Here is a 57,671-nt window from a genome sequence, read left to right as displayed (position 1 = left end):
AGGATCACCTTGTCGGTTACCCGATCGATGACGTTCAGGTTGGTCAGGGTCTGGCTGGAAACCTGGCCCACGCACTCGCCGGTCACCAGGGCCGGGATCTGGAAGGTGTCCGCCACCTGGCCGGCGGCACGCATCATCATCCGCTTGAGCACCACCCCCATCTGACCGTTGTCGATCTTCTCGAGGATCTCGGCCACCACGGGCTCGAAGTCGATGGCAGTGAAACGCACCTTGTGGGAGGCACCAAACTTGTTCCACAGGTAATAGGCGACCTGCTTGACACCGATCTCGTGGGCGGCGCCCCCCAGATTGAAGAAGCAGTAGTGGACGCGGCAGCCGCGCTTGATGAACTGGTAGGAGGCCACGCCGGAGTCGAAGCCACCGGAGAGCAGGCTCAGCACGTCCTCCTGGGTCGCCATGGGGAAGCCCCCCATGCCGTGATGGACCGCACTGATGATGTAGAGCTCGTCGTTTTCCACTTCCAGGTTGACCTGGATATCGGGTTTTTTAAGGCGCACACCGGCAGTTTCACAGTGCTGGTTGAGGCCGCCACCCACATAGCGCTCCAACTCCAGGGAGCTGAAGTCGTGCTTGCCGACGCGACGGGCGCGCACGCAGAAGGTCTTGCCTTTCAGGCGATCGCCCCAGACGGCGCGGGTCTGCTCGAAGATGTCGTGCAGATCGGTAAAGTTGCTCAGCTTCACTTCGAGGAAGTACTGGATGCCCGGGATACAGGCCAGGGTCTCGAGATACTGGGCGTGGAACTGATCGTTGCGGGAGCTCACTACCAGCTTGTCCCAGTCCATCCGCACGCGGGCGTCTTCGTCAAAGCGGCGCAACACGTTACGGATGTTGCCCTGCAGCATCTTGGTGAAACGCTGACGCACTGACTTGCTCTTGATGGTGATTTCGGGGAACAGCTTGATAATGAACTTCATGGTGTTGACTCGGGTGGCCTTGATTTAAGGGCGCGAATTATATCAGAAGTTTGGCGTCAGCGCCTACTGGCCAGGCGACGGCATATTTTCCCACGCAATGTTTGCCGCAAGGCGGCAATCTTGCGTATATTCCCGAGCCTGCGCCTTGGCCACCGGCTTGAACCCTGACGATCCGATGAAGACCTATATCTACTACCCCGGCATGGAAGTACGGGATGAACTCTGGCTCAAGTTTGCTCTTATCTATCTGGAGCGGCTCGCCTTCGTCTTCACCGTCAGCGAGAAGAGCGGCCTCACCTCCCTACTCGATACCCTGCGCCAGCAGAGCGACCTGCTGACCGAGCCGCCCGAGCCCGCCTTCTTTGCCGCCATCACGCCCCAGATTGAGAGCCAGATCACCGGCCTTGTCGCCCCCGACTTCGTCCGTCACAAGGTGTTTGGCAACAAGGAGCTGATCACGCGCTGGCGCCAGCGTGCCAACCACGACTGCTTCTGCCCCGCCCAGCCAGGTCTGGAGCGGCTGCACGGTTTTTGCCTGGCTCACGGTTTTGCCAGCCGGGAAGAGGGCGGGTTCAGGATGGCGCGCCGCTTTGCCAACCTGCTCTCCATGCGACTTGCACGCGAGTGGGCGCTCGCCAATGAGGGGGCCCTCATCACGGATCACGACTATCTGGACCGGCTGCTTCACCTGCTCGAATCCCGCTACCACAATCGCGGTGGTCAGGACTGCTTCCACCTCGAGATCCCGCTGCAAGTGCCCACTCACCTCGCCGAGATCTCTTTTGCGGAGCTGATTGCCCTGCGCGGGCGCAGCGGTTTTCGCCAGCAGCTGGCGGCCTTCCACCAGGCTCTGGATGCCCTGCTCGCCATGCTTGGCAGCGGCTACGCCGACCCTGAGGTACTGGCCCGCTTCGAGCAGGCGCAGCAGGGGCTCAACCAGCTGCTGGGCCCGGAGACCCGCAGCCTGCCGCTCACCACCCTGGTCAGCTGCTCATTGCCCGCCATGGCGATGATCCACAGGCTCAAGGAGAGTCATCCCGACAGCACTCTGGTCTTCCATCCCATCAAGAAGAGCCACTTCCACCAGCGCAAGAGCCAGCACTTCTTCACCCGGCTGGGTCAGGTCAAACCCTGAGCTAGCTTAGGCACAGAGGCTGCCGTCAAAATATTGTCGCCCTGAACGGGTAGCCCCTTTGACTCGCCTCTCTCAGGAGGGGTTCTCCAACCGAAACTCGATGCGATCGCTGTTGCCCGCCTCGTCCACCACCACCAGCTGGTAGCGCCCCGCCTCGCTCAGCACCTGATCCCCGTCCCAGCGCAGCCGCTGTCCGTTGAGAAACCAGGCCGGCTTGCCCACGCCCCCCAGCACTTTGGGTTGTAACCGATAGCGCTGACTGCGGATAAGATTCCCCTCCCCCAGTGCCAGGATGCGAATGGGGGCCTGCAGCTCGGCGCTTCGTCCCTCCCCTGCACAACCGCTTGCCAGCAGCGACTGGCGCCGCTCGCCTGGCACCCGCCAGGGCTCCAGCGAGAGCGGCCAGAGCGCCCGAACGCCGGATTGCGCCGCATCCTGGCAACGGGCCAGGGTCGGTTTGCCCTCGGCGGTCAATGCCACCTGCCGCAACGGCGAAGGCCAGTCCATGGGATCCGGCAAGGTCGGGGGATCGCGCCCTTCCAGCAGCCAGGCGCTCTGACGTTGCAGACACGTCTCTGGCTGGGTCGCGCTCGCCTTGCGTCCCAACGGCCAGCAGATCTCCGCCTCGCTCACCGTATTGGGCTGCACCGGCAGAGGGCTGTTGTCCGAGAGCCGCGAGTAGACCGAGAGCAGCAGCGGCACCGCCGCGCTCTGGCCGTAAAAACCGGGCATGGGGGTGCCGTCGGGGCGTCCCAGCCAGACGCCTATGGTCCAGCGACCGGAGACCCCCATGGCCCAGCTGTCGCGATAGCCATAGCTGGTGCCGGTCTTCCAGGCCAGCCGGTTGACCCGGCCGGTCGCCTCGCTGGCAAAGGGTTGGTCCGCCCGCCCCTGCGCGCTCAATATTTGCCAGATGATCCAGGCCGCCCCCGGACTCAGCAAGGGGCGCGACACCGCCTGCTGCCCTGCCAGCCAGACAGGCATGGCTACCTGCCCCTCCCGGGTCAGCGAGCTGTAGAGCGCCACCAGCTGCTCGAGCCGAATGCCTGCCGCCCCCAGTGCTATGGCCGGATTGGGCTTGTCGGATAGCGCCAGCCGCACCCCGGCGTTGTCGAGGCGGCTGACCAGCTTGTCGGCCCCAAGCGCCTCCAGCACCTGCACCGCCGGCACGTTGAGGGATTGCTGCAGCGCCTGGGCGAGCGTCACCGGTCCCTGAAAGGCGCCGGAAAAGTTGGCGGGTCTGTAATCCGAGCCCAGCCTCGGCGCATCGGAGAGCAGGGAGGCCGAGTGCACCAGCCCCTCGTCCATGGCCAGACCGTAGATAAAGGGCTTGAGGGTGGAGCCGGGGGAGCGGATCGCCTGCACCATGTCGAGGTAACCGTGGCGGCGCAAATTGCCATACTCGGCGCTGCCCACATAGGCGCGCACCGCCATGGTGCTGTTGTCTACCAGCAGCAGGGCGGCGGAAGTCTGCTCGGGGAAGCGGCGGATATAGCTTGCCACCCGCCCCTCCAGCCAGCGCTGCAGATCGCCGTCTATGGTGGTGTGCACCAGGGCCCCCGGCTGGTTGTCGGCGGCGAGACGGGCAAACAGCGGCGCCTCCATCGGCGTGAAGTGACCGCGGGCCAGCACAGGCTCGATGCGCCCCTCCTGCCACGCCTGCTCGGGCCAGACACCCTGTGCCACCAGCCGCTGCATCACCTTGTCCCGGGCGGCGCGGGCCCGCTCGGGATGCCGGTCCGGCCGGTTGCGGCTGGGAGCCTGCGGCAGCACCGCCAACAGAGCAGCCTCGGCGTGGGTCAGCTTGGCGGCGCTCTTGCCAAGATAGGCAAAACTTGCCGCCTGCACCCCCTCCAGATTGCCGCCAAAGGGCGCCCGGTTGAGGTAGACGGTGAGCAGGGTGCGCTTGTCATAATGCCACTCCAGCTGCAGTGCGCGCGCCATCTGGCGCAGCTTGCCGGGCACGCTCCTGTGGTAAGGCTCGATGAGGCGGGCCACCTGCATGGTGAGGGTCGAGCCACCCGACACGGCGCGCCCATGGCGCAACCACTGCCAAACCCCGCGGACCATGGCCACCGGATTGACCCCGGGATGGCGCCAGAAATGGCGATCCTCGTAGCCCAGCAGCGCCTCTATATAGCGGGGGGAGACCTGCTCCAGGGTCACGGGGTAGCGCCACACGCCGCTGGTGTCGGCAAAGGCGCGCAGCGGCCGCCCCTTCATGTCGAGCACCACCCGCGCATAGGCGGGGTCGAGCGGCGGCGGCGGGAAAATGCGATCGAGCGCCAGCAGCGCCAGAAACAGGGCTACAACGCCCAGCACCGAGCAGCGCAGCCAGCGCGGTAGACGGCCAAGCCTGTGACGGCAAGCTCGGCCACAGTGACAAAGTCGCAGCCAGCCACGCTGCCAGAAAGTGAGCGGGCGAACCCGCTCGAGGGAGGGAAGATTACTCAGAGATGCTCACCTCGTGGATATCCTCACCCAGGGCCCTGAGCTCGGGGCGGTACATATCCTCCACCTGGGTCGGCGGCACCTGATAGCGACCCGGCGTCACCGCCCGCATCAGATAGACCAGCTGCTGGTTGCCCCCCGCACTCAGATCCAGCGCCACCGTGTAGCGGTCATCGCGAAACTCCTGATGCTTGAGATAGTCGTTCCACTCGCTCTGCCACGCCGGTTTCCCCTCAATGGAGAGCTCTTCGAGCTTGATGCTGTTGCCAAGGGCCGGGTTCTCCAGCTCGAAGCCTGCCGGCACCATCTCCACCAGCAGGGCATCGGGCACCGCCGATTCGCTGCTGACGTTGAGTCGCACCACCACCAGATCGCCCACCTTCACCTTGGCGGGATCAAACGGCTGACCGTCGCTGTTGAACCAGCTGCGGGTCACGCTTATCCCCTGACTCAACCGGGTAGGAGCCTGTTCGGGGTAGCCGATCACAGTGCGCTGCACATAGAGGGATCCATTGCCCTCGTTGGTGACCCCGCTGACTGCCAGTGCCTCGGGGGCGCCCAACTGCAAGGCGGCCGAACCGCTCAGAGATTCACTGCCAAGAGAGGAAGTCACCTTGGCCTGCCAGTCGACGGCCGGATCGAAGCGGGCGAGTCGCAGCAGGGCGAGCCGCTCCTGAGTGCTGAGCCACTGACGGTGAGCCAGGGTGTCGGCCACCTTGGCACTGAGGGCTGACCAGCGATCCGCAGCCAGCTTGTGCTGGCGCAGCAAGGAGAGCTCGAGGGCCTGATCGCGCAGGGGAGAGCCGTAATCCCCGAGATAATCCTCACCGCGCTCGGTCGCCAGCGCCCGGGCAAGGGCCTTGGCGGCATTCTGCTCATCCCCCATGGCCGAGAGCGCCAACGAGAGATGGAGCAGCGGCAAACCCGAGCGGGCGTGATCGGCCTGCTGCTCCCAGATGAGGCGCAGGGTGGCGAGCGGCGCCTTGCCCACCCGGGCCAGCACATAGGCGCTGTAGGCCTGATAGGCCAGTCGGCTGTGCTCGGGGGCACTGCTCCAGCGCTCCCCGTACTGGCTGTCGGTGAGATAGCTTTGCAACCGGTTCAGGGCCTGACTGAGCATGGCCTCCGGCACCGTATCGCCCGCCTCCTTGCGTGCCAGCAGGTAGTCGGCGGCATAGGCGGTGAGCCACTGCTCCTCGTCGGAGCGGCCATCCCAGAGGCCAAAGCCGCCGCTGGGCAGTTGCAACCGCTGCAGCCGTTGCAGCAGGGCGCGTTGCACATCCGCCTCGCTCGCCGGTTTCTTGCCCTCTGCGGGGTTGCTCCAGGCGGCCCGCTCATCTGCCGTGGTCAGCAGATAAGGCCAGGCCCGCGACAGGGTCTGCTCCAGACAGGCGTAGGGGTAGTCGGCCAGCGCCTGCCACTGGGCCGCCGGATCCCAGGGCGGGGTGCCGGAGAGGCTGAGCAGCCCCTGCAGGTTGATGGGATCCAGCCCGGCCAGCTCGCTTGGCGCCAGGCTCATCTGCTGGCCGGGGGGCAGCATCTGGTAACGCTGGCGAGTCTCGGCCGGCCAAGGGGATCGCAGCGGCAAATACCAGTCGCGGCTGACCGCAAAGCCCTTGCCGCTGGCCGCCAGTTGCAGGCTTGCCACGCCGCTCGCCCCGGTCACTGTGAGCGGCAGAGTCAGCCACTGCTCCTCGCCGTTTTTCAGGGACAGCGTGCTGGGTAGCTCGCCGTTTGCCTTGAGCCCACCATTGAGGGTCCAGGCCAGGGAGAGGGTCTGATCCTCACCGCTCATGTTGCGCAGCTGCACCAGCGCCCGGGTCTCATCCCCTCTGGCGCCAAAGCGCGGCCAGCCAATCTCCGCCACCAGGGGCGCCACTACCTTGACGGCGCGATCGGCCTGGCCCACCTGCTGTTCGTTCCAGGCCAGCGCCATCAGCGCCAGCTCGCCGTTGACATTGGGCAGATCGAGCGGGATCACCGCCTTGCCCTGCTCGTCGAAACTCACCTCGCCGCTCCAGAGCGCTGCGATCTCGACCCGGCTCTCCAGTGCGCCACCCTTTTTCAGCGGTGCCCGGTCCCCCCCGTAGTTGAGGCGAGCCAGCTTGCCATCCTGCGGCGGGATCACCTGACCGTAGTTGTCGAACAAGTCTTGCGCGAAGCGCTTGCGACCGAAGAAGATCTCGAACGGGTCGAGGGGCTGGTAGTCGCTGATATTGAGCACGCCCCGATCCACCGCCGCCAGCACCACGCGGCCCTGACTGTTGGGGGTGGAGGTCGCGGTCACTTCCAGCCGGGTGAGCGGCACCGCTTTATCCGGCGCGCTCAGGGTGAGCCGCAGACGGCGCGCTTCCCGATCCAGGGTGAGCGGCACCAGGCCGACCGAGCGCAGGCTTGGTATTCCCTTGCTGCTCGCCGGCCTCGACTCGCTGTCAGGGACGGCGATCTGGGCCGAGATATGGAGATCATGACGCTGCCACTCAGGGCTGACCGAGATCTCGAACTCGCCGCGCCCCTCACCTTGTCCTGCACCTTCGGCGTTCAGCTCGATGCGCTGCCACCAGCGCAGGCCGTCGCCATCCTCCACCAGCAAGAGCCCCTTGCCGGGCCGCGGTGCCACCAGGGTCACTTTGGCCTTGTCCCCCGCCTGATAGGCGCGCTTGTCGAGGGTGATGGCAATCTTGTCGGGCCGCGCCTGCTCGCCACCGCCGCCCCAGGCGTAGCTGCCGATCTCCAGCCGCAGGCTGGATTGATGGCCCTGACTGTTCTCCACCTCCAACCGATACCAGCCCGCCGCCAGCTGCAAACTGAGGGGGGTCGGCCCCTTGCCATCCAGCAGCAGGGTCTGCTCCTGCTCCAGATAGGGCTGGCTGTTGAATTCGTACTTCCACCCCTCGCCGTCGGCGTAGTGCCAGTAGTAGTCGCGGTACTCGTTGATAAGGCGCACCTTCACCTCGCCCGCCACCGGCTGCCCCTTGTCGTCGAGGTTGAGGATCTGGAAGGGGAGCGGCTTGCCCCCTTCCACCCGATCCGCCACGAAATCGGACTTGAGGGCGGGCCACTGGCTGCCCGCTGGCCAGCCGTACTGGGTGCGGCTGCGATTGACGGCGCGGCCACCTGGCTCGGAGAGCGACACCCGATAGGCCACGGCCAGCGGCCCGAGGCCGCGCACCCCATCGAGCTCATCCGCCAGCGAGAAAGTCCCCTGCCCCTGTTCATTGAGGGTGATATTGAGGGGCTCCGGCTCTTTGGCCTGCTCGGCGAGCAGCACGTCACCCAGGGTGAACTCCTGCCACTGGGTAAAGGGCATGGTGGCGCGGCTTATCTTCACCTCCGCCTTCGCCTTGGTGGTGCTCGCCGGGGCGCCGTAGAGGTAATCCCCCTGCAGCGGCAGGGTGAGCGCGGCTTCAGGGCTCTGCAATTCCCCCTCCGGTCCCTTGCCGAGCTGCAGTTTCAGCCGCTCCGGCAGGAACTCCTCCACCAGGAAGGGCCACTCGAAACGGCTGCCCGCCGATGTTTTGAGGGTGATGGTCCAGCGCCCGAGCGGCGCATCGTCCGGCAGGCGCAGACCATAGTGGGCGGCGCCCAGGTTGTCCGGCAGCAGCCGTTTCTGTTCGAGCAGCTGGCCATCCGGCTGCTTCACCTCCAGCTCCACCGCCATGCCGGGCAACAGCTGGCCATCCTGCCCCTTGAGCAGGATCTCGCTGTCGAGCCGCTCGCCAGGGCGGTAGAGATCCCGTCCACTGAACAGATAAAGCTGCTGTGCCTGCCAGGGCTGAGTGCCGAGATCGAAGGTGGAGAGATCGAGGGCCGCCCCATCGAGGCGCAGCACAGCCAGATGCTTGCCCTGCTCGGCCAGCAGCAGGCGAGCCCCCTGCACCTGATCGAAGCGGCGATGGCCCTGGGGATCCGTGTTTTGCACCTGCAGCCGGTTGCCCTTCTCGTCGAGCAGGGAGAGCTGCACCTCCTTGAGGGGTTCGGCGCTGGCCAGGGAGCTGACGAACACCTCCAGCTGATCCCGGTAGCGGCGGGCGCTGAGCCCCATGTCGCTCACCGCGAAATAGGTGGTCTCCTTGCGCCAGTCGTAGTTGCCAAGGGGTGACATCACCGCAAAGTAGACGCCGGCCTCGGCCAGTTGCGGCTCCTTCACATTGATAAGGCGGGTCTCGCGCCGGTTGGCATCAAGCGCCAGGGCATAGCGACCGCTGAACACCCGCTTGGCTCGCCGGGTGACCTGCTCCAGATCCCAGTTGCCCATGCCGGCACCGGGGCGATACTCGGCCAGGAAGCGTGGCAGATACTCCGCATCGACCCGGAAGAAGTCGATATTGACCTCGTCCACATTGACCGCGCGGATGGGCAGGCGCAGCTCCTCGCGCAGGGGCAATACCATGCCGCTGGCGGTAAAGGAGGCCCCCGCCTCCAGCGGTCGGGTCTTGAGGGTCCAGCGCTGGGTGGCTGGGCCCAGCCCCGCCTTGAGACTCACCTCGTAGCTTTTATCGGGCTGGACGTTCGGGAAATAGAGGGTGCGGCCATCGTCGGCCAGGATCCACTCCCCCTGCACCTGCTTGCCCCCTTCGCTGACCCCGAGCCAGCTCTGCCAGTTCGCCTTGGGCGCCAAGGGGCCGGAGAAGACCAGTGCCAGCGCCGGGGCATCGCGATATTGACGGGCATTGGCCTGCACCACAGAGGTCGGTGCCCCGGCCTCCTGCTGCGCCTCGGTTGGGGAGGATGCGGGGGCCGGGGTGTCCGGGCCGCAGCCTGTCAGCAGCAGAACCCCCACACCCGCCAGTAACGAGGCCAGCAGACGAGGGACGCGAGACACAGGAGAGGGCTTGAGGAGACGCATAGATTTGATCCCGGGTTGACTCGCCGCCAGCGCGGCGCAGGAGCCAATAGGATAAAACGTCCCCCCCATTAACACAAAACTCAGTGCGGCGGGCACATCATCCACGGCATGCCGTTGCTGGCAGCAGAAATAGCTATTTATGAGCAGGCAATAATATTCCCCATTCGGGGCTCTTTTTTGGGCGGCTATTTTAGATAGGAAAACTTTCCCCGTTTTCTGAACCCAAGCCAAACTGGGAACAACTGTTCGCTTGTGCGGCACGAGGGGACTCTTTACTCTCTGGCCCCGCTGAAGTTGTAGAAGCAATCAACCTAATATCAATCGGTTAAATATTTTTTAAACATTGAGTTCCTGTGCCATACATTAAATGCAGGCAAGGTCAGCGTGCCCCCACGCGCTGAACTCAGTGTTATTTATTACTGCACAACCCATGCCTGCTGGCCCGACATCTATGTTGGGCCAGCATGGTTGTGTGCTCATCCCCCGTCGGAGTCATACCAGAATGGAAAATAACGATCTGTCCATAGTCGAAAAAAGGTTGGTTGCCAGATTCCTGGATATGTTCATCAAGTTTGGCCTTATCCTGGCACTGGGCTCTTTCTGCTTCACCGTGTTCTCCCCCTTCATGAACATGATGCTGTGGGCGCTGATCCTGGCCGTCACCCTCTATCCCCTCCACCAGCGCTTTGCCGCGCGCCTGGGCGGGAAGCAGGGCAAGGCCTCCACCCTGCTGGTCTTGCTGGGGGTGCTGCTCATCGTGGCCCCTACCGTCGTCATGGTCAGCTCCCTGGGTGACAGCGTCAGCTCCCTGGTCGACAAGGTGAACAACAATACCCTGGTGATCCCGGCCCCCTCCGCCGACATCGCCGACATCCCGCTGGTGGGCGCCAAGCTCCATGCCGTCTGGCTGAAGGCCTCGGTGGACCTGCCCAGCCTCATCATCAGCTACCAGCCGCAGCTCGGGGATCTCGCCAAGAAGGTCGTCGGCATCCTGGCCAGCATGGGAGGCGGTCTGCTCGGCTTCGTCTTCTCCTTCATCGTGGCCGGCATCATCATGGCCTGGGGCGCACCGGGTGCGGTGAGCGCCGATCGCATCGCCATGCGCATCACGGATGAACGCAAGGGGCTGGCGCTGACCAAGCTGTGCACCAGCACCATACGTGCCGTCGCTCAAGGGGTCATCGGGGTCGCCTTCATCCAGGCGCTGCTGGCGGGTATCGTCATGATGCTGGCGGGGATCCCGGCCGTCGGCATCTTCTTCGTCCTGGCGCTGATCCTCGGCATCGCCCAGGTGCCCGTGATCCTGGTGACGGCTCCCGCCATCGCCTACATGTGGAGCACGGGTGATCACGGCACTGCGGTGAACATCATCTACAGCGTCCTGCTGATCGTCGCAGGCATGGCCGACAACGTGCTCAAGCCGCTGCTGCTGGGTCGCGGTGTCGATGCCCCCATGCCGGTGGTGCTGCTGGGCGCCCTTGGCGGCATGGCGACCAGTGGCATCCTCGGCATGTTCATCGGCGCCACCCTGCTCTCCATCGGCTATCGCATCTTCATGGCCTGGGTCAACGAAGGTCTGGCTTCTGCGGATAAATAACCCCATGGCCGTCCAACGTCACAACATGCGCCCCCTGTTCACGGGGGGCGCATGCCTGTTATTGAGTGCCTGCACAGTGCTGGGCCCCGACTATCAGGCCCCCAGAGTCGAGGAGATGGCCGGCTGGCACAGCGTCAGCGAGGGTCAGCAGGCGAGTGCGACCGCCGACTATCGCCAATGGTGGAACCGCCTCAACGACCCCGTGCTGAGTGCCCTGGTCGAGGAGTCGCTGCGCAAGAACCCGGACGTCAGGATCGCCGGCTTGCGGATCCTCGAGGCCCAGGCCCAGCTCGGCATCGCCGAGAGCCTGCTCGGCCCCCAGGCCACCGTGGGCACGGGCGAGTTCCTGCAAGCCGGGCAGACCCGGAGCGGCCACAGCAGCGCCGGCAGCAGCTATGGCGCCGGGTTCAACCTCGGCTGGGAGCTCGACTTCTGGGGCAAGTTCGAACGCGGCATCGAAGCGGCGGATGCCAACTACTTCGCCACCCTGGCCCAGTATGATGACATCCAGGTGTTGATGGCCGCCCAGGTGGCCCAACTCTATGTGAGCATCCGCACCGTGGAGGCTCGCCTCTACATAGCCCGGGAGAATGCCCGCCTCCAGCAGCGCAGCCTGGAGATCACCGAGCGGCTGTTCAAGAGCGGCAACAGCGCCGAGCTGGACGTGCAGCAGGCCAAGACCCAGTACCTCGGCACCCTGTCCGGCATTCCGCAACTCGAGACCAGCCTGCGCCAGAGCCAGAATGCCCTCTCGACCCTGATTGCCAGGCCCCCGGGCCCCCTGCCCGAGATGGCCAGCAACACCGGCAAGATCCCCCAGGGCGAGCTGGCCCTGGTCACCGAGATGCCGGCCGACCTGCTGCGCCGGCGTCCCGACGTGCGGGTCGCGGAGCGGCAACTGGCCGCCCAGTCGGCCCTGATCGGCGTGGCCGAGAGCGAGCTCTACCCCTCCATCACCCTGCTTGGCACCCTGGGCGTCAACGCCACCAATGGGGAGAGCGGCACCTTCTCCTGGGCCGTCGGTCCCTCGCTCAGCTGGAACCTGCTCGATCAGGGACGGCTCGGCAACCAGATCCTGGTGCAGGACGCCCGCTTCCAGCAGTTGCACGAGCGCTATCGTGACAGCGTGTTCAAGGCGGCCCGCGAGGTGGATGACGCGGCCGTGGCCTACGCCAACGGCCAGGACGAAATCGTCCTGCTGACCCAGACCGGGGAGGCCGCCCGTCGCTCCCTCGAGATAGCCAACACCCAGTATCGCGAGGGGATGGCGGACTTCCAGCGGGTGCTCGACTCCCAGCGCGCCCTGTTCAACCAACAGGAGCGCCTGGTCAACAGCCGTGGCGCCCGGATGCGGGATCTCATCACGCTCTACAAGGCACTGGGTGGCGGTTGGGAACAGGGGCGCGAACGTCCCCTGGTGACCCCCGAGGTGGAGGCCCAGCTGCGCACGCGCGCCGACTGGGCGCCCCTGCTCGACGCAACCCACTCCCCCATGACACAGAAGGCAAGCTCCCATGACTGACAGCACTGCATCTCCCGGCCAGGCCAGCCGCCGCGCCACCCTAGGGCTGCTGGCTGCAATCCTCCTCCTGCTCATCTGGTATCTGCTGGCGGACCGGCTGACGCCTTACAGCTCCCAGGCCCGGGTGCAGGCCTTCGTGGTCCCCGTCGCCGCCGAGGTGTCCGGCCAGATCAAACGGGTCTATGTTCACGACAACCAGGACGTGGAGGCAGGCTCCCCCCTGTTCGACATCGATCCCGAGCCCTATGACATCGCCCTGGCCAAGGCCAGATCCGACTACCAGACGGTCTTGAGCGGCGTCAAGGCGAACACCGAAGGGGTCAAGGCGGCCGAGGCCTCCCTGATGGCCATGCGCGCCGCCTATGACAACGCGGCCAAGGATGCGGAGCGTCAGGAGCGGCTCTATCGCGAGGATCCGGGCGCCATCTCGGTGCGTCGCCTCGAGGTGGCCCAGGCCAGCCGCGAGACGGCCAAGAGCCAGGTGGCGGCAGCGGAGGCCGACGTCCGCCGCGCCATTGAGGCCGCCGGAGCGAGCGGCGATGACAACTCCCAGCTGCTCAGCGCTCGCTCGGCGGTCCACAAGGCGCAGCTGGATCGCCAGAACACCCGAGTGGTGGCACCGGGTCGGGGGCTCATCACCGACTTGAGCACAGATGCAGGCCAGTTCATCGGGGCCGGCGCACCGGCCATGACACTGATCGCCATCCACGACGTCTGGGTGTCGGCGGATCTGACGGAGAACAACCTCGGCAACATTCGGCCAGGGGACAAGGTCGCCATCCTGCTCGACAGCCTGCCCGGACAGCTGTTCAAGGGGGAGATCCGCAGCGTCGGCTACGGGGTGGGCGATGGCAAGAGCCAGCCCGCCGGTGCCCTGCCCACGGTGGACAACAACCGCGACTGGCTGCGTCAGGCACAGCGTTTCCCGGTCAAGATCGCCTTCCAGAGTGACGACTTTCCGCCGGTCGAGGCGCTGCGGGTCGGCGGTCAGGCCGATGTGCTGGTCTACACCGGCGAGAGCGGGGTGATGCACTTCCTGGGGGCGCTCTATATCCGGCTGATGAGCCTCTTCTCCTTCCTCTATTGAGGCGCCATATGCATAACGCCGACAGGGCTGTACTGCGCATTGGCACCGGCATCGGGCTCGCGGCGGGGATCTGCTACGGCCTGGCCCTGCCCATGCCCCACCTCGGCGTCATCATGGCCTGGGTGGTGCTGTGCCGACCCGGGGAAGCCCTTGGCCTGAAGAAGGGGCTGGCAGGGGGGCTACTGCTGCTGGGGATCATGGCCGCCGGGGTGCTGCTGGTCCCCCTGCTGACCCACTATGCCCTGGCGGCCGTGCTGCTCATCGCCCTGCTGCTCTACCTGCTGATGCAGCAGTCGATGGCCGGCAAGGGGGCCGCCGCCATGCTGCTCATCATGGCCATCACGGTGATCCCGGTGGCCGGGCTCATCGAGCAGTCCCTTGCCATCGCCATCGCCCAGATGATGGGACTGGGGATCCTGATAGGCACCCTGGTCAACCGCATGGCCCACGCGCTCTTCCCCCCCCTGCCGGTGGCAGGGGGGGCGGCAAGGCCGGTGCCATTGCCCCCCGAACATCCCGAGCGGCTGGCGCTGCGCGCCGTCGCCATCGTGCTGCCGGTGTGGCTGCTGGCCCTCGGCAACCCGGCGTTCTACATTCCGGCGGTGATGAAGACGGTAGCGCTGGCCCAGCAGAGCACCTCCCTCAACGCCAGACAGGCGGGCCAGGAGCTGGTGCTCTCGACCCTGGCGGGCGCCCTGCTGGCGTTCGCACTCTGGATGGGACTCAGCCTCTGGCCCTCGCTCCTGATGCTGGTGCTGATGCTCTCCCTGATGACCCTGTGGCTGGCGCGGCGTCTGATCCGGCTGGTGGCGGGGCGCTTCCCTCCCTCATTCTGGAGCAACGCCTGGATCACGGCGCTCATCCTGTTTGGCCCGGCCATCGAGGACAGCGCCACCGGCAAGGATGTGTGGTTGGCGGCCGCCATGCGTTGCGGCCTCTATCTGGTGGTGGCCGGCTATGGCTGGCTGTGTATCTTGCTGCTCGAGCAGTGGTGGCCGGTCGGCCGCCCGCTGGCAGAAGCCAAGTTAGGAGACTGACATGTTTCTCATTTTTATGGTCGGCATCCCGGTGATCCTGATCAACATGCTGTTGCAATCCCTGGTGTCCGTCTGGTGCATCCGCTTCTACATCAAGCGGGTCGGCAAGCGTGAAGGGGTGATGGCCGGCATGCTGGCGCTGTTTGGCATCATCACCCTGGTGATGCTGGGCAACCTGGCCCAGATCGGCGTCTGGGGAGGGCTCTTCCTGTGGCTCGGGGAGTTCGACTCCCTGCAGGAGGCCGTCTACCACTCCGGGGTCAACTTCGCCACCCTGGGCTATGGCGACATCGTCATGAGCCCGCAGTGGAAGCTGCTCGGCCCGCTGGAGGCGGTCAACGGCGCCCTGATGATAGGCCTCTCCGGCGCCTCCATGCTGGCGGTCTTGCAGCATCACATTCGCAAGCAGCTCAATGACGGAACCCCCTGAGCGGGCTGTGCTCATGGTGTAGAAAAGGGCCACTCCATGGAGTGGCCCTTTTTCATGCACAGCAGGGGATTGGGCCATGTCGGCCGGGCAGCACTATTCGGCGAAGGCCAGCTGCCAGGTCTTGAAGCCGCCGGAGAGGTTCTTCACCCGAAAGCCGTGCTGGCTCAGCAGGCGGCAGGCCACGTGACCGCGCAAGCCCACCTGACAGCTGATGAGCAGCTCCTTGTCTCTTGGCAACTCCTCGAGGCGGCCGCGCAGCTCGTCGAGGGGAATGTGCATCGCCCCCGGGATGCGCCCCAGCTTGTCGAGCTCGGGGCCGTTTCGCACATCCACCACCTGCTGGTGAGGGTGGCGGGCCTGCACCTCGGCCGCGTGGCAGAGGATGGTGTCCCCCTTCAGGTGGTTGCTCGCCACGAAGCCCGCCATGTTGATCACATCCTTGGCCGAGCCGAACGGCGGCGCATAGGTGAGCTCCAGATCCTGCAGGTCAAAGACGGTGAGACCGGCGCGCTGGGCCACCGCCAGCACGTCGATGCGCTTGTCGATGCCATCCTTGCCGATGGCCTGGGCGCCGTAAATCTTGCCATCCGGGGCAAACAGCAGCTTGAGGCTGACTGGGTGAGCGCCGGGGTAGTAGCCGGCGTGACTGCCCGGGTGGACATAGACCTTCTCGAACGGCAGCCCCAGCTGCACCAGTCGCTTCTCGTTGAGCCCAGTGCTGGCCACCGCCAAGTCGAACAGCTTGCAGATGGCGGTCCCTTGGGTCTTCTTGTAGGTTTCGCTTCGGCCCAGCATGTTGTCGGCGGCGATGCGCCCCTGCCGGTTGGCGGGGCCCGCCAGCGGGATCAGCACAGCTTCGCCGGTGACGAAGTCGGTCTCCTCCACCGCATCCCCCACCGCAAAGATAAAGGGATCCGAGGTGCGCATGCCGGCATCTACCTTGATGCCGCCGCGGGGGCCCAGCGCCAGCCCCGCCTTGGCGGCGAGCAGGGTTTCCGGTTTGACGCCGATGGCGAGGATCAGCAGGCCGGTGTCGAGGTGAGTGCCGTCGCTCAGGGTCAGGCGCAGGCCGCCGCTGTTGGCGGTGGGCACGGCCGCCGTCATCTCGGCGGGCAGATCCAGACTCTCGATAGCCGATAGGCCGGTGCGCAGACGCAGATCGATCCCCTCTTCCCGGATGCGGGCGTGGAGCATGTTGGCCATCTCCTTGTCCACCGGCGCCATCACCTGATCGGAGAGCTCCAGCAGGGTGACCGCCAGCTGGCGCTGGTGCAGCGCCTCCATCACCTCCAGCCCGATAAAGCCGCCGCCCACCACGGTGACGTGGCGCGGCTTGTCGTGGTGCAGGGCCGCCAGGATGCGATCCATGTCCGGGATATTGCGCAGGGTGTACACGCCAGGGCTGTCGATGCCGGGGAAGGGAGGACGAATGGGCGCCGCCCCCGGGCTCAGCAGCAGCACGTCGTAAGGCTCGCGCCGCTCCTCGCCGGTTTGCAGGTTGCGCACCAGCAGGCTCTTGCCCGCCTTGTCTATCTCGATCACATCGTGGAATACCCGCACATCGACGTTGAAACGGCGCTTGAAGCTCTGGGGCGTCTGCAGCAGCAGGGCATCCCGACTGGGGATATCCCCCCCGATATGATAGGGCAGACCGCAGTTGGCGAAGCTGACGAACTCCCCCCGCTCGAACATCACTATCTCTGCCTCTTCGCTCAACCGACGGGCGCGGGCCGCCGCCGAGGCGCCCCCGGCGACGCCACCCACAATCAGGATCCGTTTCATCTGCAAGACTCCACTCAACAGGAAATGACCAATAAATTAGACTCATCTAATTTAGGTTTCAATGAAATTTTGTTTGCCGCAGATTTGCAGTATTCTTGCCCTCCGACAATTGCTCAACAGGATAGTGCCAGTTCATGTCGTCTACCGCGCTCAGTCATCTCCCGACAGCCAGCCAGGCCCCCCTGTTCTTTCGCCTGGATACCCGTAGTCAACGGCTGGTCGCCCTGACCGATGTGATGCAGACCCCGCTCCACTGGCTCGATGAGCCCCGCAGCGCCTGGCCGGCCCAGTTGCCGGACGTCCTGCGCCAGCCCATAGAGCAGCGGCTCGCCAGCGGCAAGGGGGGCAAGCTGCTGCTGCGCTTTGCCGCCCAGCAGTGGCATATCTCCCTCTCCCATGAACAGGACGCCTTCTGGCTCATCTGCCTGCAGACCCAGCCCCAGGAGAGTGCGGCCAACTTGTCGCTGCAACTGCCGCGCCTGAGCCAGATGGCCAGTCAGCAGCAGTACGCCCCTATGCTGGAGAGCCTCAGGGAGTGCCTGGGGGCCGATCGCCTCATCCTCTGGCACTACCAGGCCAACGGCCCCCTCGGTAGCGAGCAGCTGACCCCTGTCTTCACCCTGAATGCTGATTCTGTCGGTGCCATTCGCGGTGACAGCCGCTACATCCGGGCCTTGCGCACCCGGGGCGCCCTGAGCTTCTCGGAGGCCGCCCATCAGCCCATGCTGAGCCAGCACTATTATCTGGCCAATGCCAATGTCAGCTCCCGCCTGGACGGCGCCCTGCTGGAGCAGGAGAAGCTCATCGGCGTGCTCAGCCTCGAGTACGCCGAGACGACCCTGATAGGCGAAGAGACGCTGCAGCTGGTGCGCCACTGCGCCCAGTTGCTGGGTCACTGGCAGCCCGAACCCGAGGTGGTCGAGGCCTCCCCCTTCACCCTGCCAGGCGGGCTCAGTTGCAAGACCGGCAATGAGTATTGCCGCGCCCTGGTGCGCTGGGCCATGACGGCGAGCGGCGCCCGCATCGGCTGGCTCGGGGAGTTTCAGCTGCGCGGCCAGGATCTCTGGCTCATTCCCCGCTGCGTGCTGGAAGGAGAGACCTTCTCCGCGGTCAAGCCCATGCGGATGGAGATAGGTCCGGGCCGGGAGATCTTCCAGCACGGCCAGAGCCTCTACGTGGAAGACCTGCCCCTGCGCTATCCCCAGGCCACCCAGTTGCTGGCCCTCGATGCCAAGGCCTACATCGGCATCCCCCTCCAGGGCCAGGGCGGCGTTCCCCTGGGTCAGATCACCCTGCTGCTGGACGGGCCGCTGGCCGACCCCATTCCCCTGCTCGATGCCCTCCATGAGCAGCGCGAGCGGGCCGCCATCGAGCTGCAGCGCCTCGCCAACGACGATGCCCTGCGCCTGGCGGAAGTGGCCTTCAATACCCACGACGGTCTGCTGGTGATGGATCACGGCGGCATCATCCTCAAGGTCAACGACTCCTTCAGCCGCATCACCGGCTTTGCCAGCGAGGAGATGCTGGGTCAGCATATCGAGGCCCTGAGGCCCACCTACTATGGCGACAGCCTCAAGCAGGAGGTGATCGCCGCCGTCGACAAGCAGGGATACTGGCTCGGCGAGGAGCAGTGCCTGCACAGGGACGGCCATCTCTTCCCGGTGCGGCTGATGGTGAGCGGCGTCAAGGATGAGGAGGGCGAGATCAGCCACTTCGTCTGCAGCTTCCACGACATCACCCAGGAGAAGGAGACGGCCCGCCACATCGAGCGGCTCGCCTATTACGACGATCTGTGCGACCTCTACAACAGGCGCAGCCTGAACGACATCATGCAGCGTACCCTGCAGAGCCCGAACGGACAGTGGGGGGCATTGCTGCTGCTGGATCTCGACAACTTCAAGTCGATCAACGACTCCCTCGGCCACGCCTGCGGCGATCTGCTGCTCCAGGCCGTGGTGGTGCGGCTCAAGTCCCTGCCCCAGGAGAACCTGGTGCTGGCCCGCACCTCGGGGGACGAGTTCGCCCTGCTGTTCACCGCGCTGGGCCAGGGCTATGTCACCGCCAAGATACTGGCGGAGCACTTCGCCCGGGAGCTGATGGGGATTTTCCGGCTCCCCTTCGACATCGGCGATCACAAGCTGCACTGCAGTGCCTCCGTGGGGATCAGCCTGTTCAGCGACGATGACAAGGATCACCTGATCCTGATGCAGCAGGCCGACACCGCCGTCCACATGGCCAAACGGGCCGGCCAGGGCAACCACATCTTCTTCAGCGAGGCCATGGCGGAGAAGGAGAAGAGCAAGCTCTCCCTGAGCAACCAGCTGCGCGATGCCCTGCGCAACAACGAGCTGGTGCTGCACTACCAGCCCCAGTACAGGGTCGACAACGGTAGCCTCTCGGGCGTGGAGGCCCTGCTGCGCTGGCAGAAGATGGACGGCACCATGATCCCCCCCGGGGACTTCATCCCCATCGCCGAAGAGACCACCCTGATCCAGGAGATAGGCTACTGGGTGATGAAGACCGCCTGCGCCCAGTACAGTTTCTGGCTCAACAACGGCCTCGCCATCCCCCACCTGTCGGTCAACGTCAGCGCCCGCCAGTTCCACACCGCCGGCTTCGTGCAGCAGGTGGAGTACGTGCTGCGCGATACCGGGGTGCCGCCATCGCGCCTGCTGCTGGAAGTCACCGAGTCCGTGGTGCTGGAAAACCGGCTGGACAGCATCGCCAAGATCCGCCAGCTCAAGGCGCTGGGCATCCTCATCTCCATCGATGACTTCGGTACCGGCTACTCTTCTCTCGCCTATTTGCGCGATCTGCCCGCCGATGAGGTCAAACTGGATAGGAGCTTCATCCAGACGCTGGTGCACAGCGAGCAGGACAAGGCCATCGTCAAGGCCATCCTGGATCTCGCCAAGGTATTTCGCTTCACGGTGACCGCCGAAGGGGTGGAGGACGAGGAGCAGCTGGCCGTGCTCAAGGCCCTGGGATGCCAGCACTACCAAGGCTTCCTGACCAGCCGCCCGCTCCCCGTCAAGGCACTGGAGAGTCTGCTGGGTGCCACCCCGGCGGGCTAAACTGGTAGGATTTATAGGGCTTTATGTCATAAAATAACGACCGCTCGAACCCTGTCCGAACAATTGGAGTCGTCTATGTCAGTCATTAACCGGATCCCTGCCGTTGAAACCAGCGGCCCTGCCGATCAGGGCACTCAGCGGATCCCTGCCGCCACCGTTAGCGACACCAGCAATCCCGACATCATTGGCCGGATCCATTCCGTCGAGACCTGCGGCACAGTCGACGGCCCCGGCATCCGCTTCATCGTGTTCATGCAGGGCTGCCTGATGCGCTGCAAGTATTGCCACAACCGGGACACCTGGGACACCCAGGGCGGCCGCGAGGTCACGGTGCCCGAGTTGATGCAGGATCTCACCAGCTACCGCCACTTCATGAATGCCTCGGGCGGCGGCGTCACCGCCTCCGGTGGGGAAGCCATGCTGCAGCAAGAGTTCATCGCCGAGCTGTTTGCCGCCTGCAAGGCGCAAGGGATCCACACCTGCCTGGATACCAACGGCTTCGTGCGTCACTACGACGAGCTGCTCGATCGGGTGCTCGACAACACCGATCTGGTGCTGCTCGACATCAAGCAGATCAACGACGAGAAGCACATCCCCCTCACCCATGTCAGCAACAAGTACACCCTGGAGTTCGCCCGCTACCTGGCGTCCCGCGGCCAGACCATGTGGATCCGCTACGTGGTGGTGCCCACCTGGTCCGACGATGACGAGAGCGCCGAAGGGCTCGGCCAGTTCATCGCCGAGCTGGGGGAGTGTGTCGAGAAGGTGGAGCTGCTGCCCTACCACGAACTCGGCAAGCACAAGTGGGACGTGCTGGGAGACACTTACGATCTGACCGGGATCAAGCCCCCCAGCAAGGAGACCATGGACAGGGTCCAGGGCATCCTCGGCAAGTACCACCCCAACGTGAAGTATTGAGACAGGAGGCCGCCCGGGACTGGGCGGCCTCTTTTTATTGCGCCGCCAGCGCCCGGGCTCATCACCGGGCAGTGAGATCCGGGGGAACAGGCCATGAGTGAAGGACAAGTCGCCGCCCTCCTGCTCTGGCTGGTGCTGCTCGCCTTCAGCCTGCGCGCCTCCCTGCTGCGCACCCTCCAAGACAACCCCCTCTATCAGCACCTTTGCCTGGGGAGCGCCATCGTCCTGGTGCCGCTCTGGACCCTGCGGGCCGGCCTCCATGAGGGGCTGGAGATCCACTTCCTCGGCCTCACCAGCCTGACCCTGCTGCTGGGCTGGCGCCTCGCCCTGCTCGCCCCCTGCCTCACCCTGCTGATCCTCGGGGCCTTTGGTGTCACCGATCCGGCGGAGTTCGGCTGGCAGGCGCTCATCGGCGTCGCGCTACCGGTAGCCACCAGCTGGCTGCTGTTTCTCGCAAGCTGGGCCTGGCTGCCCCGCCACCTCTTCGTCTACCTGTTCGTGGCCGCCTTTCTTGGGGGGGCGCTCAGCATCTCGGTCAAGATCCTCGCCAGCGCCCTGCTGATGGGGATGAGCGGCACCTACCCCTGGCATATCATCAGTGCCGACTACCTCTCCATCTGGCCGCTGCTGCTCTTCCCCGAGGCCCTGCTCAACGGCATGGCCATGACACTGCTCGCCGTCTACCGACCACACTGGGTCAGCACCTTCTTCGACAGGGAGTATCTGGGGCGGTAAGCCTGGCATGGTGGTCGTATCGGCCCCATGCCTCGGATCCCCTAAATGTCGAACACGGCTCAGAAGACCTGATGAAAATCTAGAATCTGTACTCGATGTGGAGTGTATGGCTGTCCAGTGATGGATTGGGCTCATACATATGCCCATTGGACATATGTTCATACTGGTACCCCAACAGCCAGTTCCGATTGAAGGCATACCCCAGCCCCAATCCTGTTGATAGCTGGACAGGGCCACCATAGTCCTTGAAACCATTCCCCTTGTGCCCGAACTCATGTTTGCTCAGCCACAGAACTTCAACCGGCATCCATACCACCCATTGGCCCCATAGGCATTCAGCACGCCCTCCAGCCCCCAACCGGGCCCCGGATTCATGGCCAACATCCAGCACACCACCACGCACTCCCAGCCCAAACTGACAACCCGACTCACCCCATTGCCAGAACATATGGTGGAGCTTGATGTCAGCAGTATAAATATCGAGCTTCTCGTTTTCGGCAGGTGTTCCTAGCTGCACAGCCACGATCTCGTCATTGGCAATGGCTGTCGTGCTCATGCTCAGCAAGAGCAATAATCTGGCTATCGAGTGAAGATTGGCGTCCATGCCCCCTCCTACATCCTGATGTCCCCGCTTTGTCAAGCGTCAAACAGGTACACATCAGGCATAGTCAGTGGGGGAAAGAGCTGTCAACTCCACACCAAAAACTAAAAATAAATATGTTTTCGAAGAAATAGTCTACAAAATTAGCAATTGAGCGTTACGTTCAAGGGGATAACACTACTGACATACACTATGTAAGTCTTAATGACGCGTCATGCAACACCAACCACATTATTACTTCTGATGCAACAAAAATATCCATCATCAAATAAATACCTCAAAAATTCATTATTTAAGAGTTTCCTAAATTAACTGCTTCTGCGCTAAAAAGCACTCATCAGACCTGTTTAAATCATTACTGCAAATATGAAAATATAGTTACATAACAATGATTAAATCACTCTGGTGCTGCCGGTTGCACGACTAATATGTGTTGACTCATTTGCAGCCCACAGGTAGTATGCGCCCGGAATAAATTAAACATGACGAGCGTCTCGAAATGACGCAATATACGCGGGCTCGGCTCCTGCACGACAGAAATGCTCTAAAAACAGAGCTGTCTTTGACAGTCTGCTTTTATATGTCAATTTTATTTCAAACCCCAATTTGACCATCCTCGACCGGAGCAATGTCACTTCCGTGCGGTAGCTTTTCTTTTTTTTTGCCTTTTGAGATGATGTATTCCCGTGTACAGTTTCAGTACAGCAATACCAAGGAAGAAGATGAGACAAGCATTATCGCAAAAACGAACACACCCGATAACACAAAATTAACGCAGAGTTAACACATCAAGTTTTGACACCTGGATAATATTTCACATGAACTACGCAACCCGGTTTCTGGCGATATCGCTAGCCATGTCTATTGCTGGCTGCGCATATGAACCAAAGCAGGTCGAAGCCTCCCGTCCCCTCGTCAATCCATCATCGACCACAGCACAGCAAGCCATGCCAGCCAATCTGCAACAGGCGCTCAATACTCAACCTCAAGGGGCTGCACTCAGCACAAACGGCGTTACTTTCACCCTGGGTCAACGCTATGTGTCGGCCATGGGACGTGAGTGCGTTGACCTGTTGTTCAACAACATGCAAGGCCACTCGCAAAGAAGTGTCGCATGCAAGAGTGAAGAACTGTGGTACCTGATACCTCAATTGGATCAAGCTTCTGTCAGCAGCCTTCTTGCTGAACAATAAAACTCGAAGGTATCTGTTTTGAAAATGAACGTTCGTCAGCTGAGTACCCTTCTGTTTCTCATCGGTGCCTCCTGCACCACCATGGCGGCTAGCGCACCGGACCAGGCCCAGGCCCAGGCAAATGGGGCATCATTTGGCTATAACCTGTCGGGCAATTCTGGCGATAACAATCGGCCCCAACTTGGCGGCCAGTCATCGCTGAGTGGTCAAGCCAGCACGAGTTCAACAACCGGCAGTTTTGCGCAACAAAATCGGCAGGGCATGTTGCTGCCAGGCGAGGCAGATGTTCGGAAGTTACTGCCACAAGCAGAGGCCGGACTCCCTCCCCCCTATGGCGCCAACCTCTTTGCCGGTGGATATGAAACCGAACGCAGTGATGGCTTGAATGACAATTACCTGATAGCACCAGGTGACAAGCTGAATATCTGGATCTGGGGCGCCGTCAATTTCTCCAATGTGGTAACGGTCGACAATCAGGGCAATATCTTCATCCCTGATGTAGGCCCCATCAATGTCAAGAATGTTCAAGCCAGCCAAATCAATAATCTGGTAACCAGCAAGATTGGTGATGTATTCACCAACAACGTCAATATTTACGTCAACCTGCTGACGACAACCCCTGTGAGTGTATTCGTGACGGGGCCGGTGATCCGCCCAGGCCAATATGCCGGACAATCGTCTGACAGCGTGCTCTATTTCCTCAAGCGAGCGGGTGGCATCGATTCAGAGCGTGGCAGCTACCGTCAAATCAAGGTCTTGCGCCAAAACCAGGTCCTCCAGCAGATCGACCTGTATGAATTCATGCAGAAGGGCAAAATGCCCAAACTTTCCCTGAAGGATCAGGATGTGATCCTGGTGGAACCCCAGGGACCGATGATCAATGTAGCTGGCAAGGTTCGCAATCCATTCCGCTTCGAATTAAAGCAGCGCAATACACTGGGTTCGGAACTGGTCAATTATGCCCTGCCCCTCGCCAAGGTGAGTCATGTCGGGGTAATTGGTGATCGTGCAAACGGCCCCTTCTCTATTTATCTACCTTACAAAGATTTTGCCCGGGTCCAACTCAAGGACGGCGACAAGGTGCTGTTCAACGATGACATGCATGCACAAGTTTACGATGTGCAGGTCACCGGCAGTTATATGGGCCCCTCTTACTTCACCGTCCGCAAAGAGACCAAGCTGCACGATCTGCTCAACCACATTCCGATCAACCCGGACCTGGCCGATTACCAATCCATCTATCTGATGCGAAAGAGCGTGGCCATCCGGCAAAAAGAGATGCTGGACGAGTCGCTCAACCGGCTGGAACGCAGCGTGTTCACCGCGCCAGCCAGCTCGGATGGCGAGGCAACCATCCGTGCCAAAGAGGCCGAGCTGGTCATGCAATTTGTCGACAAGGCTCGCAAGATTCAACCCCTGGGCAAGGTCGTGGTCGCCGACAAGGGCATCATCGCCAACATTCAGCTGGAGCAAGGCGACCAGATTGTGATCCCGAACAAGACTGACCTTATCCAGGTGGGTGGTGAGGTGTTGATGCCACAAGCCGTGGTCTACAACGCCAATGCCGACCTCGATGACTATGTCGCCTGGGCCGGTGGATTTACCGAACGAGCCAATGATCAGCGCATTGCCGTGGTCCATGCCAACGGGTTGGTAGAGTTCAAGGGTCAGGGGAATGTTCAGCCTGGGGATCAGATCATGGTATTGCCCAAGGTTGACAGCAAAACCATGCAGTCTGTCAAAGACATTACCCAGATCATCTATCAGATCGCCGTGGCGGCGAATGTAGCCATCAACTAAACCGCCCACACCGAACAATGCAGGCTCGCCAATCGGCGAGCCTGCCATACGGTAAACGACTCAATGCATAAACCCATTCTCAATCAGACACCTCGAACGCCCTTGCAGGTGTTGCGCGATGTGACGTTTGGTTTGCTTATCCGAGAACTGAAGACCCGATTCGGCAGCTACCGACTGGGCTACGCCTGGGCCCTGATCGACCCACTTCTGATGATCAGCGCCTTCAGCCTGATCTTCGGTCTTCGCAACCACAGCGGATTTGGGGGGGTGCCGGCCCCTCTATTTATCACCGCCGGCTATTTGCCTTTTCTCTTTTTCAGGAATGTCGTGAGCAAGCTGCAATCGGCGGTCGGCGCCAATATGGGGCTGTTCTGCTACCGTCAGGTCACCCCCTTCGCCACCTTTGTTGCCCGCTTTATCCTCGAGGTGATGGTGGGCATGATGGTGGGCATCATCCTTGTGCTGGGGCTGCTCTGGTTCGGATTCGATGCCATTCCGGCGGATCCCTTGAAGGTCATCCTCATCTATTTGCTTTTGATGGTGTTCTCTTTTTCCCTTGGCATCGTCTTCTGCGTTATCTGCAACCTGTTCCAGGAGGCAGACAAGTTCCTCAACCTGCTGATGATGCCCCTCATGTTTGTCTCTTGTGTGATGTATCCACTGATAAGCATACCGCCCCAGTATCAACACTGGTTTTTATGGAATCCGCTGGTGCATGCCCTCGAGCTGATACGCAATGGCTGGATCGCGGGGTACAACAGCCACAATGTCAGCGCAGCTTATCTGTCAGGCGTGACCTTGCTGCTGCTGACTTTTGCCATGAGCTGCTATCGCCTGAGCCACCGCCGGCTGATCGCCAGTTGATCGCCAATGAGTACTGAATAGCATGATCATTCTCGACAATGTATCCAAGTACTACCCCACCAAGTTCGGCCGCAACTATGTGCTGCGGGATGTGAGCATTCAGCTGCCGCAGGATCGCAACATCGGCATTCTGGGGGTCAACGGTGCGGGCAAGTCTACCCTGCTTCGTCTGCTGGGTGGCATGGATACTCCCAACCAAGGCAAGATCACCCGTCTCTGCCGTGTATCCTGGCCACTCGCATTAAGCGGGGGATTTCAAGGGAGCATGACAGGGCGGGAAAACACCCGCTTCGTCTGCCGTATCCATGGGGTCCGCGATACCCAAGAAGTAGAGGAATGGGTCAAGGAGTTTTCCGAAATCGGCCAGCACTTCGAGTTGCCGATCAAAACCTACTCCAGCGGCATGAAATCCAAATTCTCCTTCGCCGTCAGCATGGCCTTTGACTTTGATATCTATCTGACCGATGAGATCACCTCGGTAGGGGATGCCCGCTTCAAGCAGAAATGCATGGATACGTTCAATCAAAAGCGCGAGACAGCGAGCCTTATCATGGTATCTCACGACATGAAAAACCTGCGCCAACAGTGCGACATGGGGATCTTGCTACGCAACAGTACACTGGAAATCTTCGACGATATCGATGACGCCATCCGCATCTACCAAAATCTATAACAAGCAACAGCCAACATGACTCAACCTATCAGATCGGAAAGACCATCCCGCCTCGTGCGCAAACTGCGCAAGCTCGGCAATGAGCCAAAGCGCTTTTTTATCGACTCCAGCGGTTTTCAGATTGCCCACCGCTCCTGGCAGCAGAGTCTCAAGCTCGGCAGCTTTCTCTGGGTGCTGGCCTGTTTTGCCATCGCTGCCCTCTATCTGGGGGTCATCGCCTCTGACCGCTATGTAAGCCGGGCAGAGCTGATGATCAAGCAGGCGGACCAGGTCAAGATGCTGCCAGATGCTCTCTCTATGCTGGGCCTAGGTGGCAGCAATCACCAGGATGTGCTGCTGATCCAGGAGTACCTGAAATCCTGGGATCTGCTGGCAAAACTCGACAAGGAGCTTGACCTCAAGTCCCATTACCAGAGCAACCAGGCCGACTATTTCTCCCGCCTGCCACAGGATGTCAGCCGGGAAGACTTCATCGAATACTACCGCAAACACCTGACGCTGCGCCTGGATGAACTGTCGGGCGTGCTCACCATCGAATTGCAGGCGTTTGATCCCGAGTATGGCCAGCAGGTGGTAGGGCTGATGCTCAAAGAGTCCGAGCGCTTTATCAACAAGCTGGGGCATCAGGTGGCGCTGGAACAACTGGCCTTTGTCGAACAAGAGGTTGATCGCGCCTATCAACGACTACAGGACGAAAAGGCCAAGGTCTTGGCATTTCAAAACAGTCACCAACTCATCAGCCCGGAATCCACCAGCAGCGCGCGCCTCGGGGTGGTCAGCCAGATCGAGGCCGAGCTAGTGAACCAGCAAGCGCAACTCAAGCAACTGCGCAGCTATATGAGAGAGAGCGCCCCCGGCGTCATCTCGGTGCAGAGCCGCGTCGATGCCTTGACCAGGCAACTGGAGCAGGAGCGCGCCAAGCTCACCGGTCTCGATAAAGATGCCATGAACGAGATCAACGCCGGTTACATGGATGTGCAGACCCAGGCTACCCTGGCAGCGGATCTCTACAAGACGGGCCTTATCAGTTTGGAACAGGCCAGGATAGAGGCATACCGCAAGCTCAAACACCTGTTGGTCATCAGTCAGCCGAGCCTGGCCCAGGATGCAGAATATCCTCGCCGTCTCTACAACTTGGCCACAGTGAGTGTATTGCTGGTTCTCTTCTATGGGTTGATCGTCATGGGTCTTGCGACCTTGCGTGAACATCAGGACTGAAAAGAAATGTGGGTATAGCACTGCGCCAGCTTACTCGTTACATAGATATCGCGGTCATTATTAGATGAAAAGTAATCTAAGAGGACCTATATTTGTGAGCTTAGTGATTATTCAGAAAGACTCATAATTCATACACTTTATTGCTCATGGCAGTCAACGGTCAGTCAGATAAAGAAGGAGAATGGAAATAAAAAATCGCTTCAAGGGGCTTTCCAAAAAATAGGTGCCAGAATTTTTAAAGGGAATCATTTTTTCATTGAACATCAGAAAACAAAATAGCCAACCTGGCAAAAAACAACCGTTTAATCAGAGCATGGGATATGCGTAAAAAAATGAATAGCGTATTTAGTCAATCATCACCAGATGTATTGAAAAAAAGAGTAAGTGAGCTACAGGAAAACCTGCTTACAAAGGAAGCGCTACTTGACTCAGTCAGTGAGGGCTCCCTCGCCTTGCAAGTTCAATTAGAGATCTATCAAGGCAAGTCGGCTCGGCTCACATCAGACAATTTATCTCTAAAAACCAAAATTAAAGAATTAGAGCAGGCACATGCAATCAAAGACTCTGAATTAGCGGCCCTTGGTAAATTAGTATTGAAGTCAGAGGAAACGAGTGTTGAGCGCTCTGAGCAACTGAAGAAAGTTAACGCAACACTTGAAAATATCAAAAAAGAGTTGCTCAAAGTCAAAGCTGACTTGGAAGCATCAAATAAAAAGCTGAAAAATACTGAATTAGATTTTCATTCATTTAAAGAATCTCAAGGTAAATCTCAAAAATCATTAGAGGCTGAGTTAATCAAGGTTAAGGCTCAATTGGCTCAGGAGAAGGAAGCCTCTAAATCCGCCAATAATAGATTGAATGAAACCCAAGAGAACTTGAATGCTAGATTTAGCGAGCTGGCCAAGCTGACTAACATGATAGAAGTATACGAAAGAAAGTTGATGAGCAAAGATAATGAGCTCAGTGTATACAAACAGCAGCTGGACAAGTTGAAGGATTCGTTTTCTTGGAAAGCAGCCGCGCCGGCTCGAGCATTGAGTAAAAAATTCAAGAAAAAAAGCTCAAATGGCATGCTGAACAAACACGTTGAGATGGTTGAAAAATCAGGATTCTTCAATATTGATTGGTATGGAAAAAACTGCCCTGAGCTTGATCGACAGTCCCTATCCCCCATAGAGCATTATCTCACCATCGGATACAAGATAGGTCTTAGCCCCAGCGAACGATTCAATGGCAATGATTACCTTGAGAGATATCCTGATGTTCAGCAAGAAGGTGTCAATCCTCTCCTTCACTATCTCATGTTTGGCAAGAACGAAGGCAGAATTATTTAATTGGCGGGATTTTTAAAATGCAAAACTTTGATGCTCAGTGGTATTTGAATAATTATAAAGATGTCGAGTTATCCGGTATGGATCCATTTTACCATTACCAAAAAATAGGTCGCCTAATTGGTCGTCACCCCATGGACCCCAAAAAAATATCAGCCAAGACCACAGAGATCACGACAGCCACAGCCAAAACCAGTTCGGCAAGTAAATCTATTCGGGGTGATTTTAACCTGAAAGCAGGCGGCAGTGGTGAACTCTATGGTTGGCTGGCTGAAATGGGCAACCCGGCACCACGGGAAGCCCTCATCCAGATTGATGGCAAGCGTTATAAAGTATTGGCGGATGTCAAGCGTGACGACTTGGCCAAAAACAAGATCAATAACGGCCAACACGGTTTTAGATGGAGTGTCCCTGCAGAGTTTATCGATGGAAAAACTCACCAGCTTGAGTTGTTTGATGCCCAGACAGAACAACTGCTGAAGCAGACCACCACCTCTTGGCAGCATAATCGGAAATTCACCTGTTTTGATGAATTCCTGGCCGAATCCATGGTGAACCCGATGATTTACTCACCCTATCGGGAAGAGGATAAGCGTTGCTTCGCCATGATGGAAAATACCCGAAGAACCTTGGTTTCATATACTGAATCAAACCATCTGAGTCATTTGATCAGTATCATCATGCCTGCCTACAACCGTGAAGACACGATAATGGCAGCGATCACATCAGTACTTGCACAAACCTACTCACATTTTGAATTGGTTATTGTGGATGATGGTAGCACCGACAGTACAGTTCAGGTGGTAGAGAGCTTTGCTGATGACCGCATTCGACTCATCAAAGGTCCTGGACGTTCAGGGGTATCTGAAGCACGCAACATAGGTCTTCGTGCGGCGAAAGGCGAGTTGATTGCCTATCTGGATTCTGACAATACCTGGCAACCCGAATACCTGAGTGCCATGGTCGCAGCCTTGCATAAAACCCCCAACGCTCAGGCGGCGTATTCCGGGCAATATCTCTATCGCGGCAGTCATTCCGAACCCTTTGCCATTCGCTTTGCCAGTTTCAACAAAGGGTTGCTTGAAAACCGTAACTATATCGATCTGAACTGCTTCATGCATAGCAAACATGTCTTTAAAAAAACGGGTATGTTTGATACCCAACTGAAGCGCTTTGTCGACTGGGATCTGATCCTCAAGATCAGCAGCGAATTCACCATTATTTCTGTGCCGGTGATCCTCTCCAACTACTTCTACGAACTGGCGGAGAACGCCATCACCAATGACAATTCATTGCATGGTTATATCGATATTGTGCGGGAACAGCATAATACCCGTGAATTTATCAAGGGGCGAGCACTGCTGCGTTATGGTCAAAGCGAACCTGTCAAACATCGCATGCCAAGACCAAAACTTGCTCACCATGTCAGCATCATTATCCCCAACTATGAATCGCTGGATGATATTCAAGATTGCCTGTCCTCCATTCGAAAATATTACGATAATAAGCAAGTGGATATTATCGTTGTCGATAATGCCTCAGCCTTGGAGGTCAGAACCTATTTACGGGATCAAGCTGTTAAAGAGTTCGATATTACCTATATAGAGAATGAATTCAATGCCGGCTTTACCTATGCAGTTAATCAGGGGATCAAAGTAGCCAAGCCCGGCAGCGATATCGTATTGCTTAACAATGATGCCTTGCTGACCCGTCATGCTCTGGTCGCCATGCAGCAACTGGCCTATCAGGATCCCAATATTGGCTTGGTGGTACCCCGTCAGGTACTGTTTGCCAATACCAAAACCATCACCACCCATGTTCCCTTTGCCAATCCCGGCATAGATTGCGATGTCAACTTATCTCAGCATCACAAGAACATTCATCATGTGCCCCTGCTGCACGATGGTGAACAGGTCGAGATCAGCTTTGCGCCCTTCTTCTGCACCTATATGCGCCGCGAGGTTGTCGATCAAGTTGGTGGACTGGATGCGGAGTTTGGCCGCCATTACCGTTCGGATCGCATTATGTGCGACTATCTGCGCCATCTGCTGGGAATGAAGATTATCTACACCAGTCAGGCTGTGGTATATCATAAATTGCAGAAAGCTACCGATGGGATGCGCAAGAGCGATAAAAAAAGTGCTGAGTTTGAGTTGATGTTTAAAAAGAATCAGTGGTCATTAAACGACCAAGAAAGATTAGGTTATACACATGCAAGTTGGGATATCTGACCAAGAGGTACTGTAATGTCATTTTTGAAAATGTTACGTTCAAGATTTGAAGGGAAAGATAACAATGTTCCTTGGGAACTTGACAATAAATTATTAGCATATGAACATGCATCTAGACTAGGTTTTAAAACGCCCACTAGTGTTTCATTCTCATCTGCTCAAGATGCTGTTTCTTGGGCAAATGAGAACTTTGGTAAACGATTTGTTGTTAAAGCTGGTGATCGCCACTCTTGCATTGGTGTATATCTTCTAGAAAAGAATGATGATGGTTCATTTTTAGAATTACTCAGAATAAAAAGAATGACAGCTAAAGAGATTGGTAGCGATATTGTAGGAAAGCAACCATCTTATTGGATAGCAGAATCTTTTGTTGACTCATATGTCTATGGAAAAGATATTCCCTTTGACTATAAGTTCTATACATTTAAAGGCAATGTTGCTCTTATAATACAAATTGATAGAAATGTAACGCCCCCAAGAGCGGCTCTATTTGATGGTGCATTTATCCCTTTGCGTCATGGTATTGACTATCACTTTGATACTACCAGATGGTTACCTGGTGGGCATGTAGTTCCTTTTTTTGCCCCTCAACTGATATCGATGGCATCTATTTTATCCAAAAGTTTGAATACTGATTTCGTTAGTATCGATTGTTTTGATTCACCAGATGGTCCTATTTTTGGTGAATTTACGTTTGCCCCAGGGGCGCCTGATGCCAAGATGATAACATTTAGTCATGATATTCTAGAAAAATTAGATTTGTTTTGCACTGGAGAGGTACCATCTTTATTCTCCGGTGTTGAATTAGAACTCCATACATTCAAACAGGAATGCAACGAGTGCCAAGAAGAGGTCTGCTTTGATCTATCTATATATAGTCATATATCATCTCGCATGTCATTGGGTGATAAAAAGACTGCAGCATATATAGATAGCAAGGACATTCCATTACTCAGTAAAAAACTGAGAGAACACTTTGATTTTATTTTTAAATATATAGGTTTTTTACAGGGAGATGGTGAGCAAGCATATACCCTAGCCACCAGAATCTCTAGCAACTCAGCATAGCTTCAATCGAAACCAAGAATTTGAATTATTGATAAATTCTGCATTTGACTTTTATTCATCAAAAGAAAAATTTAAGTCGCGGATTTAAGAAACTCGCCTAGAGCAAACCAAGCTATTATTCTTCTAAAGGCTAAGTGGTAATTCACTTAATCGAATAAGAGAAATATCTGACAGTGGATACGCTTACGCTAAAAATGTTCTGAGATATATAACAAAATAATATTACCAGAGGTTTAATCATGTTCGACAAATATATCTTTAGGTGACAACTGTGAGATGGGATTGAATTTTTCAGAGTCGGGTACGAGTATAGTTCACTACTACGATTTGCAATGACCCCTACAAAATCTTTGCTATCACTATTGGATGGATGTTTTGATGGCTTATTTGAGGCCATATCCCCCAATATCAAGCAACATGTGTCAATGCCAAAAAATACAAAATTTCATTTCATACTAAAATTCATTCAGAAATAAATGGGGGCATGAGAAAATATAAAGATGGCATAGATGTCGATGCAATTCACCAGAATGATCTAAATAAGATAAAGTATCTTACCGAAAAACTTATTTCCGACATGTCATCGCCAGATAAAATCCCCTCTATTTATTAAAATCAATGTCACTACAAAACCTGATGACATATTATCTGTATTTAATAAGATAAAGTCCTATGGTGAAACCCGACACTACAGTAATAAGTTACAAAACACCTGAAAATATTAACAACAACATAGTCTACAGAGCGCTTTCCCAGGTTCGCTCCCTACAACGATGCATATGATTATGATGTTGAGGCTTGGGATAATATTTTCATCAAATACCCATTAAAAGAGCATGATTATATTTCTTGCTCAGGGTTGGTGCCAGTGGAGCTTTAACGAAATAAAGGTATTATAGTATGAGAATAACAATTTCCGGTACCGGATACGTCGGTCTTTCAAACGCGGTATTGCTTGCCCAACACCATCAAGTCATTGCCCTGGACGTTGTGCCAGAAAAAGTCGAGCAGATTAATCGCCGTCAATCTCCTATCGCGGATAAAGAGCTGGAAGCCTATCTGGCCGACAAGCCGCTCAATCTCAAGGCAACGCTGGATAAATTCGAGGCCTATGAAGAGGCCGACTTCGTGATCATCGCTACCCCCACCGATTACGATGCAGAGACCAACTACTTTAATACCGGCACGGTCGAGGCGGTGATCCGCGACGTTATTTCCATCAACCCACGAGCCGTGATGGTCATCAAGTCCACCATTCCGGTCGGTTTTACCGAGCGGATGCGCCGTGAGCTGGGCACAGAGAACCTGATATTTTCCCCCGAATTCCTGCGCGAGGGCAAAGCGCTCTATGACAACCTGCACCCCTCCCGCATCGTAGTGGGCGAGTGCAGCGATCGTGCACAGCGTTTTGCCGAACTCCTGCAAGAAGGGGCCATCAAGCAGGATGTGCCCGTGCTGCTGACCGGTAGCACAGAGGCCGAGGCCATCAAGCTCTTTGCCAACACCTATCTGGCGATGCGGGTGGCCTATTTCAACGAGTTGGATACTTATGCCCAGTCTCACGGCCTGGACAGCCGTCAGATCATCGAGGGGATTGGGCTGGATCCACGCATCGGCAGCCACTACAACAACCCTTCCTTTGGTTATGGTGGTTACTGCCTGCCCAAGGATACCAAGCAGTTGTTGGCCAACTACAGCCAGGTGCCCAACAACCTGATCCGCGCCATTGTCGATGCCAACACCACCCGTAAAGACTTTATTTCAGACAGCGTCATTCGTCGCAATCCCAAGGTGGTCGGCATCCATCGCCTAGTGATGAAGGCAGGCTCGGATAACTTCCGCTCATCTGCCATCCAGGGGATCATGAAGCGGATCAAGGCCAAGGGGATCGAGGTGGTGATATTTGAACCCACCTTCAAGGAGGAAACCTTCTTCCACTCCCGGGTCATTGGCAATCTGGAAGAGTTCAAGACCATTAGTGATGTCATCCTGTGCAACCGGATGGCCACTGAACTGGCAGATGTAGCCAACAAGGTGTATACACGCGATCTCTTTGGTTCTGATTAACATCACCCGTGGGGTGGAGATCCCACCCCACGTTACCTGGCTTACTATGGCTGTCTCTCTGGTGTATCTCGACTGAGAAATTATTTTGAAATTATTTATCGCTGCGATTGTCAAGAATGAGCTGGATGCCTTATTGGAGTGGATCGCCTATCACCGAGTACTCGGAGTAAACGGATTTATCATTGCGGATAATGGCAGTAACGACGGTACCCGTGAACTGCTCGGCTCTTTGGCCAAATTGGGTATTGTGACAGTCATAGATTACCCAACTGTTGGTGCACAGAAGCCACAACTCCCCGCTTACGAAAAGATCTTGCGAACCTGCCCCCGTGATGTCGATCTATTGGCTTTTATAGACGCAGACGAATTTCTGCTTCCCTTGGAGCAAGAGCAACTAATACCGGCACTGCAGGGTTGGTTTGCAGATGACAGTGTCAGCGCGGTCGCCTTGAATTGGTCAAACTTTGGCTCAAATGGCGAGATATTTGCTGAAGAGGGCTTGGTCATTGAGCGTTTTACCAAGCGAGCCCCTCAAACCTTCAATGTCAATCACAACTTCAAGAGTATCGTCAGACCCGCGCGCACGGAGCGTTTCTTTAACCCGCATTATGCCAGCCTGCGTTATGGCCGCTATATCGATGTGCAGGGAAATGACTTGGTACTGCACCCCAAACACGGTAATGGCGTCAGTGCCGAGGTGATTTGGAACGGTGTACGCGTCAACCACTATGCCGTCAAATCGCTAGAGGAGTTTCTGCTCGGCAAGCACCTACGGGGCAGTGCGGCAACCGTGAACCGGGTCAAGCACAAGGCCTATTTCAAGGCCCATGATCGCAATGATGAAACCTGCCTGCTTGCCGCAGCCCTGGCACTCAAGGTAAAGGCGGAAATGGCAACACTTGGCGAACGATTGGCAGCCCTGCCCGTCGACGAAGAGCCCTCTGGCCGCTCCTGGCTCAGCACCAAAATGAAGAACTGGATGGGCTGACATCGCCATATTGCGCTTCTCTTGCCCACGCGGCTGGCCACCCCAATGGTCAGACTGGGCACCCTCCTCTCCAGATTGTGAAACTTGTTATGCATAGCAATGGCCATTGGCAGCCCCTGGCGCTGCCAGACTCTTTTTCGTTGCGAGCTGGCTGGCTCTTTATTCAGGGCAAAGTGAACGCCCGCAGGCCTCGGGGGAAAACCCTGCTGCGCTGGCAATGTCGCCAGGGGCACTGGCACGAGCAGACATTGCCCATCACCCGCCGTGGTACCTTGCAAGAGTTAATCTATCTCCCCAAGGGGGCCAGTCAGCTCGCCCTATTGCCGAGCAGTGAGGGGGCCGATTGCCAAGTTGAGATAACTCAGGCTCGTGAGGCTTCCCCCATAGAGAGCTTCTGGCGTCATCTGCGCAGGGTATGGCCCTTCTACGGGCGGCTCAATACTCAAAAACGCAGGCGACTGGGGTTATCCTGGCACCTGTGGTTAACCAATCTCCCTCTGGCATATGAACTGGTTGGCAAATTGCGTGATGACAGGCCCCTGCACGCCTACGAACAGTGGCTGGCCAGTTTCGATGCCTTGCAGCCGGGTGATCGCCAGATGATCACGCGTTTGCTGGCTCGTTGGAACAACTTGCCCCATGTCTGTCTGCATCTGGTGGGTGAGGGAGACACCACTGCCCGGCGGCGCACTCTTGCCAGTATCGAGGCGCTCTGCTACCCGGCAAGTCATATCACCCTGCTGGAGCCAGGCGTTGACAGACCTGAGTCGGAGCACACTACCAAAACCTGGCATTGGGCCATCCCTCTTGGGGCAAAGATCGCACCTGCTGCGCTCTTTTGGGTCGCCAATCAGCTACGAATGACTCCTGATGCAAAATGGATCTACGGGGATCACGACCTGCTGGATGACAGTGGCAAACGCCACTCTCCTCACTTCAAACCGGATTGGAATGAAACATTGCTGCACGGCCAGAACTATATCGACTGGTGTTCGCTATGGCAGGGGCAAGAGGCGCCACTCGTGCCGACCGATCGAGTCAGTTGCCATCACAGGTGGTTGCAACTTGCCCGGCAGTTGGATGCCGAACAGATAGCGCATATTCCGGTGCTGATGATGCATTTACCCAACCAGAGTGAGGATGACCATGGTCTCATCGCTAAAGCCAGCCAGGTTGTGCCTTCGGGCGTGACGATCTCCCCTGCGCCCCACGGGATCTGCCGCTGGCACTGGCCATTGCCAGCCCGGTTGCCACGCATCTCGGTGATCATCCCCACGCGTAATGGGGTGGCTCATCTCAAGCCCTGTATTGATAGCCTGGTGAAACGGACTCGCTATCCCAATATGGAGATCCTGGTGATGGACAACCAGAGCGATGAGGCCGATACCCTGGCCTATTTGGCTCATGTCACCCAGGAATACGGGGTACGGGTGATCCCTTATGACCATCCGTTCAACTATTCGGCCATTAACAATGCCGCCGTGAGCCAGGCCAGTGGTGAGCTCATCTGCCTGCTCAATAACGACACCGAAGTCATGAGTTCGAGCTGGCTGGAAGAGATGGTCTCCCATCTGCTGCGCCCAGGCGTCGGCGTGGTGGGCGCCAAACTCTATTATGGCGATGGCCGGGTGCAGCATGGGGGCGATGCCGTTGGACCCGGTGGCTGCGCCGATCACTTTCATGCAGGTCTCACCGCCGATGCCCCCGGCTATCAACGCAGGGCCGTCTGCGCGCAGGAGCTCTCTGCCGTCACCGCAGCTTGTTTACTGACCCATAGAGAGCTGTTCTTGTCACTGGGCGGTCTGGATGAGGACAATCTGCCCGTTGCCTTCAACGATGTGGATTATTGTCTGCGGGTTGGCGAGGCGGGTTGGCGAATTGTATGGACCCCTTTTGCCGAGCTCTATCACCATGAATCGATCTCGCGTGGCAAGGATGTGACACCACAGCAGTTGGCACGTGCACAAAGAGAGCTGCGTTATATGAAGAAACGCTGGGCACATCGGTTAAAACACGATCCTGCTTATAATCAAAATTTGAGTTATGACAGGCCCGATTTTTCGTTAAGTCATGCTCCCAATGTGGTGTTGCCATGGATGAGCTGATCAGAAAAGCATTATTCAAACCCTATTCAAAATTAAGCAAACAGAGCTATGGCAATCAGCACGGTTCTTTGGTGGAGTGCCGCTCTTTATTGATCCTGCATGAGGGACTCTCTCCAACCCTGGCTTATTTCGAAGAGGCGATCAGAAGCCGCTTTGCCGGTACCGTCTGTCGGCTTATTGATACATCAACTTCCCCCAGCCTCGCGATTGATGAGGGAACTGCTTTGGTGATCATTCGCTTTATCACGCCACAGTGGCAGCAAGAGATTGAGAACAATATCGATAAGCTATCTCGAGTAGTCTATTTTATGGACGATGATCTCTTTGACCCATCTGCATTAAAGGCATTGCCAAAAGAGTACCGGACCAAGATAATACGACGCTCAGCCGCCCAGCACAGATGGATCACTGAACATTGTGATGATATCTGGGTATCGACCCCTTATCTCGCCAGGAAATATGCTCACCTTAATCCCGATATTATCCCAGCCAAACCATCCCCTCTACTGCTTGGTGCTCATCAACCGGTGAAAATTGCCTACCATGGGTCTAGCTCTCACAGAGATGAGAAATACTGGCTGCGACACATCATCGAGGGCGTGTTGGCACTTTGCCCACAAGCCAGCTTCGAAATTTTCGGTGAGCATGAAATATATAAGCTCTATCGTGACCTGCCCAGAGTGTCGGTGCTACATCCGATGACCTGGCAGAATTATCTCGCTTATACCAAAACCCACAGGTTGGATATCGGGTTGGCCCCCTTGCTGGATTCAGGTTTTAACCTGGCACGAGGGCCTGTCAAATTCTACGATTTTGTCAGAATGGGTGCCGTAGGGATCTATAGCAATCGCTCCCCGTACAGTGATTTTATCGAGCAAAACGTTAATGGGGTTTTACTTGAAAATGACCCACAGAAGTGGATAAAGGCGCTCTCGGTATTGGTCAACACCGAGACGAAACGTAGCGAGCTTGCTCGCAATGCAAAAAAACATGCTTATTCACTAGCAAACCAATAATAAAACAGCACGAGATAATATTAATTATGTCAGAAAAAACTATGAATATTCGAAAGGCGGTGATCCCTGTCGCCGGTCTGGGCACTCGTATGCTGCCTGCAACCAAGGCCATTCCCAAAGAGATGCTCCCCATCGTTGACAAGCCACTCATTCAGTATGTGGTCAATGAATGTGTGGCTGCGGGTATCAAGGAGATTGTCTTGGTGACCCACTCCTCCAAAAATGCCATTGAGAACCACTTCGATACCTCATTTGAACTGGAAGCTACCCTTGAAGCCCGGGTTAAACGCAAGCTGCTTGATGAAATCCAGGCTATCTGCCCGAAAGATGTGACCATCATGCATGTGCGCCAAGGGGAGGCCAAGGGATTGGGCCATGCCATCTTGTGTGCCTACCCAGTTATCGGCGATGAACCCTTTGCTGTGGTGCTGCCCGACGTGATCCTGGATGAATATACTGCCGACCAGCACACCGAAAACTTGGCCGCCATGTTGGTGCGCTACCAATTGACCGGCCAGAGTCAGGTCATGGTGGAGCCGGTACCTCTGAGCGATACAGACAAATATGGTATTGCCGATTGCAACCAGATCAAACTGCAACCTGGTCAATCCGCTCCCATTACCGGGCTGGTTGAAAAACCGGACGTTGATGAGGCACCAAGCAATTTGGCCGTGGTCGGCCGCTATGTATTGAGCAACCATATCTGGCCTCTGCTCAAAAAAACGGCCCCCGGTGCCGGTAATGAGATCCAGCTGACCGATGCTATCGCCATGTTGATCGAACAAGAGACTGTCGATGCATTCCATATGACTGGTTTGTCCCACGACTGCGGCAACAAGTTGGGCTATATGAAGGCCAATATCGCCTATGCCATGCGACATCATGAGATTGGACAATCAGTTACCAACTATCTCAAAAACTTAACCCCAACATCGTTCAAAAAGGTAAGTGCATAAAATGAAGATCCTTGTGACTGGCGGTGCCGGTTTTATCGGTTCTGCGGTTGTTCGCCATATCATCCAACATACCCAAGACTCAGTGGTCAACCTCGACAAGCTGACCTACGCAGGTAATCTGGAGTCCTTGGCTGAGGTCTCAAGCAGCGATCGCTATGTGTTCGAGCAGGTAGATATCTGCAACCGCGCCGAGCTGGATCGCGTCTTTGCCGCCCACCAACCCGATGCCGTGATGCACCTGGCGGCAGAGAGCCATGTCGATCGCTCCATCACCGGCCCTGCCGATTTCATCGAAACCAATATCGTCGGCACCTATATGTTGCTGGAAGCAGCCCGAGCCTATTGGAACGTGCTGGACGAGACGCGCAAGGCGGCCTTCCGCTTCCATCATATCTCCACCGATGAGGTATATGGCGACCTGCCCCATCCCGATGAAGTTGCTCCCGGTGAGGCGTTGCCGCTCTTTACCGAAACGACCCCTTATGCCCCGAGCAGCCCCTATTCAGCCTCCAAGGCCTCCAGCGACCATCTGGTCCGCGCCTGGCGCCGTACGTATGGCCTGCCGACTGTGGTCACCAATTGCTCCAACAACTACGGTCCCTATCACTTCCCCGAGAAGCTGATCCCGTTGGTGATCCTGAATGCACTGGATGGCAAGCCGCTGCCGGTTTATGGCAAGGGCGACCAGATCCGTGACTGGCTCTATGTAGAAGATCACGCCCGCGCGCTTTATACCGTGGTCACCACAGGTGTCATCGGCGAGACCTACAACATCGGTGGTCACAACGAGAAGCAGAACCTGGAGGTGGTACACACCATCTGCGATCTGCTCGATGAGATGGTGCCGAAAGCAGGATCTTATCGTGATCAAATCACCTATGTGGCCGACCGCCCCGGTCACGACCGTCGTTATGCCATCGATGCCAGCAAGATGAGCGCCGAGCTGGATTGGCAACCACAAGAGACTTTCGAATCCGGCATTCGCAAAACCGTGCTGTGGTACCTGGAAAATCAGCAGTGGGTCGGTAACGTCAAGAGCGGGGCCTATCAATCCTGGATCGAGCAAAACTACGGGGAGCGTGCCTGATGCATATCCTGTTGTTCGGCAAGAATGGCCAGGTAGGCTGGGAGTTGCAGCGCTCACTCGCCCCGTTGGGCCGAGTCACCGCCGTCGACTTCGATTCCACCGATTATTGCGGTGATTTCAGCAACCCTGCCGGGGTGGCCGAAACAGTGCGCCTGCTCAAGCCGGATGTGATTGTCAATGCCGCAGCCCACACCGCCGTCGACAAGGCGGAAAGCGAGCGGGAATTCGCCGAGCTGCTCAACGCCACCAGCGTGGCCGCGATTGCCAAAGAAGCCGAAGCGCTGGGTGCCTGGCTGGTGCACTACTCCACCGATTATGTCTTCGATGGCAGTGGCGAACGCCCTTGGATCGAGAGTGATAAGACTGCCCCGCTCAACGTCTATGGGGAGACCAAGTTGGCAGGGGAACAGGCAGCAGCGCTTTGTGCTCGCCATCTTATCTTTCGTACCAGCTGGGTGTATGCCGCCCGTGGCGCCAACTTTGCCAAGACCATGCTGCGCTTTGGCAAGGAGCGCAGTGAAATGTCGGTCATCCATGATCAGTTTGGCGCTCCAACCGGGGCCGAACTACTGGCCGACTGTACCGCTCATGCGATCCGGACCGCGCAATACAAACCCGAAGTGGCGGGGCTCTACCATCTGATTGCCTCCGGTACTACTACCTGGTTTGACTATGCCCAGCTGGTGTTTGCCAAAGCGAGGGCCGCAGGGGTTGAACTGGCAGTCACACAAGTCAATGCCGTCCCGACCAGCGCGTTCCCAACGCCTGCCAAGCGTCCCCACAACTCGCGACTCGATACCACCAAGTTCCAGCACGTTTTCAACCTGCGCCTGCCGGACTGGAAAGTCGGTGTCGAGCGGATGCTGACCGAGATCCTCGGAAAATAAGAAAATAAAGATAGCGTGGGTATACTGTCTCACGCTCCAGTAGGGATAAAACGCAAAGTGAGTGTTATTTAAGCGCATTCACTTTGATGGGTTACATAATTCAAAGATAAGAAATCAAGCACTATGAACAAACGTAAAGGTATTATTCTGGCCGGGGGCTCTGGCACTCGTCTCTATCCCGTCACCATGGCCGTCAGCAAACAACTGCTGCCCATCTATGACAAGCCGATGATCTATTACCCGTTGAGTACCCTGATGCTGGCGGGTATTCGCGATATTTTGATCATCAGCACGCCACAAGATACCCCTCGCTTCGAGCAGTTGCTGGGCGATGGCAGCCAATGGGGCCTGAATCTGCAATACAAGGTGCAGCCAAGCCCAGATGGCCTGGCGCAGGCCTTTATTCTGGGGGAAGAGTTTATTGGCTCTGACCCCTGTGCACTGGTGCTGGGTGATAATATCTTCTATGGCCACGACCTGCAGAAACAGTTGGAGGCAGCCGCCGCCAAGCCTTATGGCGCCACCGTGTTTGCCTATCATGTACACGATCCAGAACGCTATGGCGTGGTGGAGTTTGATAAGCAGGGAACGGCGATTTCTCTGGAAGAGAAGCCGCTGGAGCCCAAGAGCAACTATGCGGTGACTGGCCTCTATTTCTACGATAACAGCGTGGTGGAGATTGCGAAAAGCCTGAAGCCTTCTCCTCGTGGTGAACTGGAAATTACCGACGTGAACCGTATCTACCTCGAGCAGGGGAATTTGTCGGTGGCCATGATGGGCCGAGGCTATGCCTGGCTGGATACCGGCACCCATGAAAGCCTGATTGAGGCGAGCAACTTTATTCAGACCATCGAACATCGCCAGGGATTGAAAGTGGCATGTCCTGAAGAAATTGCGTTCCACAAAGGCTTTATCACTGCCGAGCAGGTGATGAAACTGGCGGAGCCGTTGAAAAAGAACGCCTACGGTCAGTATCTGTTGAAAATGCTGAAGTAATAATTTCCCAATGGGGCTATCAGCCCCATTTATACACCAGGTATTCATGATGAATGTTATTCAAACCAAGATCCCCGATGTTTTTATCTTTGAGCCAAAAGTGTTCGGCGATGACCGTGGTTTTTTCTTTGAGAGTTTCAATCACCAACAATTCGAAGCGGCCATAGGTCGTAGTGTGACCTTTGTACAAGATAACCACTCCAAATCATCCAAAGGCGTATTACGCGGCTTGCATTATCAACTGCCCCCCCACGCCCAAGGGAAGCTGGTGCGCTGCGTCGCGGGTGAAGTGTTTGATGTTGCAGTGGATATCAGGAAAAGCTCGCCGACATTTGGCCAGTGGGTGGGTGTGCATCTTTCTGGTGACAACAAGCATCAACTGTGGATCCCGGAAGGGTTCGCCCACGGTTTTGTTACCTTGACTGACACTGCAGAGTTTTTGTACAAAACCACCAATTATTATGCCCCCAGCAGTGACCGAGGCATTAAGTGGAATGATGACTCCATTGCAATTGAATGGCCTGCTCTGGATTGCGATATCATTACGTCCGCAAAAGACAGCGTTGCCAAGTCATTACTCGATGCAGACCTCTTTATCTGAATCCCACTCCCCGTCCCGATACGGGGAGTTTTCTACAGCGCAGAGCAAAAATGAAATTATTGACAGGTTCAAAAGGCATCCTGGCCAGAAAAGCAAATATTGAACCTATGCTTGGCTGCCAGTTACACCTCTTCCACGACAATATGCCGTTTGCTGACAATGACGTGATAGTGGGCTGGGGTCAAAAGTCCAATACCTATCAAATAAGGCAGAAAGCGAAGTCGCTGGGACTGCCCTATTGGCAACTGGAAGATGGCTTTATCGGCTATATCGGCCATCCGGCCAAGGGCGGCAAGGCGGTGTCCCTTATCGCCGATCCGGTCGGTATCTATTACGATGCCCGCCAGCCCAGCCAGCTTGAACAGCTTATCGCCACCCCCTGTGACGCCGCCATGCTGGCGCGAGCCGAGCGGCTTGTCCATGAACTGATACGCCTTGGGGTCACCAAATACAACTGCTATGCCGGGCGACCCGCCTCTCTCTCTTCTCATTCGGCGACCAGCCTGACGGCGAAGGATGTGGGTGGGCTGCCTGTGGCGCTGGCCCAGCGTCTGCTGCAAGATGGCAGGCCCTGCGTCTTGCTGGTGGATCAGGTGGCCGGGGATCTCTCCATTCCCGGCGCCCTGGCCAGCGAGGCGGACTTTATCGCCATGGTGGAGGCGGCGCGGCGCAATCATCCCGATGCCCGTCTCTTGCTTCGCACCCACCCGGATACCCGCTTTGGCAAGAAGAGTGGCGTGCTGGCCAGACTGAAACTGAGGGATGTAGAGATCGTTGCCGACCATTGTCATCCCCATGCCCTGCTCAACCTGGTGGACGCCGTTTACACAGTGTCATCCCAGCTTGGCTTCGAGGCGCTGCTGCTCGGCAAATCGGTGTATTGCTTCGGCATGCCGTTTTATGCGGGTTGGGGTCTGACCCAGGACAGCAAGCCGTGTGAACGCCGCAACGTTCAGGTGTCACTGGCCCAGCTGGTGGCGGCGGCACTGATCTGCTATCCCCGCTATCTGGATCCCGTGCTTGGCCAGCGCTGCGAGGTGGAAGAGGTGATCGCCATCATCGCCCGCCAGCAGAAGGCCGCTCCCCGCTGGCGCAGGCTCTATCTGGTGGGATTCTCCTTGTGGAAGCGCACCTTTATGCAGGCCTTCTGCCGGCCCCTGGCCGAGGAACTCTGTTTTGTGCGCAAGCCGCCAAAACGGCTGACCGGTGACGAGCAGGTGCTGGTATGGGGCAGTCGTTACCCCGAGCTCACCTCGGCCATTCGGGTGGAAGATGGCTTTATCCGCTCCAGGGGGCTTGGCTCCAACCTGTGCCGCCCCTCTTCCCTGTCGCTGGATCCGGTCGGGATCTATTTCGACAGCCGCAGCCCCAGCGGGCTCGAGCAGTTGCTCAATTATCAGGAGCTGACCCAGTCACAGCTCGATCGGGGCGAGCAACTGCTCACCCTGCTGCGCGAAAACAAGGTGAGCAAATACAATGTCGGCGCCCCGGAGCACTTCACGCCTCCCGCCGATGGCCGTCCCCTGGTGCTGGTGGTGGGCCAGGTGGATGGGGATGCCTCCATCCTGACCGGCAGCCCGACCATTCGCAGCAACGAGCAGTTGCTGTGGGCGGTGCGCGCCGCCAAGCCAGAGGCCCACATCCTCTACAAACCTCACCCGGATGTGGTGGCGGGCAATCGGGCCGGGGCCATTTCTGCGGCCTGCCTGGCGGAGTGCGTGGACAGCCAGGTGCTGGATATCGGCCTGACCAGCCTCTATCCCCACGTGGACGAGCTGCACACCATGACCTCCCTGAGCGGCTTCGAGGCGCTGGTGCAAGGGGTCAAGGTGACGACCTGGGGCCAGCCCTTCTACAGCGGCTGGGGGCTGACCACGGACGCCCATCCCCCGGCCCGGCGCCAGCGCTCGCTCCCCCTGGCGGCACTGGTCTATCTGACCCTGGTGGCCTATCCGCTCTATATCGATTGGCAGAGCGGGCTCTGGATAAGTCCGGAGCAGTTGATCCGCCAACTGGCCTCACAAGGCCAATCATCCGGCCGCAAGTCGAGCCGCTGGCAGCGCTGGCAAGTCAAGCTGAATTATCTGGTGCAGACTCTGCTGCAACGCCCCTCCCTTCCCCAGTTGATGAGATAAGTCGTACATGAAGATTTTGCTGCTGCAAGGACCGCTGGGCCCCTTCTTTCAGACCCTCAGCAAGGCGCTTTCCGACGCCGGCCACGAGGTCTACAAGATCCACTTCAACGGGGGGGATGAGTGCTGGCGCTGCGTGGGCCATAGCGAACGCTTCACTGGCAAGCCGGATACCTGGAACACCTTCTTTCGCCGCTTCATCAAGCGCCATGGCATCGACAGCCTCATCTGTTACGGCGATTGCCGTTACTACCATCAGCAGGCCATCCGTATCTGCAAGCTGAAAAAGATCCGTGTCTGGGCCATGGAGGAGGGTTATCTGCGCCCCGACTTCGTGACCCTGGAGCAAGGGGGCGTCAATGCCTTCAGCCCGCTCTATGCCAAGCGTGACTCGCTGGCCGAGATGACGTGGCCAGCGCCTTATGAGGCGCCGCTGAAGGTGGGCAAGACCTTCGCCTGCCGGGCCTGGTATGCCAGCCGCTACCACATCAACAAGAACCTGTTGCACTGGCGCTACCCCCATTTCGTCAATCACAGGCCCTGGAGCCTCTATCAGGAGGCCAGGGGCTGGGTGGCTGGGGGCTTGGTGAAGTGGAGGCACAGATGGACAGATCGCAACCTGCTCAAGGCCCTGCCCCGGCACAAGGGGCATATCTTCTTCGTGCCGCTCCAGGTCACCGAAGACTTTCAGATCCGGGAGCATTCGGATTTGAGCGGGGTGGAAGAGATGGTCGCCCAGGTGATGAACTCCTTCGCCGAGCACGCCCGCCGCGAGGATGTGCTGCTGTTCAAGCACCACCCCATGGATCGGGGCTATGTCAGTTATCAGTCCCAGATCAACCGGTTGGTGACGCTGCTCGGGCTGGAAGGGCGGGTGTTCTATGGCTATGAGCTGCCACTGCCCACCCTCTATCCGCTGCTCAAGGGGGTCATCACCATCAACAGCACGGTGGGCCTCTCCGCCCTGCTGCACCAGGTGCCGACCTTCTGCATGGGGCGTGCCCTCTATGATCTGCCAGGTCTGACGACAAGAGGCTCCCTTGAGGGGTTTTGGCACAAACAAAATCCGGTTTGCAAAAAGACCTTCGAGCGGATGCGCCAGTCCTTGCTGCATCTGACCCAGCTCAACGCCAGCTTCTACCGTCATCTGGACATGGGTGCCATGGCCGTGGTGGAGAAGATCCAGCAGCACAATGTGCAGGCCCCCTCTGCCCAGAAGAGTCAACGCGCGGCAACACCTTCCGGCGTTGTCGGGGCCTTGGCCATTCTGGGTGCATTTTGCCTCCTGACCGAGGAGATGCTCACACCCGTGACCATGCTCTAGCTCATGCCGAGCATGAAAAAGCCCGCGACTGCGGGCTTTTTTGTCTCTGGCTTTTGTATCAGATCATACGCTGCGGGGACGCAGGTGGGCGTGCCAGCGGGCCTCCCACTTCTTGAACAGCCAGACGATGGCGAAGGTGAGCAGCATGTAGAGCAGGCCTGCGGTCAGGAAGGCCTCGAACGGACTGTAGTAGCGGGAGTTGATGATCCGCGCCGCACCTGTCAGGTCGACGATGGTGATGATGCCCGCCACCGCCGAGCCTTGCAGCATGAAGATCACCTCGTTGCTGTAGGCGGGCAGCGCACGGCGAAACGAGTTGGGCAGTATGATGCGGGTGAGGGTCTGCCAGCGGCTCATGCCGAAGGCGTTGGCCGCCTCAATCTGCCCCTTTGGCATGTTCAGCACGGCGCCGCGCACTATCTCTGCGGTGTAGGCACCGGTGTTGAGGGTGAACGCCAGCAGGGCGCAGAACCAGGCCTCGGAGAAGAGCACCCAGGCGGGGCCGTTCTTGAGCCACTCCCACTGGGCAGCCCCGTAGTAGATGATGAACAGCTGCACCAGCAGCGGGGTGCCGCGGAAGAAGTAGATATAAGCCCAGATCGGCCCCTTGATCAGCCAGTTGCGGCTGTTGCGCAGAATGCCCATGGGCACCGCCAGCATGAGGCCGAGCATGAGGGAGGCCGCCACCAGCCAGATGGTGGTGTAGAAGCCCTCCCAGTAGGTGGGCCACTCCGTGAGAATGATGGAAAAATCCATGGCTTACCTCGTCTTGATCGTGATGGAGATACGCTCGGCACTGACACCGCGACGATCACAGTAAACGAATGACTGCATTGAATACGGCATGGCTTACCTCGTCTTGATGGCGTAGTGACGCTCGGCCCACTTGAGCGCCGAGGTCGAGACTGCGGTGAAGATCAGGAAGATCAGCGCCACCGCCATGTAGAAGGTAAAGGGCTGCTGGGTCGAGCCCGCCGCCAGGGACGCCTTTCGCACCATGTCATCGAGCCCGATGATGGAGACCAGGGCCGTGGTTTTGAGCAATACCAGCCAGTTGTTGCCAAAGCCAGGCAGGGCGTGGCGCATCATCTGGGGGAAGAGGATCCGCACAAACACCTGGGTCGCCCGCATGCCAAAGGCACGGGCCGCCTCGAGCTCCCCCTTGTCCACCGCCAGGATGGCGCCACGGAAGGTCTCGGTCATGTAGGCACCGAAGATGAAGCCTATGGTGGCGACCCCGGCCGCAAAGGGGCTGATGTCGATGTAATCCGGCAGCAGGGAGACCCACTCCTGGTTAGGGTTACTCTCCAGCAGGTAGTTGTTGTAGGCCTCGTTGACCCAGGTGCAGATCCCGTTGATCAGCACCTGGCCGCCGAAGAACAGCAGCATCATCAGCACCAGATCCGGGATGCCGCGAATGACGGTGGTGTAGGCGGTCGCGATGCCGCGCGCCCACTTGTAGGGGGAGAGCTTGGCCAGGGCGCCCAGCATGCCGAGCACCAGCGCCAGCAGCAGAGAGGCCAGTGCCACCTCCAGGGTGACCCAGGCCCCCTCCAGCAGGGAGGTTTCGTATCCTTTCAAATCAAACATATGCGGCTCCATTGCAACGCATTGAGCGGGCTTGCCCGTCCCAATATCCTTTCAAACCAAACACATGCAGCTCCATTGCAACTAAGCGGGCCCATCGCTCCCTTGCGAGAGACAACGGGCCCGATGAGGACAGACGAGGGTCAACCTGTCGTGATGATCCGCCGCAATCCCTTCGGCGGCTACCCGGGGTAGCGCGCCTGGGAGTTACTCGCCGTACACGTCGAAGTCGAAGTACTTGTCGTTGATTTCCTTGTACTTGCCGTTGGCGCGCAGGGCCAGGATGGCGGCATTGAATTTCTCTTTCAGATCCTTGTCAGCCTTGCGTACCGCGATGCCGGCACCCTCGCCAAACCACTTGGGATCGGTCAGCTTGGGCCCTACGAACTCGAAGGCGTCGCCGCCCTCTTTCTTCAGCAGGCCGTCGCTGATGGCGGCGGAGTCGGCCATCACATAGTCAACCCGGCCGGATTTCAGATCGAGATAGGCCTCGTCCGCGGTGCCGTAGCGCTTGATGGTGGCATTGGGGAAGTTGTCTGTGATGTAGGTGTCCATGGAGGTGGCACGCTGCACGGCGATGGTCTTGCCATCCATGAAGGCCTTGTCGAGCTGCACCTCGGTGCCTTTCTTGGCGGCGAAGCGGGCCGGAATGTGCTGGTACTTCTGGGTGAAGTCCACCTTCTTCTTGCGCTCTTCGGTGATGTCCATGGTGGCGATGATGGCGTCATACTTGCGTGACAGCAGCGCCGGAATGATGCCATCCCAATCCTGCTTGATCAGGGTGCACTTCACCTTCATCTCTTCACACAGGGCGTTGGCGATGTCGATGTCAAAGCCTTTCACCTCGCCGCTCGGCTCGGTCCAGGAGAAGGGGGGATAGGCACCTTCCACCCCGATCCGCACCTCTTTCCACTCCTTGGCCATCAGGCTACCGGAACACAGGGCCGTCATCACGGCAGTCGCCAGCATCAGCTTGTTCATGTATCTCTCCTTGATAAACACGTCGATCGTTGAAAACGCAGAATATTGAAAATACCGCTCCTCCATCAATAGATGGAAGAGATGAATTGCTTGAATCGCTCAGACTTGGGATGGGCGAAGATCTCCTTGGGATTGCCCTCCTCCTCCACCCGCCCCTGGTGCAGGAACATCACCTTGTTGGAGACGTCACGGGCGAACGACATCTCGTGGGTGACCACCAGCATGGTGCGCCCCTCCTCCGCCAGCTCGCGCATCAGGCCGAGCACCTCCCCCACCAGCTCGGGATCGAGCGCCGAGGTGGGCTCGTCGAACAGCATCACCTCGGGCTCGACCGCCAGGGCACGGGCGATGGCCGCCCGCTGCTGCTGGCCGCCGGAGAGGTGGCCGGGGTAGTAGTCGCGCCGCTCCCACAGCCCCACCCGGTTGAGCAGCTGCTCCGCCTTGGCGATGGCCTCGGCACGGGGCACCTTGAGCACCTGGATCGGGACTTCGATGATGTTCTGCATGATGGTCATGTGGGACCAGAGGTTGAAGCTTTGAAACACCATGGCCAGGCGGCTGCGAATGCGCTCCACCTGACGCATGTCCTCAGGCAGGCGTTCGCCGGCCCGATTGCTCTTCATGCGGATCAGCTCGCCATGGAGTGAGACCGTGCCGGAAGAGGGGGTTTCCAGCAGATTGATACAGCGTAGAAAGGTCGACTTCCCCGAACCCGAGGAGCCGATCAGGGAGATCACATCCCCCTTGCGGGCCGTCATATCGATGCCCTTGAGCACTTCGTGGGTGCCAAAATACTTGTGCAGTTCACGAACTTCCAGTGCGGCAACGTCGCTCATCCATTACAACCTTGTCTGTCCCTAGACGCCGCTACGGCGTGACTCCACCATCGTGAATTTAACAAAAAGTTAACCGATGGCAACCTTCAGCGAAAATATCATTCAGGTAGTTAAAAAACAATACAGAACCGAGGTATTTAGTGGTTTATCTGTATTTTTATTGGCCTTGGCGGTATTTTTCAGCACTTTGTCTGCATAAAATCCGCTTTGCACCACCTCCGGAATACCGCCTTTTTATACCCGGAACGCACCAGTAGCAAGAAGATTCAGCCATTTCAGTCAGAAGCCGTTCAGAGTCACTTTATTCACCCCGCCTCGGCTGAACAAAACGCACTTTTTTCTGAATGGAATTGATTTTATTGGCGATGACGGCCCGAGATCAGAGGGCTCCGGGAAGGCGGTCTCGCCATGGAAAAGTAACAAACCGATAAAAAAAGGGTCGAATGAGGCATACAAACTCGTGGATTTATGACTCTTGGCCAATAAGTAGTGGTAATGTGTCGTTTTCCCAGTTTTGTGACCGAGGCCCCAATGTTGCTGAATGTGTTGCTGATCCTGCTGCCGTTAGGTGTCGGCTATCTTGTCCCCCTCTCCTCCACCCGGCTCATCAAGCTGATCAATCAATCCCTCGGCAAGATGGTCTATCTCATCCTGTTCCTGATGGGGCTGGGGCTGGCCTATGTGGAGAACCTCGGCAGCAACCTGGCGGTGATCTTCAAGGTGGCCGGGGTGATGCTGGCCGCCATCACCGCCTGCAACCTGCTGGCGCTCTGGTGGCTGGACAGACGCAGCCCCCCCACCCACGAGTCGAGCGACGCCAGGATGCCGAGCAAGCTGCATCTGCTGTGGGAGTCGCTCCAGCTCTGCTTCGTGGTGCTCGGCGGCGTGCTGCTGGGTCTGCTGGTGGACTTGCGCGCCCTGCCCATCGACAAGTGGAGCGAGTGGGCCCTGATGCTGTTGCTGCTGCTCATCGGCATCCAGATGCGCAACTCCGGCATGCGGCTGCGCCAGATCCTGCTCAACCCCTGGGGCATGAAGATAGCCGCCACCGTCATCCTCAGCAGCTGGCTCGGCAGCCTGCTGGCCTCACAACTGCTGGGCATGCCCTTTGCCCATGGTCTGGCGATGAGCTCCAGCTTCGGCTGGTATTCGCTCTCCGGCATCCTGGTGGCCGACAAGCTGGGGCCTGTGCTCGGCTCCGCCGCCTTCATCAACGATCTGGGGCGCGAGCTCATCGCCATCCTCATCATTCCGGTGCTGATGCGTCGCCACCCCTCCGCCGCCATCGGTTACGGTGGTGCCACCGCGCTGGACTTCACCCTGCCGGTCATCCAGAAATCCGGCGGCATCCAGGTGGTCCCTGTGGCCATCGTCTCGGGCTTTATCCTGAGTCTGCTCGGCCCCATCCTGATCCTGGGCTTCCTCGCTATCTGATCCTGGAGAAAGCACCCAGGCGAACAAAAGCCCGGCAGCAGTGCCGGGCTTTTCGTTTACTGACGGGCGCACACTGGCTCAGGTTCGCCACTGGCCGCCGCTCATCACCCTCTCGATGGCGAGGTGCTCAGGTGCTATCAGCAGCAGATCCGCATCCTGCCCCACTCCTATCACCCCCTTGCCCGCCAGCCCCAGGGCCCGCGCCGGATTGGCCGTGACCACCCCGAGGGCGACCTCGAGCGACACCCCGAGGGCGCAGGCGCGGACGCACTCCTGCCACAGGCTGGCAATCTGGCCGCAGCGCATCTCCACAAGGCGCCCCTCGCCGTCAAAACGCGGCAGGCTGGCGTTGGCATCCGAGCTGAAGCTGATGCGATTGGCAGGCACTCCAGCAGCCAGCAGCGCCACCAGCGCCTCTGCCGCCAGTTGCTCGCCATCGTCCAGCAGCTCGGGGAAGCTCGAGGTGGTGAGATCGATCCAGCCCCCCGCCCGGCCCCAGTCGATGGCCTCGGCAAAGAGCCAGGGGTTGCGGTTGCAGTGGGTGGGATAGAGCTGGCGCAGGGGGATGTCGGTGCCATCGCGCAGGGCCCGCAGGGGTGCCAGGGCCCCGCCGCCATCCCCGACGTGGAAGAAGCTGACCCCGCTCTTGCCCGCGAGCAGCCCGGCCACCCGCGCCTCGCTCACCAGCCGCGCCAGCTCGTCATGAGTCGGCGCACTGGATCTGTGATCGCTGATGGCCAGCTCCCCCACCCCCAGCACCTCGGGGATCAGCATGATGTCCGACTCCACCCTGCCGGTGAGGGTCTTGACCGGCAGGTGATAGGAGCCGGTATACATGTAAGCGCTCACCCCGGCGGCGCGAAACTCGCGCACCTTGCCGAGCACCTGGGCCGGGGTGCGGGTCAGGCTGTCGGTGCCGAGCGCCGCCACCAGCGTGGTGACCCCGGCCTTGAGAGCCTCCCCCGCCGCGAGTTCAGGGGTACGAAAAGGCAAAGCCCCCCTCCCCACCGCCCCCGTGAAGAGGGCCAGAGGAACCACCAGCCCGGGCACCAGGTAGCGGCCACGGCCGTCGACGCGCACCAGCGGCCAGTCATGTGGGACCGTCAGCCCCTTGCCCAGCCAGGCGATGCGGCCGTCGGCCACCAGCAGATCCTGCTGGCCGAGCGGGGCCGGGCTATGAATTTCCGCACCCTCGATCAGGGTCAACATGGGTCATCTCCTTGTTTCATCACCACTTGCCGCGAAAAAAGAGAGGGAGCAAGCTCCCTCCCCCCATCAGCCACCATAGATATCGTACTTGAAGTACTTCTGGTTGATCTCCTGATACTTGCCATTGGCTCGCAGGGTCTTGATCGCCTCGTCCAGTTTGGCCTTGAGATCCTGATCGCCCTTGCGTACCGCAATCCCCATGCCGTCACCAAACCACTGGCGATCGGTCAGGGCCGGCCCCACATACTCGAACTTGTCCCCTCCCGCCTTGCCGAGCAGCCCCTGATCGATGGCCGAGGCATCGGCCAGCAAGGCCAGCACCCGGCCCGCCTTCAGATCGAGATAGGCCTCGTCGGCATTGCCGTAACGCACTATGGTGACATCGGAGCCAAAGTTGTCCGTCAGGTACTTGTCGTGGGTGGTGGCACGCTGCACACCGATGCGCTTGCCTGCCATCCCCGCCGGGGTCAGCGCCAGCTCGGTGCCCTTGGCCGCCACGAAGCGGTTGGGGATATGGGCATATTTCTCGGTGAAATCCACCTTCTTGCGCCGCTCGTCGGTGATCGACATGGCGGCGATGATCGCATCGTATTTGCGCGACAGCAGGGCCGGGATCATGCCGTCCCAATCCTGCGCCACCAGCTCGCACTTGACGGCCATCTGCTGGCACAGGGCATGGGCAAGATCGATGTCAAAGCCCTTGATCTCCCCCGACGCATCGGTCCAGGAGAAGGGGGGATAGGCGCCTTCCACACCGAAGCGCACGGTTTTCCACTCCTTGGCCGTGACGGGGGTGGTGAGCAGGCAGGCAGCAAACAGGGCTGACAGGGTCAGTTTGGTATTCATCATGAGTACTCCATTACAAAGCGCACAGGCGCGGTCAAGGCATCGCAAGCGTGGGCAAGCGATGGCCAACAAACGGCAAAACGCGGATGAGCGAGATCAGCCCCCTGGATATCAATGATCGACAGATATCAATGATCGTCGGGTATCAATGATCGGCGGGCGTCAATGAGCTGCTCCGGGGCCTCGATCTATTCGTCGAACCACTCGGAGAGGTAGAAAGGCTTGAAGTAGAAGGCCAGAAAGAAACCTCTGGCTTTGCGCATCATGATGGTCTGTCGCGTCCTGTGACAAAGATGAGAGCCACCTTAGCACGCCTCAAATTTGCCCTGCAAGAGGGGCTTGTGGGGCCAACGCAACATCCTGGCCATGGTCAACAGAACCAGGATCCTCTAGGCTCTGAGCACCTTGCCATCGACCCGCACACGACCCTGATCCCATGAATTACCTGGCGCACCTCCATCTGGCGGCCCACACCCGAAGCTCCCTCACCGGCAACCTGCTGGGGGACTTCATCAAGGGGCCCCTGCCCACAGGCCTCGCGGCCCATTTCGACGAGGGGATCTGGCTGCACCGCAAGATAGATGCCTTCACCGATGCCCACCCCGAGCACAGGGCGGCGGTCGCCTGCTTCGAGGCCCCCTGGCGCCGCTTTGGCGGCATCCTGGTGGACATGCTCTACGACCACTGGCTGAGCCGCCACTGGCAGCAATTTTGCCCGGATCCCCTGCCCCGCTTCCTGCGGCAGAGCTATGGCCAGCTGCTGGCGGATCACGCCCGCCTGCCGGATGGCCTGCCAATGGCCCTCAGGCGGATGGCCGAGCAGGACTGGATCGCCTCGTACCGGCACCGGGAGGGGCTGAGTCAGGCCCTCAACGGCATAGGCCGGCGCCTGCGTCGCCCCCTGCTGCTGGGAGAGGCACTCCATACCCTGGATGAGGGCCGCTGGCGCGACTGCGAACGGGGGTTTCTGCGCTTCTATCCCGAGGTGATGCGCTTCAGTGAGCGGCAACTCACCCACTACCGCAGGGACCAGGACGAGGCAGAATCAAGACAATGAAAAACGCCCCGAGCGGGGCGTTGAGAGGGCGCTATTACCGGGCTTCATCCTTCTTCTTGCGAATGCTCAGACCCAGCTCTCGGCCGCGCAGACGGGCGTAATAGATGGTGCCGACGAAGGCCAGGGTGGTGAACACCAGCTCCACCACCGCCAGCCACCGCTCCCCCTCGTCCGTGGTGATCAGGGTCAGGGCGTGGAGGAAATAGGGCATCAGCACGAAGTTGCCCCAGGCGTGGGTGTAGGGGTTGCCCTGCACTATGCCCTTCAGGGGGAAGAGCAGCGGCACGGTCCAGATCACCGGCAGCAACCAGGGATTGAGATCCGGGTGGGGGGAGAGCCACAGATGCCAGAGGATGACCCAGGCCAGCAGGCCGAAGAAGCCGACCAGGGTCAGCAGACGGGCGAAGCGGGTGCTCACTTGAGGATCTCCAGCACCTGCTCGGGCGGACGGCCGATGCGGGCCTGACCGTTCCTGATGACGATGGGGCGCTCGATGAGCTTGGGATGCTGGTGCATGGCGCGAATGAGGGCGTCGCCGTTCACTTCGCTGAGCCCCAGCTCCTTGTAGAGATCCTCCTTGGTGCGCATCAGCTGGCGCGGATCGGCGAACCCGAGCTGACCCAGCAGGGTGCGGATATCATCCTCGCTCGGCGCCTGTTCGAGATAGAGCACCACCTCGGGGGTTATCCCCTGCTGTTCCAGCAAGGCCAGGGTTTCACGGCTCTTGGAGCAGCGCGGGTTGTGATAGATTTGGGTCTCGCTCATGGTAACTCCCTGATATTGCAAGATGGGACAACAAATGGCGCTATTGTAGGGGAAACGGATGGGCAGGGTAAGCGGGAAGGATATGGAAATGAAACGAATCTGTTGGCTGATTGTGGCCACCCTGCTGGGGGCCTGCAGCCCGGAGCCCGACTTCACCGACGAGACGGGCAACAACATCAGCCTGAGCGCCCTGGCGGGCAAGCCGCTGCTGGTCAACTACTTCGCCCCCTGGTGCGCCCCCTGCCTGCGGGAGATGCCCCTGCTCGCGGCGCTGCACCGGGAGGGACAGATAGGGGTCATAGCCATCAACTATGATCCCGCCTCCCCCGGCGAGCTGGCCGAGCTGGCCCGGCGCCATCAGATAGCCGTGCCCCTGATGATCCCCCTCGATGAGGCCAACCTCCCCTTCCCAAGGCCAGGCGCGCTGCCCACCAGCTACCTGCTCGACGGCAAGGGGCAGTTGCAGCAGACCCTGGTGGGGGAGCTCGATGAGCACAAGCTCGCCGCCATCCAGGCCTGGGCCGCCACACAAGTCTCCTCGGCACGGCCCTGATGGCCCCATGACGACACGGGGTGCACCCTCTCTGGTGCACCCCGTTGCATGCAGGCGCGGTCAGCCGGACTAGCCCTTCAGGCTGTCCAGATCCTTCTTCGCCCGCTCCAGCTGAGTGATGCGCGCCTCGATGCGGGCCAGGGTCAGCTTGTCGCTGGTGGTGCCACGGGCCACGATCAGCTCGTCGATGGCCGCCTGGTAGTCACCGCGCAGGGAGAGGGTCTCCGCCCGCGCCATGTGCAGATCCGTCATCCGTCCCGCCTTGCGATAGGCATCCGACAGCAGGCTCCAGGCCAGGCTGTTCTCGTCGTGCTCACGGGCGTAAGGATCCAGCAGGGCGATGGACTTCTTGTAGTTGCCCGCCTCCAGATAGGCGTTGCCGAGGTTGACCACCACCACCTCGTTGTCCGGCATCCGGGTGCGGAAGCGCTCCAGCCGGGCGATGGCCTGGGCGCTGCGCCCCTTGGCGAGATCGATGTCGGTCAGGGCATCCACCACGAAGAGATCCTCCGGATGGCGGGCGGCCAGACTCTGCATCAGGGTATCGGCCTCGTCGGTGCGCTTGAGCTGCAGCAGGGCCAGCGCCTTGCCATAGGTGGCGGCGTCTTTGAGGGGGTAGTCCCCCTTCTGCAGGCGGCTGTCGAAATAGGTGAGCAGCGCCTGGGGGCTCTCGGTGCCATAACGCACCTGGATGCGCACCTTGGCCAGCCAGAAGTCGAGGCTGGGGGGCAAGGCACGGCGGCCATAGCTGTTGGCGCGGGCGCGGGCTTCGCTGATCCGGGTCTCCGGCAGGGGGTGAGTGAGCAGCATCTCGGGCGGCTTGCTGGCGTAGCGGTACTCCGCCGCCAGTTTCTGGAAGAAGCTGGCCATGCCCATGGGATCGAAACCGGCATCATAGAGCGTCTTCATGCCGATGCGGTCCGCTTCGTACTCGTTGTCACGGGTATAGTTGATGGCCGACTGCATGGAGAGCCCGAGGGTAGTCTGCAGCGCTGCTATGCCGGCAGTGGGGTTGATCACCGCCAGCGCAATGGAGCCCACCAGACCGGCCAGGGTCATGGCCGAGCTGCTCGCCTGCGCCTCCATGTAACGGGCGATGTGGCGCTGGGTCACGTGGGTGATTTCGTGAGCCAGCACCGAGGCCAGCTCGCTCTCGTCGTCGGCGTAGAGGAAGAGGCCGGTGTGCACCTTGACCCGCCCGCCGAGGAAGGCGGCCGCGTTGATGCTGGGATCGTTGATGAGGAAGAAGGTAAAGGGGAAACGCACCCCGTCGGCATTGGTGAGCAGGCGCTGACCCAGATCGTCGATGTATTCGTTCAGCACGGGATCATCGATGATGGGCAAGCCCGCCCGGGCAAACCGCATGAAGGCATTGCCATAACGCACCTCCTGCTCGATGGGCAGGGCGGCAACCCCGGCGGTGCCGATGTCGGGCAGCTGGTTGTTCGCCTGAGCCTGAAAGGTCGCGCTCATCAGGGATACCAGCAGGGGAAGCGATGCCATCAAGGGGGAAAAACGGGCCACAGTATTTCTATCTCCATCAGAAGGGGCTCGGGCAGAATACCCTTGCCCATCAAGGCCCACAAGCGTTGTTTCATACTGGTATCACGGCCATAATGGCCACCACGCACGCAATGGAATCCCCATGGAACAGCTCGACCTGACACCCTGGCGTTGTCCCGAGCCGCTGATCCGGCTCAAGCTCTGGTT

46 protein-coding genes (2 of these 46 running past the window's edge) are annotated in these 57,671 nt (G+C 58.6%); 32 read left to right on the top strand and 14 right to left on the bottom strand.

The window, feature by feature from the left end; all coding sequences use genetic code 11:
* Positions 1 to 938 carry the 5' portion of a tRNA uracil 4-sulfurtransferase ThiI gene (gene thiI, locus ACWPWQ_RS11465; protein WP_408838050.1) on the bottom strand. It extends 511 nt beyond the left edge of the window, so 938 of the gene's 1,449 nt are visible here — the first part of the coding sequence; its start codon is at positions 936 to 938; its stop codon lies off the left edge, out of view.
* 175 nt (positions 939 to 1,113) lie between these two features.
* Here thiI and ACWPWQ_RS11460 point away from each other — a divergent pair, with 175 nt between their 5' ends.
* Positions 1,114 to 2,073, top strand: a complete 960-nt coding sequence (locus ACWPWQ_RS11460; RefSeq protein ID WP_454009814.1) for a hypothetical protein — start codon at positions 1,114 to 1,116, stop codon at positions 2,071 to 2,073.
* 72 nt (positions 2,074 to 2,145) lie between these two features.
* On the opposite strand, the gene pbpC is transcribed toward ACWPWQ_RS11460, so the two are convergent.
* Both pbpC and ACWPWQ_RS11450 read right to left on the bottom strand, forming a co-directional pair.
* Positions 2,146 to 4,467, bottom strand: coding sequence for a penicillin-binding protein 1C (pbpC, locus tag ACWPWQ_RS11455; protein WP_454009846.1), 2,322 nt, complete (start codon positions 4,465 to 4,467; stop codon positions 2,146 to 2,148).
* A gap of 52 nt (positions 4,468 to 4,519) precedes the next feature.
* Entirely contained in the window at positions 4,520 to 9,373 is a 4,854-nt protein-coding gene (locus tag ACWPWQ_RS11450) for an alpha-2-macroglobulin family protein (protein ID WP_454009813.1), read from the bottom strand.
* A gap of 559 nt (positions 9,374 to 9,932) precedes the next feature.
* On the opposite strand from ACWPWQ_RS11450, the gene ACWPWQ_RS11445 reads away from it, so the two are divergent.
* From ACWPWQ_RS11445 to ACWPWQ_RS11425, 5 genes are read left to right on the top strand one after another with little or no spacing between them, the layout of a single operon-like run.
* Positions 9,933 to 10,970 (top strand): AI-2E family transporter, encoded by a 1,038-nt coding sequence (locus ACWPWQ_RS11445; protein ID WP_454009812.1) that lies wholly within the window; start codon positions 9,933 to 9,935, stop codon positions 10,968 to 10,970.
* A gap of 4 nt (positions 10,971 to 10,974) precedes the next feature.
* Positions 10,975 to 12,492 (top strand): efflux transporter outer membrane subunit, encoded by a 1,518-nt coding sequence (locus ACWPWQ_RS11440; protein WP_202045106.1) that lies wholly within the window; start codon positions 10,975 to 10,977, stop codon positions 12,490 to 12,492.
* Positions 12,485 to 13,579: an HlyD family secretion protein gene (locus ACWPWQ_RS11435; RefSeq protein ID WP_202045105.1), complete on the top strand. Its 1,095-nt coding sequence runs from the start codon at positions 12,485 to 12,487 to the stop codon at positions 13,577 to 13,579. Before ACWPWQ_RS11440 ends, ACWPWQ_RS11435 begins: the two co-directional genes overlap by 8 nt.
* Before the next feature lie 8 nt (positions 13,580 to 13,587).
* Entirely contained in the window at positions 13,588 to 14,616 is a 1,029-nt protein-coding gene (locus ACWPWQ_RS11430; protein WP_404838160.1) for a hypothetical protein, read from the top strand.
* Between the two features lies 1 nt (position 14,617).
* Positions 14,618 to 15,046 carry an ion channel gene (locus ACWPWQ_RS11425; protein WP_202045103.1) on the top strand — a complete coding sequence of 143 codons (429 nt, stop codon included), beginning with the start codon at positions 14,618 to 14,620 and terminating at the stop codon, positions 15,044 to 15,046.
* Positions 15,047 to 15,139: 93 nt separating this feature from the next.
* Here ACWPWQ_RS11425 and ACWPWQ_RS11420 read toward each other — a convergent pair whose 3' ends face one another.
* Entirely contained in the window at positions 15,140 to 16,828 is a 1,689-nt protein-coding gene (locus tag ACWPWQ_RS11420; protein WP_454009811.1) for an FAD-dependent oxidoreductase, read from the bottom strand.
* 134 nt (positions 16,829 to 16,962) lie between these two features.
* On the opposite strand from ACWPWQ_RS11420, the gene ACWPWQ_RS11415 reads away from it, so the two are divergent.
* The 3 genes from ACWPWQ_RS11415 (at position 16,963) to ACWPWQ_RS11405 (ending at position 21,555) form a co-directional block, all read left to right on the top strand.
* On the top strand, positions 16,963 to 19,902 hold the full coding sequence (locus ACWPWQ_RS11415; protein ID WP_454009810.1) for a sensor domain-containing phosphodiesterase: 2,940 nt from the start codon (positions 16,963 to 16,965) through the stop codon (positions 19,900 to 19,902).
* A gap of 75 nt (positions 19,903 to 19,977) precedes the next feature.
* Positions 19,978 to 20,820, top strand: a complete 843-nt coding sequence (gene pflA, locus ACWPWQ_RS11410) for a pyruvate formate lyase 1-activating protein (RefSeq protein ID WP_139434163.1) — start codon at positions 19,978 to 19,980, stop codon at positions 20,818 to 20,820.
* Positions 20,821 to 20,913: 93 nt separating this feature from the next.
* Positions 20,914 to 21,555 (top strand): energy-coupling factor ABC transporter permease, encoded by a 642-nt coding sequence (locus tag ACWPWQ_RS11405; protein ID WP_454009809.1) that lies wholly within the window; start codon positions 20,914 to 20,916, stop codon positions 21,553 to 21,555.
* A gap of 79 nt (positions 21,556 to 21,634) precedes the next feature.
* On the opposite strand, the gene ACWPWQ_RS11400 is transcribed toward ACWPWQ_RS11405, so the two are convergent.
* Positions 21,635 to 22,159, bottom strand: a complete 525-nt coding sequence (locus tag ACWPWQ_RS11400) for an acyloxyacyl hydrolase (RefSeq protein ID WP_182785726.1) — start codon at positions 22,157 to 22,159, stop codon at positions 21,635 to 21,637.
* Positions 22,160 to 22,974: 815 nt separating this feature from the next.
* Between ACWPWQ_RS11400 and ACWPWQ_RS11395 the strand changes: the two genes are divergently transcribed.
* The 19 genes from ACWPWQ_RS11395 (at position 22,975) to ACWPWQ_RS11305 (ending at position 46,693) form a co-directional block, all read left to right on the top strand.
* Positions 22,975 to 23,349: a hypothetical protein gene (locus ACWPWQ_RS11395; protein ID WP_202045099.1), complete on the top strand. Its 375-nt coding sequence runs from the start codon at positions 22,975 to 22,977 to the stop codon at positions 23,347 to 23,349.
* Between the two features lie 24 nt (positions 23,350 to 23,373).
* Positions 23,374 to 25,149, top strand: a complete 1,776-nt coding sequence (locus tag ACWPWQ_RS11390) for a polysaccharide biosynthesis/export family protein (RefSeq protein WP_454009845.1) — start codon at positions 23,374 to 23,376, stop codon at positions 25,147 to 25,149.
* Positions 25,150 to 25,212: 63 nt separating this feature from the next.
* Positions 25,213 to 26,013, top strand: a complete 801-nt coding sequence (locus tag ACWPWQ_RS11385; protein WP_202045098.1) for an ABC transporter permease — start codon at positions 25,213 to 25,215, stop codon at positions 26,011 to 26,013.
* A gap of 22 nt (positions 26,014 to 26,035) precedes the next feature.
* Positions 26,036 to 26,686: an ABC transporter ATP-binding protein gene (locus tag ACWPWQ_RS11380; RefSeq protein ID WP_454009808.1), complete on the top strand. Its 651-nt coding sequence runs from the start codon at positions 26,036 to 26,038 to the stop codon at positions 26,684 to 26,686.
* Positions 26,687 to 26,701: 15 nt separating this feature from the next.
* A complete protein-coding gene (locus tag ACWPWQ_RS11375) occupies positions 26,702 to 27,904 on the top strand; it encodes a sugar transporter (protein WP_454009807.1) in 1,203 nt (400 codons plus the stop codon).
* A gap of 320 nt (positions 27,905 to 28,224) precedes the next feature.
* Positions 28,225 to 29,238 (top strand): coiled-coil domain-containing protein, encoded by a 1,014-nt coding sequence (locus ACWPWQ_RS11370; protein WP_202045095.1) that lies wholly within the window; start codon positions 28,225 to 28,227, stop codon positions 29,236 to 29,238.
* 17 nt (positions 29,239 to 29,255) lie between these two features.
* Positions 29,256 to 31,466: a glycosyltransferase gene (locus ACWPWQ_RS11365; protein ID WP_429161367.1), complete on the top strand. Its 2,211-nt coding sequence runs from the start codon at positions 29,256 to 29,258 to the stop codon at positions 31,464 to 31,466.
* 15 nt (positions 31,467 to 31,481) lie between these two features.
* Complete coding sequence (locus ACWPWQ_RS11360) at positions 31,482 to 32,534, top strand: ATP-grasp fold amidoligase family protein (RefSeq protein ID WP_454009806.1); 1,053 nt, start codon at positions 31,482 to 31,484, stop codon at positions 32,532 to 32,534.
* A 900-nt stretch (positions 32,535 to 33,434) separates the two neighbouring features.
* Entirely contained in the window at positions 33,435 to 34,601 is a 1,167-nt protein-coding gene (locus ACWPWQ_RS11355; RefSeq protein ID WP_429161359.1) for a nucleotide sugar dehydrogenase, read from the top strand.
* Positions 34,602 to 34,686: 85 nt separating this feature from the next.
* Positions 34,687 to 35,589 carry a glycosyltransferase family 2 protein gene (locus tag ACWPWQ_RS11350; RefSeq protein ID WP_202045090.1) on the top strand — a complete coding sequence of 301 codons (903 nt, stop codon included), beginning with the start codon at positions 34,687 to 34,689 and terminating at the stop codon, positions 35,587 to 35,589.
* An 89-nt stretch (positions 35,590 to 35,678) separates the two neighbouring features.
* Entirely contained in the window at positions 35,679 to 37,694 is a 2,016-nt protein-coding gene (locus ACWPWQ_RS11345; protein ID WP_202045089.1) for a glycosyltransferase family 2 protein, read from the top strand.
* Entirely contained in the window at positions 37,682 to 38,710 is a 1,029-nt protein-coding gene (locus tag ACWPWQ_RS11340; RefSeq protein ID WP_202045088.1) for a glycosyltransferase family protein, read from the top strand. The genes ACWPWQ_RS11345 and ACWPWQ_RS11340 overlap by 13 nt, the downstream gene beginning before the upstream one ends.
* 26 nt (positions 38,711 to 38,736) lie before the next feature.
* Complete coding sequence (gene galU / locus ACWPWQ_RS11335) at positions 38,737 to 39,666, top strand: UTP--glucose-1-phosphate uridylyltransferase GalU (RefSeq protein WP_414017148.1); 930 nt, start codon at positions 38,737 to 38,739, stop codon at positions 39,664 to 39,666.
* A gap of 1 nt (position 39,667) precedes the next feature.
* On the top strand, positions 39,668 to 40,753 hold the full coding sequence (rfbB, locus tag ACWPWQ_RS11330) for a dTDP-glucose 4,6-dehydratase (RefSeq protein ID WP_454009805.1): 1,086 nt from the start codon (positions 39,668 to 39,670) through the stop codon (positions 40,751 to 40,753).
* Positions 40,753 to 41,640 carry a dTDP-4-dehydrorhamnose reductase gene (rfbD, locus tag ACWPWQ_RS11325; RefSeq protein ID WP_454009804.1) on the top strand — a complete coding sequence of 296 codons (888 nt, stop codon included), beginning with the start codon at positions 40,753 to 40,755 and terminating at the stop codon, positions 41,638 to 41,640. Before rfbB ends, rfbD begins: the two co-directional genes overlap by 1 nt.
* Positions 41,641 to 41,763: 123 nt before the next feature.
* Complete coding sequence (rfbA, locus tag ACWPWQ_RS11320; RefSeq protein ID WP_202046224.1) at positions 41,764 to 42,636, top strand: glucose-1-phosphate thymidylyltransferase RfbA; 873 nt, start codon at positions 41,764 to 41,766, stop codon at positions 42,634 to 42,636.
* A 49-nt stretch (positions 42,637 to 42,685) separates the two neighbouring features.
* Entirely contained in the window at positions 42,686 to 43,237 is a 552-nt protein-coding gene (rfbC, locus tag ACWPWQ_RS11315) for a dTDP-4-dehydrorhamnose 3,5-epimerase (protein WP_202046225.1), read from the top strand.
* Positions 43,238 to 43,380: 143 nt separating this feature from the next.
* The gene (locus ACWPWQ_RS11310) at positions 43,381 to 45,372 is read left to right on the top strand and encodes a capsular polysaccharide biosynthesis protein (protein ID WP_454009803.1); all 1,992 of its coding nucleotides are present in this window, start codon (positions 43,381 to 43,383) and stop codon (positions 45,370 to 45,372) included.
* A 7-nt stretch (positions 45,373 to 45,379) separates the two neighbouring features.
* On the top strand, positions 45,380 to 46,693 hold the full coding sequence (locus ACWPWQ_RS11305) for a capsule biosynthesis protein (protein WP_454009802.1): 1,314 nt from the start codon (positions 45,380 to 45,382) through the stop codon (positions 46,691 to 46,693).
* Between the two features lie 63 nt (positions 46,694 to 46,756).
* On the opposite strand, the gene ACWPWQ_RS11300 is transcribed toward ACWPWQ_RS11305, so the two are convergent.
* The 4 genes from ACWPWQ_RS11300 to ACWPWQ_RS11285 all read right to left on the bottom strand — a co-directional run bounded on the left by ACWPWQ_RS11300 (position 46,757) and on the right by ACWPWQ_RS11285 (position 50,097).
* Positions 46,757 to 47,449, bottom strand: coding sequence for an ABC transporter permease (locus ACWPWQ_RS11300; RefSeq protein ID WP_275058429.1), 693 nt, complete (start codon positions 47,447 to 47,449; stop codon positions 46,757 to 46,759).
* A 93-nt stretch (positions 47,450 to 47,542) separates the two neighbouring features.
* Positions 47,543 to 48,283 (bottom strand): ABC transporter permease, encoded by a 741-nt coding sequence (locus tag ACWPWQ_RS11295; protein WP_025326495.1) that lies wholly within the window; start codon positions 48,281 to 48,283, stop codon positions 47,543 to 47,545.
* Between the two features lie 204 nt (positions 48,284 to 48,487).
* On the bottom strand, positions 48,488 to 49,261 hold the full coding sequence (locus ACWPWQ_RS11290; protein WP_139434167.1) for an ABC transporter substrate-binding protein: 774 nt from the start codon (positions 49,259 to 49,261) through the stop codon (positions 48,488 to 48,490).
* A gap of 65 nt (positions 49,262 to 49,326) precedes the next feature.
* Entirely contained in the window at positions 49,327 to 50,097 is a 771-nt protein-coding gene (locus tag ACWPWQ_RS11285) for an ABC transporter ATP-binding protein (RefSeq protein WP_025326493.1), read from the bottom strand.
* A gap of 531 nt (positions 50,098 to 50,628) precedes the next feature.
* Between ACWPWQ_RS11285 and ACWPWQ_RS11280 the strand changes: the two genes are divergently transcribed.
* The gene (locus ACWPWQ_RS11280) at positions 50,629 to 51,531 is read left to right on the top strand and encodes a lysine exporter LysO family protein (RefSeq protein WP_139434168.1); all 903 of its coding nucleotides are present in this window, start codon (positions 50,629 to 50,631) and stop codon (positions 51,529 to 51,531) included.
* Between the two features lie 78 nt (positions 51,532 to 51,609).
* On the opposite strand, the gene iadA is transcribed toward ACWPWQ_RS11280, so the two are convergent.
* A complete protein-coding gene (gene iadA, locus ACWPWQ_RS11275; protein WP_454009801.1) occupies positions 51,610 to 52,740 on the bottom strand; it encodes a beta-aspartyl-peptidase in 1,131 nt (376 codons plus the stop codon).
* A gap of 66 nt (positions 52,741 to 52,806) precedes the next feature.
* Positions 52,807 to 53,586, bottom strand: a complete 780-nt coding sequence (locus ACWPWQ_RS11270) for an ABC transporter substrate-binding protein (RefSeq protein WP_406569430.1) — start codon at positions 53,584 to 53,586, stop codon at positions 52,807 to 52,809.
* A gap of 436 nt (positions 53,587 to 54,022) precedes the next feature.
* Between ACWPWQ_RS11270 and ACWPWQ_RS11265 the strand changes: the two genes are divergently transcribed.
* Complete coding sequence (locus tag ACWPWQ_RS11265) at positions 54,023 to 54,643, top strand: acyl carrier protein phosphodiesterase (RefSeq protein ID WP_454009800.1); 621 nt, start codon at positions 54,023 to 54,025, stop codon at positions 54,641 to 54,643.
* Positions 54,644 to 54,677: 34 nt separating this feature from the next.
* Here ACWPWQ_RS11265 and ACWPWQ_RS11260 read toward each other — a convergent pair whose 3' ends face one another.
* Both ACWPWQ_RS11260 and arsC read right to left on the bottom strand, forming a co-directional pair.
* Complete coding sequence (locus tag ACWPWQ_RS11260) at positions 54,678 to 55,061, bottom strand: DUF2069 domain-containing protein (RefSeq protein ID WP_139435845.1); 384 nt, start codon at positions 55,059 to 55,061, stop codon at positions 54,678 to 54,680.
* Positions 55,058 to 55,408 carry an arsenate reductase (glutaredoxin) gene (gene arsC / locus ACWPWQ_RS11255; RefSeq protein ID WP_454009799.1) on the bottom strand — a complete coding sequence of 117 codons (351 nt, stop codon included), beginning with the start codon at positions 55,406 to 55,408 and terminating at the stop codon, positions 55,058 to 55,060. The genes ACWPWQ_RS11260 and arsC overlap by 4 nt, the downstream gene beginning before the upstream one ends.
* A gap of 58 nt (positions 55,409 to 55,466) precedes the next feature.
* Between arsC and ACWPWQ_RS11250 the strand changes: the two genes are divergently transcribed.
* Positions 55,467 to 55,961: a TlpA disulfide reductase family protein gene (locus tag ACWPWQ_RS11250; RefSeq protein WP_454009798.1), complete on the top strand. Its 495-nt coding sequence runs from the start codon at positions 55,467 to 55,469 to the stop codon at positions 55,959 to 55,961.
* A 69-nt stretch (positions 55,962 to 56,030) separates the two neighbouring features.
* Here ACWPWQ_RS11250 and bepA read toward each other — a convergent pair whose 3' ends face one another.
* Positions 56,031 to 57,485 carry a beta-barrel assembly-enhancing protease gene (gene bepA / locus ACWPWQ_RS11245; RefSeq protein WP_454009797.1) on the bottom strand — a complete coding sequence of 485 codons (1,455 nt, stop codon included), beginning with the start codon at positions 57,483 to 57,485 and terminating at the stop codon, positions 56,031 to 56,033.
* Positions 57,486 to 57,606: 121 nt separating this feature from the next.
* Between bepA and ACWPWQ_RS11240 the strand changes: the two genes are divergently transcribed.
* On the top strand, positions 57,607 to 57,671 hold the 5' end (the start) of the coding sequence (locus ACWPWQ_RS11240) for a sulfurtransferase TusA family protein (protein ID WP_106887269.1). Its footprint extends 166 nt past the window's final position; only the first 65 of its 231 coding nucleotides appear in the window; the start codon lies at positions 57,607 to 57,609; the stop codon falls past the right edge of the window.

The organism is Aeromonas sp. Marseille-Q7275 (assembly GCF_965119515.1).
The sequence above is the reverse complement of the archived record's forward strand: the minus strand, read 5'-3'. Positions and strand labels throughout refer to the sequence as shown.

Excerpts from the sequence above, each read along its gene's own strand:
- ACWPWQ_RS11290 (WP_139434167.1), bottom strand. The coding sequence starts at position 49,261 with ATGAACAAGCTGATGCTGGCGACTGCCGTGATGACGGCCCTGTGTTCC.
- ACWPWQ_RS11310 (WP_454009803.1), top strand. The coding sequence starts at position 43,381 with ATGCCGTTTGCTGACAATGACGTGATAGTGGGCTGGGGTCAAAAGTCC.
- ACWPWQ_RS11250 (WP_454009798.1), top strand. The coding sequence starts at position 55,467 with ATGGGCAGGGTAAGCGGGAAGGATATGGAAATGAAACGAATCTGTTGG.
- ACWPWQ_RS11425 (WP_202045103.1), top strand. The coding sequence starts at position 14,618 with ATGTTTCTCATTTTTATGGTCGGCATCCCGGTGATCCTGATCAACATG.
- ACWPWQ_RS11395 (WP_202045099.1), top strand. The coding sequence starts at position 22,975 with ATGAACTACGCAACCCGGTTTCTGGCGATATCGCTAGCCATGTCTATT.
- iadA (WP_454009801.1), bottom strand. The coding sequence starts at position 52,740 with ATGTTGACCCTGATCGAGGGTGCGGAAATTCATAGCCCGGCCCCGCTC.
- ACWPWQ_RS11345 (WP_202045089.1), top strand. The coding sequence starts at position 35,679 with ATGCATAGCAATGGCCATTGGCAGCCCCTGGCGCTGCCAGACTCTTTT.
- ACWPWQ_RS11375 (WP_454009807.1), top strand. The coding sequence starts at position 26,702 with ATGACTCAACCTATCAGATCGGAAAGACCATCCCGCCTCGTGCGCAAA.
- ACWPWQ_RS11430 (WP_404838160.1), top strand. The coding sequence starts at position 13,588 with ATGCATAACGCCGACAGGGCTGTACTGCGCATTGGCACCGGCATCGGG.
- ACWPWQ_RS11460 (WP_454009814.1), top strand. The coding sequence starts at position 1,114 with ATGAAGACCTATATCTACTACCCCGGCATGGAAGTACGGGATGAACTC.
- ACWPWQ_RS11450 (WP_454009813.1), bottom strand. The coding sequence starts at position 9,373 with ATGCGTCTCCTCAAGCCCTCTCCTGTGTCTCGCGTCCCTCGTCTGCTG.
- ACWPWQ_RS11380 (WP_454009808.1), top strand. The coding sequence starts at position 26,036 with ATGATCATTCTCGACAATGTATCCAAGTACTACCCCACCAAGTTCGGC.
- ACWPWQ_RS11435 (WP_202045105.1), top strand. The coding sequence starts at position 12,485 with ATGACTGACAGCACTGCATCTCCCGGCCAGGCCAGCCGCCGCGCCACC.
- ACWPWQ_RS11285 (WP_025326493.1), bottom strand. The coding sequence starts at position 50,097 with ATGAGCGACGTTGCCGCACTGGAAGTTCGTGAACTGCACAAGTATTTT.
- ACWPWQ_RS11300 (WP_275058429.1), bottom strand. The coding sequence starts at position 47,449 with ATGGATTTTTCCATCATTCTCACGGAGTGGCCCACCTACTGGGAGGGC.
- ACWPWQ_RS11440 (WP_202045106.1), top strand. The coding sequence starts at position 10,975 with ATGGCCGTCCAACGTCACAACATGCGCCCCCTGTTCACGGGGGGCGCA.
- ACWPWQ_RS11360 (WP_454009806.1), top strand. The coding sequence starts at position 31,482 with ATGTCATTTTTGAAAATGTTACGTTCAAGATTTGAAGGGAAAGATAAC.
- ACWPWQ_RS11265 (WP_454009800.1), top strand. The coding sequence starts at position 54,023 with ATGAATTACCTGGCGCACCTCCATCTGGCGGCCCACACCCGAAGCTCC.
- ACWPWQ_RS11390 (WP_454009845.1), top strand. The coding sequence starts at position 23,374 with ATGAACGTTCGTCAGCTGAGTACCCTTCTGTTTCTCATCGGTGCCTCC.
- ACWPWQ_RS11355 (WP_429161359.1), top strand. The coding sequence starts at position 33,435 with ATGAGAATAACAATTTCCGGTACCGGATACGTCGGTCTTTCAAACGCG.
- pflA (WP_139434163.1), top strand. The coding sequence starts at position 19,978 with ATGTCAGTCATTAACCGGATCCCTGCCGTTGAAACCAGCGGCCCTGCC.
- rfbC (WP_202046225.1), top strand. The coding sequence starts at position 42,686 with ATGAATGTTATTCAAACCAAGATCCCCGATGTTTTTATCTTTGAGCCA.
- ACWPWQ_RS11385 (WP_202045098.1), top strand. The coding sequence starts at position 25,213 with ATGCATAAACCCATTCTCAATCAGACACCTCGAACGCCCTTGCAGGTG.
- ACWPWQ_RS11340 (WP_202045088.1), top strand. The coding sequence starts at position 37,682 with ATGGATGAGCTGATCAGAAAAGCATTATTCAAACCCTATTCAAAATTA.
- ACWPWQ_RS11295 (WP_025326495.1), bottom strand. The coding sequence starts at position 48,283 with ATGTTTGATTTGAAAGGATACGAAACCTCCCTGCTGGAGGGGGCCTGG.
- rfbB (WP_454009805.1), top strand. The coding sequence starts at position 39,668 with ATGAAGATCCTTGTGACTGGCGGTGCCGGTTTTATCGGTTCTGCGGTT.
- ACWPWQ_RS11280 (WP_139434168.1), top strand. The coding sequence starts at position 50,629 with ATGTTGCTGAATGTGTTGCTGATCCTGCTGCCGTTAGGTGTCGGCTAT.
- ACWPWQ_RS11305 (WP_454009802.1), top strand. The coding sequence starts at position 45,380 with ATGAAGATTTTGCTGCTGCAAGGACCGCTGGGCCCCTTCTTTCAGACC.
- ACWPWQ_RS11445 (WP_454009812.1), top strand. The coding sequence starts at position 9,933 with ATGTTCATCAAGTTTGGCCTTATCCTGGCACTGGGCTCTTTCTGCTTC.
- ACWPWQ_RS11415 (WP_454009810.1), top strand. The coding sequence starts at position 16,963 with ATGTCGTCTACCGCGCTCAGTCATCTCCCGACAGCCAGCCAGGCCCCC.
- rfbA (WP_202046224.1), top strand. The coding sequence starts at position 41,764 with ATGAACAAACGTAAAGGTATTATTCTGGCCGGGGGCTCTGGCACTCGT.
- arsC (WP_454009799.1), bottom strand. The coding sequence starts at position 55,408 with ATGAGCGAGACCCAAATCTATCACAACCCGCGCTGCTCCAAGAGCCGT.
- ACWPWQ_RS11370 (WP_202045095.1), top strand. The coding sequence starts at position 28,225 with ATGCGTAAAAAAATGAATAGCGTATTTAGTCAATCATCACCAGATGTA.
- rfbD (WP_454009804.1), top strand. The coding sequence starts at position 40,753 with ATGCATATCCTGTTGTTCGGCAAGAATGGCCAGGTAGGCTGGGAGTTG.
- galU (WP_414017148.1), top strand. The coding sequence starts at position 38,737 with ATGTCAGAAAAAACTATGAATATTCGAAAGGCGGTGATCCCTGTCGCC.
- ACWPWQ_RS11270 (WP_406569430.1), bottom strand. The coding sequence starts at position 53,586 with ATGAATACCAAACTGACCCTGTCAGCCCTGTTTGCTGCCTGCCTGCTC.
- ACWPWQ_RS11405 (WP_454009809.1), top strand. The coding sequence starts at position 20,914 with ATGAGTGAAGGACAAGTCGCCGCCCTCCTGCTCTGGCTGGTGCTGCTC.
- ACWPWQ_RS11420 (WP_454009811.1), bottom strand. The coding sequence starts at position 16,828 with ATGAAACGGATCCTGATTGTGGGTGGCGTCGCCGGGGGCGCCTCGGCG.
- ACWPWQ_RS11365 (WP_429161367.1), top strand. The coding sequence starts at position 29,256 with ATGCAAAACTTTGATGCTCAGTGGTATTTGAATAATTATAAAGATGTC.
- ACWPWQ_RS11400 (WP_182785726.1), bottom strand. The coding sequence starts at position 22,159 with ATGGACGCCAATCTTCACTCGATAGCCAGATTATTGCTCTTGCTGAGC.